The organism is Bacillus sp. JJ1566 (genome assembly GCF_036962685.1).
Classification (GTDB): Bacteria; Bacillota; Bacilli; order Bacillales; family Bacillaceae_L; genus Ferdinandcohnia.
In genome coordinates, this window is record NZ_JBALOP010000042.1 from 1 (window position 1) to 53,840 (window position 53,840).

79 protein-coding genes, 1 tRNA gene and 1 other RNA gene are annotated in these 53,840 nt (G+C 37.5%); 14 read left to right on the forward strand and 67 right to left on the reverse strand.

Going from position 1 to position 53,840, the window contains the following annotated elements:
* Positions 1 to 124: 124 nt before the first annotated feature.
* The 6 genes from V7112_RS16045 to V7112_RS16070 form a co-directional block, all read right to left on the reverse strand.
* Positions 125 to 409: a hypothetical protein gene (locus V7112_RS16045; RefSeq protein ID WP_335421594.1), complete on the reverse strand. Its 285-nt coding sequence runs from the start codon at positions 407 to 409 to the stop codon at positions 125 to 127.
* Positions 410 to 447: 38 nt separating this feature from the next.
* Positions 448 to 831, reverse strand: a complete 384-nt coding sequence (locus V7112_RS16050) for a VOC family protein (RefSeq protein WP_335421597.1) — start codon at positions 829 to 831, stop codon at positions 448 to 450.
* Positions 832 to 842: 11 nt separating this feature from the next.
* Entirely contained in the window at positions 843 to 1,613 is a 771-nt protein-coding gene (locus V7112_RS16055) for an alpha/beta fold hydrolase (protein ID WP_335421599.1), read from the reverse strand.
* A 374-nt stretch (positions 1,614 to 1,987) separates the two neighbouring features.
* Positions 1,988 to 2,842 (reverse strand): AraC family transcriptional regulator, encoded by an 855-nt coding sequence (locus V7112_RS16060; RefSeq protein ID WP_335421601.1) that lies wholly within the window; start codon positions 2,840 to 2,842, stop codon positions 1,988 to 1,990.
* Between the two features lie 50 nt (positions 2,843 to 2,892).
* Positions 2,893 to 3,339, reverse strand: coding sequence for an NUDIX hydrolase (locus V7112_RS16065; protein ID WP_335421776.1), 447 nt, complete (start codon positions 3,337 to 3,339; stop codon positions 2,893 to 2,895).
* Complete coding sequence (locus tag V7112_RS16070; RefSeq protein ID WP_335421603.1) at positions 3,332 to 3,898, reverse strand: Type 1 glutamine amidotransferase-like domain-containing protein; 567 nt, start codon at positions 3,896 to 3,898, stop codon at positions 3,332 to 3,334. The genes V7112_RS16065 and V7112_RS16070 overlap by 8 nt, the downstream gene beginning before the upstream one ends.
* 199 nt (positions 3,899 to 4,097) lie before the next feature.
* Between V7112_RS16070 and V7112_RS16075 the strand changes: the two genes are divergently transcribed.
* Both V7112_RS16075 and V7112_RS16080 read left to right on the forward strand, forming a co-directional pair.
* Positions 4,098 to 4,625, forward strand: coding sequence for a sigma-70 family RNA polymerase sigma factor (locus tag V7112_RS16075; RefSeq protein ID WP_438823901.1), 528 nt, complete (start codon positions 4,098 to 4,100; stop codon positions 4,623 to 4,625).
* Positions 4,618 to 5,928 carry a DUF4179 domain-containing protein gene (locus tag V7112_RS16080; RefSeq protein WP_335421607.1) on the forward strand — a complete coding sequence of 437 codons (1,311 nt, stop codon included), beginning with the start codon at positions 4,618 to 4,620 and terminating at the stop codon, positions 5,926 to 5,928. The genes V7112_RS16075 and V7112_RS16080 overlap by 8 nt, the downstream gene beginning before the upstream one ends.
* 34 nt (positions 5,929 to 5,962) lie before the next feature.
* Here V7112_RS16080 and V7112_RS16085 read toward each other — a convergent pair whose 3' ends face one another.
* Positions 5,963 to 6,970: a DUF3231 family protein gene (locus V7112_RS16085; protein ID WP_335421609.1), complete on the reverse strand. Its 1,008-nt coding sequence runs from the start codon at positions 6,968 to 6,970 to the stop codon at positions 5,963 to 5,965.
* Between the two features lie 238 nt (positions 6,971 to 7,208).
* On the opposite strand from V7112_RS16085, the gene ssrS reads away from it, so the two are divergent.
* Together ssrS and V7112_RS16095 are read left to right on the forward strand one after the other, a co-directional pair.
* A non-coding RNA gene (gene ssrS, locus V7112_RS16090) (6S RNA) lies at positions 7,209 to 7,403 on the forward strand.
* Between the two features lie 114 nt (positions 7,404 to 7,517).
* Positions 7,518 to 7,591 (forward strand) — tRNA-Arg (locus V7112_RS16095).
* A gap of 64 nt (positions 7,592 to 7,655) precedes the next feature.
* Here the strand turns inward: V7112_RS16095 and V7112_RS16100 are convergent.
* The 4 genes from V7112_RS16100 to V7112_RS16115 form a co-directional block, all read right to left on the reverse strand.
* A complete protein-coding gene (locus V7112_RS16100; protein WP_335421611.1) occupies positions 7,656 to 7,799 on the reverse strand; it encodes a hypothetical protein in 144 nt (47 codons plus the stop codon).
* Positions 7,800 to 7,862: 63 nt separating this feature from the next.
* Positions 7,863 to 8,237, reverse strand: a complete 375-nt coding sequence (locus V7112_RS16105) for a VOC family protein (protein ID WP_335421612.1) — start codon at positions 8,235 to 8,237, stop codon at positions 7,863 to 7,865.
* A 93-nt stretch (positions 8,238 to 8,330) separates the two neighbouring features.
* Positions 8,331 to 8,753 carry a DUF1801 domain-containing protein gene (locus V7112_RS16110; protein ID WP_335421614.1) on the reverse strand — a complete coding sequence of 141 codons (423 nt, stop codon included), beginning with the start codon at positions 8,751 to 8,753 and terminating at the stop codon, positions 8,331 to 8,333.
* A 214-nt stretch (positions 8,754 to 8,967) separates the two neighbouring features.
* Positions 8,968 to 9,966, reverse strand: coding sequence for a nuclease-related domain-containing protein (locus tag V7112_RS16115; protein ID WP_335421616.1), 999 nt, complete (start codon positions 9,964 to 9,966; stop codon positions 8,968 to 8,970).
* Positions 9,967 to 10,308: 342 nt separating this feature from the next.
* Between V7112_RS16115 and V7112_RS16120 the strand changes: the two genes are divergently transcribed.
* The gene (locus tag V7112_RS16120; protein ID WP_438823902.1) at positions 10,309 to 11,913 is read left to right on the forward strand and encodes a ribonuclease J; all 1,605 of its coding nucleotides are present in this window, start codon (positions 10,309 to 10,311) and stop codon (positions 11,911 to 11,913) included.
* Between the two features lie 23 nt (positions 11,914 to 11,936).
* On the opposite strand, the gene V7112_RS16125 is transcribed toward V7112_RS16120, so the two are convergent.
* The 7 genes from V7112_RS16125 to V7112_RS16155 all read right to left on the reverse strand — a co-directional run bounded on the left by V7112_RS16125 (position 11,937) and on the right by V7112_RS16155 (position 15,909).
* Positions 11,937 to 12,800 (reverse strand): amidohydrolase family protein, encoded by an 864-nt coding sequence (locus V7112_RS16125; RefSeq protein ID WP_335421621.1) that lies wholly within the window; start codon positions 12,798 to 12,800, stop codon positions 11,937 to 11,939.
* 14 nt (positions 12,801 to 12,814) lie between these two features.
* Complete coding sequence (locus tag V7112_RS16130) at positions 12,815 to 13,288, reverse strand: tetratricopeptide repeat protein (RefSeq protein WP_335421623.1); 474 nt, start codon at positions 13,286 to 13,288, stop codon at positions 12,815 to 12,817.
* On the reverse strand, positions 13,285 to 13,815 hold the full coding sequence (locus tag V7112_RS16135; RefSeq protein ID WP_335421625.1) for a cysteine hydrolase family protein: 531 nt from the start codon (positions 13,813 to 13,815) through the stop codon (positions 13,285 to 13,287). The genes V7112_RS16130 and V7112_RS16135 overlap by 4 nt, the downstream gene beginning before the upstream one ends.
* Positions 13,793 to 14,227 (reverse strand): VOC family protein, encoded by a 435-nt coding sequence (locus V7112_RS16140; RefSeq protein ID WP_335421626.1) that lies wholly within the window; start codon positions 14,225 to 14,227, stop codon positions 13,793 to 13,795. The genes V7112_RS16135 and V7112_RS16140 overlap by 23 nt, the downstream gene beginning before the upstream one ends.
* Positions 14,228 to 14,417: 190 nt before the next feature.
* Positions 14,418 to 14,897 carry an SRPBCC family protein gene (locus tag V7112_RS16145; protein ID WP_335421629.1) on the reverse strand — a complete coding sequence of 160 codons (480 nt, stop codon included), beginning with the start codon at positions 14,895 to 14,897 and terminating at the stop codon, positions 14,418 to 14,420.
* Between the two features lie 10 nt (positions 14,898 to 14,907).
* Positions 14,908 to 15,426: a GNAT family N-acetyltransferase gene (locus tag V7112_RS16150; RefSeq protein ID WP_335421631.1), complete on the reverse strand. Its 519-nt coding sequence runs from the start codon at positions 15,424 to 15,426 to the stop codon at positions 14,908 to 14,910.
* Positions 15,427 to 15,435: 9 nt separating this feature from the next.
* Positions 15,436 to 15,909, reverse strand: a complete 474-nt coding sequence (locus V7112_RS16155; protein ID WP_335421633.1) for a hypothetical protein — start codon at positions 15,907 to 15,909, stop codon at positions 15,436 to 15,438.
* A 150-nt stretch (positions 15,910 to 16,059) separates the two neighbouring features.
* Between V7112_RS16155 and V7112_RS16160 the strand changes: the two genes are divergently transcribed.
* On the forward strand, positions 16,060 to 16,284 hold the full coding sequence (locus V7112_RS16160; RefSeq protein WP_335421635.1) for a hypothetical protein: 225 nt from the start codon (positions 16,060 to 16,062) through the stop codon (positions 16,282 to 16,284).
* Between the two features lie 19 nt (positions 16,285 to 16,303).
* Here V7112_RS16160 and V7112_RS16165 read toward each other — a convergent pair whose 3' ends face one another.
* Both V7112_RS16165 and V7112_RS16170 read right to left on the reverse strand, forming a co-directional pair.
* A complete protein-coding gene (locus V7112_RS16165; protein WP_335421637.1) occupies positions 16,304 to 16,747 on the reverse strand; it encodes an ASCH domain-containing protein in 444 nt (147 codons plus the stop codon).
* A complete protein-coding gene (locus tag V7112_RS16170; protein ID WP_335421639.1) occupies positions 16,716 to 17,273 on the reverse strand; it encodes a topology modulation protein in 558 nt (185 codons plus the stop codon). Before V7112_RS16170 ends, V7112_RS16165 begins: the two co-directional genes overlap by 32 nt.
* A gap of 89 nt (positions 17,274 to 17,362) precedes the next feature.
* Here V7112_RS16170 and V7112_RS16175 point away from each other — a divergent pair, with 89 nt between their 5' ends.
* On the forward strand, positions 17,363 to 17,953 hold the full coding sequence (locus V7112_RS16175; RefSeq protein ID WP_335421641.1) for a lysophospholipid acyltransferase family protein: 591 nt from the start codon (positions 17,363 to 17,365) through the stop codon (positions 17,951 to 17,953).
* Positions 17,954 to 17,990: 37 nt separating this feature from the next.
* On the opposite strand, the gene V7112_RS16180 is transcribed toward V7112_RS16175, so the two are convergent.
* Positions 17,991 to 18,551 carry an AAA family ATPase gene (locus V7112_RS16180; RefSeq protein WP_335421643.1) on the reverse strand — a complete coding sequence of 187 codons (561 nt, stop codon included), beginning with the start codon at positions 18,549 to 18,551 and terminating at the stop codon, positions 17,991 to 17,993.
* A gap of 114 nt (positions 18,552 to 18,665) precedes the next feature.
* Between V7112_RS16180 and V7112_RS16185 the strand changes: the two genes are divergently transcribed.
* The gene (locus V7112_RS16185) at positions 18,666 to 19,022 is read left to right on the forward strand and encodes a DUF3221 domain-containing protein (RefSeq protein WP_335421644.1); all 357 of its coding nucleotides are present in this window, start codon (positions 18,666 to 18,668) and stop codon (positions 19,020 to 19,022) included.
* A gap of 40 nt (positions 19,023 to 19,062) precedes the next feature.
* Here V7112_RS16185 and V7112_RS16190 read toward each other — a convergent pair whose 3' ends face one another.
* Positions 19,063 to 20,295 carry an MFS transporter gene (locus tag V7112_RS16190; protein WP_335421646.1) on the reverse strand — a complete coding sequence of 411 codons (1,233 nt, stop codon included), beginning with the start codon at positions 20,293 to 20,295 and terminating at the stop codon, positions 19,063 to 19,065.
* Positions 20,296 to 20,431: 136 nt separating this feature from the next.
* On the opposite strand from V7112_RS16190, the gene V7112_RS16195 reads away from it, so the two are divergent.
* Positions 20,432 to 20,908, forward strand: coding sequence for a glutathione peroxidase (locus tag V7112_RS16195; RefSeq protein WP_335421648.1), 477 nt, complete (start codon positions 20,432 to 20,434; stop codon positions 20,906 to 20,908).
* Here V7112_RS16195 and V7112_RS16200 read toward each other — a convergent pair.
* Complete coding sequence (locus V7112_RS16200) at positions 20,903 to 21,409, reverse strand: DNA-deoxyinosine glycosylase (RefSeq protein WP_335421650.1); 507 nt, start codon at positions 21,407 to 21,409, stop codon at positions 20,903 to 20,905. The genes V7112_RS16195 and V7112_RS16200 overlap by 6 nt on opposite strands.
* A 292-nt stretch (positions 21,410 to 21,701) precedes the next feature.
* Between V7112_RS16200 and V7112_RS16205 the strand changes: the two genes are divergently transcribed.
* Positions 21,702 to 22,142: an SRPBCC family protein gene (locus V7112_RS16205; protein ID WP_335421651.1), complete on the forward strand. Its 441-nt coding sequence runs from the start codon at positions 21,702 to 21,704 to the stop codon at positions 22,140 to 22,142.
* Here the strand turns inward: V7112_RS16205 and V7112_RS16210 are convergent.
* The 32 genes from V7112_RS16210 to V7112_RS16360 form a co-directional block, all read right to left on the reverse strand.
* Positions 22,134 to 22,319 carry a PspC domain-containing protein gene (locus V7112_RS16210; RefSeq protein WP_335421653.1) on the reverse strand — a complete coding sequence of 62 codons (186 nt, stop codon included), beginning with the start codon at positions 22,317 to 22,319 and terminating at the stop codon, positions 22,134 to 22,136. The genes V7112_RS16205 and V7112_RS16210 overlap by 9 nt on opposite strands.
* Before the next feature lie 69 nt (positions 22,320 to 22,388).
* Positions 22,389 to 23,165 (reverse strand): TerC family protein, encoded by a 777-nt coding sequence (locus V7112_RS16215; protein WP_335421655.1) that lies wholly within the window; start codon positions 23,163 to 23,165, stop codon positions 22,389 to 22,391.
* Between the two features lie 126 nt (positions 23,166 to 23,291).
* On the reverse strand, positions 23,292 to 23,807 hold the full coding sequence (locus V7112_RS16220) for a hypothetical protein (protein WP_335421657.1): 516 nt from the start codon (positions 23,805 to 23,807) through the stop codon (positions 23,292 to 23,294).
* A gap of 22 nt (positions 23,808 to 23,829) precedes the next feature.
* Positions 23,830 to 24,270: a hypothetical protein gene (locus V7112_RS16225; RefSeq protein ID WP_335421659.1), complete on the reverse strand. Its 441-nt coding sequence runs from the start codon at positions 24,268 to 24,270 to the stop codon at positions 23,830 to 23,832.
* An 11-nt stretch (positions 24,271 to 24,281) separates the two neighbouring features.
* Entirely contained in the window at positions 24,282 to 24,602 is a 321-nt protein-coding gene (locus V7112_RS16230; RefSeq protein WP_335421661.1) for a hypothetical protein, read from the reverse strand.
* Between the two features lie 121 nt (positions 24,603 to 24,723).
* On the reverse strand, positions 24,724 to 25,089 hold the full coding sequence (locus tag V7112_RS16235; protein WP_335421663.1) for an S-Ena type endospore appendage: 366 nt from the start codon (positions 25,087 to 25,089) through the stop codon (positions 24,724 to 24,726).
* A gap of 165 nt (positions 25,090 to 25,254) precedes the next feature.
* Entirely contained in the window at positions 25,255 to 25,938 is a 684-nt protein-coding gene (locus V7112_RS16240) for a DUF3600 domain-containing protein (protein ID WP_335421665.1), read from the reverse strand.
* Positions 25,931 to 26,449, reverse strand: coding sequence for a sigma-70 family RNA polymerase sigma factor (locus V7112_RS16245; RefSeq protein ID WP_438823899.1), 519 nt, complete (start codon positions 26,447 to 26,449; stop codon positions 25,931 to 25,933). Before V7112_RS16245 ends, V7112_RS16240 begins: the two co-directional genes overlap by 8 nt.
* Positions 26,450 to 26,648: 199 nt before the next feature.
* The gene (locus tag V7112_RS16250; RefSeq protein ID WP_335421667.1) at positions 26,649 to 27,209 is read right to left on the reverse strand and encodes a histidine phosphatase family protein; all 561 of its coding nucleotides are present in this window, start codon (positions 27,207 to 27,209) and stop codon (positions 26,649 to 26,651) included.
* 15 nt (positions 27,210 to 27,224) lie between these two features.
* Positions 27,225 to 27,632 carry a hypothetical protein gene (locus tag V7112_RS16255; RefSeq protein ID WP_335421669.1) on the reverse strand — a complete coding sequence of 136 codons (408 nt, stop codon included), beginning with the start codon at positions 27,630 to 27,632 and terminating at the stop codon, positions 27,225 to 27,227.
* Between the two features lie 74 nt (positions 27,633 to 27,706).
* Positions 27,707 to 28,210, reverse strand: a complete 504-nt coding sequence (locus V7112_RS16260) for a GNAT family N-acetyltransferase (RefSeq protein WP_335421671.1) — start codon at positions 28,208 to 28,210, stop codon at positions 27,707 to 27,709.
* Positions 28,211 to 28,223: 13 nt separating this feature from the next.
* Positions 28,224 to 28,640, reverse strand: a complete 417-nt coding sequence (locus tag V7112_RS16265; RefSeq protein ID WP_335421674.1) for a GNAT family N-acetyltransferase — start codon at positions 28,638 to 28,640, stop codon at positions 28,224 to 28,226.
* Positions 28,641 to 28,682: 42 nt separating this feature from the next.
* Positions 28,683 to 29,507, reverse strand: a complete 825-nt coding sequence (locus tag V7112_RS16270; protein WP_335421677.1) for a glycerophosphodiester phosphodiesterase — start codon at positions 29,505 to 29,507, stop codon at positions 28,683 to 28,685.
* A 117-nt stretch (positions 29,508 to 29,624) separates the two neighbouring features.
* Positions 29,625 to 29,780 carry a hypothetical protein gene (locus tag V7112_RS16275; protein WP_335421679.1) on the reverse strand — a complete coding sequence of 52 codons (156 nt, stop codon included), beginning with the start codon at positions 29,778 to 29,780 and terminating at the stop codon, positions 29,625 to 29,627.
* 19 nt (positions 29,781 to 29,799) lie between these two features.
* Positions 29,800 to 30,459, reverse strand: a complete 660-nt coding sequence (phoU, locus tag V7112_RS16280; RefSeq protein WP_335421681.1) for a phosphate signaling complex protein PhoU — start codon at positions 30,457 to 30,459, stop codon at positions 29,800 to 29,802.
* Positions 30,460 to 30,478: 19 nt separating this feature from the next.
* Positions 30,479 to 31,309, reverse strand: a complete 831-nt coding sequence (gene pstB / locus V7112_RS16285) for a phosphate ABC transporter ATP-binding protein PstB (RefSeq protein ID WP_335421683.1) — start codon at positions 31,307 to 31,309, stop codon at positions 30,479 to 30,481.
* A gap of 274 nt (positions 31,310 to 31,583) precedes the next feature.
* A complete protein-coding gene (gene pstA / locus V7112_RS16290; RefSeq protein ID WP_335421685.1) occupies positions 31,584 to 32,468 on the reverse strand; it encodes a phosphate ABC transporter permease PstA in 885 nt (294 codons plus the stop codon).
* Between the two features lie 2 nt (positions 32,469 to 32,470).
* Positions 32,471 to 33,409 (reverse strand): phosphate ABC transporter permease subunit PstC, encoded by a 939-nt coding sequence (gene pstC / locus V7112_RS16295; RefSeq protein WP_335421687.1) that lies wholly within the window; start codon positions 33,407 to 33,409, stop codon positions 32,471 to 32,473.
* Positions 33,410 to 33,461: 52 nt separating this feature from the next.
* Complete coding sequence (locus V7112_RS16300; protein WP_335421690.1) at positions 33,462 to 34,418, reverse strand: PstS family phosphate ABC transporter substrate-binding protein; 957 nt, start codon at positions 34,416 to 34,418, stop codon at positions 33,462 to 33,464.
* Positions 34,419 to 34,586: 168 nt separating this feature from the next.
* Positions 34,587 to 35,099, reverse strand: coding sequence for a DUF4352 domain-containing protein (locus V7112_RS16305; RefSeq protein ID WP_335421692.1), 513 nt, complete (start codon positions 35,097 to 35,099; stop codon positions 34,587 to 34,589).
* A 185-nt stretch (positions 35,100 to 35,284) separates the two neighbouring features.
* Positions 35,285 to 35,581, reverse strand: a complete 297-nt coding sequence (locus V7112_RS23865; RefSeq protein WP_438823900.1) for a TIGR04104 family putative zinc finger protein — start codon at positions 35,579 to 35,581, stop codon at positions 35,285 to 35,287.
* Positions 35,582 to 35,611: 30 nt separating this feature from the next.
* Entirely contained in the window at positions 35,612 to 35,812 is a 201-nt protein-coding gene (locus V7112_RS16310) for a hypothetical protein (protein WP_335421694.1), read from the reverse strand.
* Positions 35,813 to 35,838: 26 nt separating this feature from the next.
* Positions 35,839 to 36,054, reverse strand: coding sequence for a hypothetical protein (locus V7112_RS16315; RefSeq protein ID WP_335421696.1), 216 nt, complete (start codon positions 36,052 to 36,054; stop codon positions 35,839 to 35,841).
* A gap of 18 nt (positions 36,055 to 36,072) precedes the next feature.
* Positions 36,073 to 36,504 carry a cytidine deaminase gene (locus V7112_RS16320; protein ID WP_335421698.1) on the reverse strand — a complete coding sequence of 144 codons (432 nt, stop codon included), beginning with the start codon at positions 36,502 to 36,504 and terminating at the stop codon, positions 36,073 to 36,075.
* Positions 36,505 to 36,513: 9 nt separating this feature from the next.
* A complete protein-coding gene (locus V7112_RS16325) occupies positions 36,514 to 37,017 on the reverse strand; it encodes a hypothetical protein (RefSeq protein WP_335421700.1) in 504 nt (167 codons plus the stop codon).
* Between the two features lie 16 nt (positions 37,018 to 37,033).
* A complete protein-coding gene (locus V7112_RS16330; RefSeq protein WP_335421703.1) occupies positions 37,034 to 37,606 on the reverse strand; it encodes a histidine phosphatase family protein in 573 nt (190 codons plus the stop codon).
* Positions 37,607 to 37,679: 73 nt separating this feature from the next.
* Entirely contained in the window at positions 37,680 to 38,219 is a 540-nt protein-coding gene (locus V7112_RS16335) for an AAA family ATPase (RefSeq protein WP_335421704.1), read from the reverse strand.
* A 211-nt stretch (positions 38,220 to 38,430) separates the two neighbouring features.
* The gene (locus V7112_RS16340; protein ID WP_335421706.1) at positions 38,431 to 38,928 is read right to left on the reverse strand and encodes an NUDIX hydrolase; all 498 of its coding nucleotides are present in this window, start codon (positions 38,926 to 38,928) and stop codon (positions 38,431 to 38,433) included.
* A 193-nt stretch (positions 38,929 to 39,121) separates the two neighbouring features.
* A complete protein-coding gene (locus V7112_RS16345) occupies positions 39,122 to 39,625 on the reverse strand; it encodes a DinB family protein (protein WP_335421708.1) in 504 nt (167 codons plus the stop codon).
* 212 nt (positions 39,626 to 39,837) lie between these two features.
* The gene (locus V7112_RS16350) at positions 39,838 to 40,191 is read right to left on the reverse strand and encodes a hypothetical protein (protein ID WP_335421710.1); all 354 of its coding nucleotides are present in this window, start codon (positions 40,189 to 40,191) and stop codon (positions 39,838 to 39,840) included.
* A 56-nt stretch (positions 40,192 to 40,247) separates the two neighbouring features.
* Positions 40,248 to 40,598, reverse strand: a complete 351-nt coding sequence (locus V7112_RS16355; RefSeq protein WP_335421712.1) for a hypothetical protein — start codon at positions 40,596 to 40,598, stop codon at positions 40,248 to 40,250.
* A 92-nt stretch (positions 40,599 to 40,690) separates the two neighbouring features.
* Positions 40,691 to 41,065 (reverse strand): hypothetical protein, encoded by a 375-nt coding sequence (locus V7112_RS16360; protein ID WP_335421714.1) that lies wholly within the window; start codon positions 41,063 to 41,065, stop codon positions 40,691 to 40,693.
* 587 nt (positions 41,066 to 41,652) lie between these two features.
* Here V7112_RS16360 and V7112_RS16365 point away from each other — a divergent pair.
* Positions 41,653 to 42,138 (forward strand): hypothetical protein, encoded by a 486-nt coding sequence (locus tag V7112_RS16365; RefSeq protein WP_335421716.1) that lies wholly within the window; start codon positions 41,653 to 41,655, stop codon positions 42,136 to 42,138.
* A 369-nt stretch (positions 42,139 to 42,507) separates the two neighbouring features.
* Here V7112_RS16365 and V7112_RS16370 read toward each other — a convergent pair whose 3' ends face one another.
* The 5 genes from V7112_RS16370 to V7112_RS16390 form a co-directional block, all read right to left on the reverse strand.
* Positions 42,508 to 42,849, reverse strand: coding sequence for a rhodanese-like domain-containing protein (locus V7112_RS16370; protein ID WP_335421718.1), 342 nt, complete (start codon positions 42,847 to 42,849; stop codon positions 42,508 to 42,510).
* A 15-nt stretch (positions 42,850 to 42,864) separates the two neighbouring features.
* Positions 42,865 to 43,131: an adhesin gene (locus V7112_RS16375; protein ID WP_335421720.1), complete on the reverse strand. Its 267-nt coding sequence runs from the start codon at positions 43,129 to 43,131 to the stop codon at positions 42,865 to 42,867.
* A 178-nt stretch (positions 43,132 to 43,309) separates the two neighbouring features.
* Complete coding sequence (locus V7112_RS16380; protein WP_335421722.1) at positions 43,310 to 43,765, reverse strand: GNAT family N-acetyltransferase; 456 nt, start codon at positions 43,763 to 43,765, stop codon at positions 43,310 to 43,312.
* Between the two features lie 57 nt (positions 43,766 to 43,822).
* Complete coding sequence (locus V7112_RS16385; protein WP_335421724.1) at positions 43,823 to 44,608, reverse strand: class I SAM-dependent methyltransferase; 786 nt, start codon at positions 44,606 to 44,608, stop codon at positions 43,823 to 43,825.
* Between the two features lie 21 nt (positions 44,609 to 44,629).
* Entirely contained in the window at positions 44,630 to 45,400 is a 771-nt protein-coding gene (locus V7112_RS16390; RefSeq protein ID WP_335421727.1) for a serine hydrolase, read from the reverse strand.
* A 134-nt stretch (positions 45,401 to 45,534) separates the two neighbouring features.
* Between V7112_RS16390 and V7112_RS16395 the strand changes: the two genes are divergently transcribed.
* Complete coding sequence (locus V7112_RS16395) at positions 45,535 to 46,266, forward strand: class I SAM-dependent methyltransferase (RefSeq protein WP_335421729.1); 732 nt, start codon at positions 45,535 to 45,537, stop codon at positions 46,264 to 46,266.
* Positions 46,267 to 46,284: 18 nt separating this feature from the next.
* On the forward strand, positions 46,285 to 46,734 hold the full coding sequence (locus tag V7112_RS16400) for a DUF4362 domain-containing protein (protein WP_335421730.1): 450 nt from the start codon (positions 46,285 to 46,287) through the stop codon (positions 46,732 to 46,734).
* Between the two features lie 229 nt (positions 46,735 to 46,963).
* Here the strand turns inward: V7112_RS16400 and V7112_RS16405 are convergent, their stop codons facing one another.
* The 6 genes from V7112_RS16405 to V7112_RS16430 all read right to left on the reverse strand — a co-directional run bounded on the left by V7112_RS16405 (position 46,964) and on the right by V7112_RS16430 (position 51,565).
* Positions 46,964 to 47,416 carry a GNAT family N-acetyltransferase gene (locus V7112_RS16405; protein WP_335421732.1) on the reverse strand — a complete coding sequence of 151 codons (453 nt, stop codon included), beginning with the start codon at positions 47,414 to 47,416 and terminating at the stop codon, positions 46,964 to 46,966.
* A gap of 24 nt (positions 47,417 to 47,440) precedes the next feature.
* Complete coding sequence (locus V7112_RS16410) at positions 47,441 to 48,475, reverse strand: serine hydrolase domain-containing protein (RefSeq protein WP_335421734.1); 1,035 nt, start codon at positions 48,473 to 48,475, stop codon at positions 47,441 to 47,443.
* Positions 48,476 to 48,530: 55 nt separating this feature from the next.
* A complete protein-coding gene (locus V7112_RS16415) occupies positions 48,531 to 49,097 on the reverse strand; it encodes a nucleotidyltransferase family protein (protein WP_335421736.1) in 567 nt (188 codons plus the stop codon).
* 314 nt (positions 49,098 to 49,411) lie between these two features.
* Positions 49,412 to 49,843, reverse strand: coding sequence for an NUDIX hydrolase (locus V7112_RS16420; protein WP_335421737.1), 432 nt, complete (start codon positions 49,841 to 49,843; stop codon positions 49,412 to 49,414).
* Between the two features lie 43 nt (positions 49,844 to 49,886).
* Positions 49,887 to 50,273 carry a DUF4440 domain-containing protein gene (locus V7112_RS16425; protein WP_335421738.1) on the reverse strand — a complete coding sequence of 129 codons (387 nt, stop codon included), beginning with the start codon at positions 50,271 to 50,273 and terminating at the stop codon, positions 49,887 to 49,889.
* Between the two features lie 122 nt (positions 50,274 to 50,395).
* Positions 50,396 to 51,565 carry an MFS transporter gene (locus V7112_RS16430; protein WP_335421740.1) on the reverse strand — a complete coding sequence of 390 codons (1,170 nt, stop codon included), beginning with the start codon at positions 51,563 to 51,565 and terminating at the stop codon, positions 50,396 to 50,398.
* A 126-nt stretch (positions 51,566 to 51,691) separates the two neighbouring features.
* On the opposite strand from V7112_RS16430, the gene V7112_RS16435 reads away from it, so the two are divergent.
* Entirely contained in the window at positions 51,692 to 52,294 is a 603-nt protein-coding gene (locus tag V7112_RS16435; protein WP_335421742.1) for a LysE/ArgO family amino acid transporter, read from the forward strand.
* A gap of 154 nt (positions 52,295 to 52,448) precedes the next feature.
* On the opposite strand, the gene V7112_RS16440 is transcribed toward V7112_RS16435, so the two are convergent.
* Positions 52,449 to 53,246, reverse strand: a complete 798-nt coding sequence (locus V7112_RS16440; RefSeq protein ID WP_335421745.1) for an HAD family hydrolase — start codon at positions 53,244 to 53,246, stop codon at positions 52,449 to 52,451.
* Positions 53,247 to 53,840 lie beyond the last annotated feature (594 nt).

Consider the following 53,840-nt stretch of genomic DNA (forward strand, 5'->3'; position numbering starts at 1 on the left):
ACTTTTGGGGTGCAGTACATTTTCTATCCGAAATGGTCTGCTAATTAAATTATTTCTCTCCCTTATCTGAATCCGTTTGGTATGGCTTCCGTTGTTTTTTGTCTATCTACATACAAATTATGGATTACTTTTCACTTGAACTCCTGGAACCTTTTTTTCGCCACCCTCTGAATGATAAATAACAAACTGCTGAAAAGAAAATGATACCTCCAATCCAAAGTTGCAAACTCTCAGATAAAAAATCAGGAGGCAGGATATCTAGTTTGTCCGTAATATACGTCCCGATTAACCGCAATAGGAAAATGAAGATACTTAGGAAAATAACTTCCACTAAAAAGGTTTTAGGATGTAACTCCTTTTGCTCCCACCGAATGAGTGCGAGAGCTATGATAACCCCTACATACATCATGTTAATTACCTTCCCCCTGCAGACGCCTTGCTATAGTTTTAAAGATTTTCGTAGATTTCAATCAGGTTGCCTGCTGGATCTCGGAAATGTGCAACCTTCAACATCCAGTCTGCTTGCTCGTGTGGCTTTGTGATGAATTCAAGTTTATCCTTCATTTTTTCGTATGTATTCTCCACACTTTCCACCTTAAAAACCAATGTTGTTTTATCCTGGTTATCTACTAATGATGCATACTCAGCACCAATTGCTGCCACCATTTGTTTTCTTTCGAAAAGGCCAAGCTTTACCCCACCAATTCCAGTAAAGTCGGCATATAGGGAACTCTCGTCTCCCCACGAAACCTCAAAACCTAATACGTCTCGGTAAAATATGAAACATTCTTGATAGTTATCTACTAACAGACGGATATGTGTAAGATTCATTTTGTTCCTCCTTAGCGTATTATTTTACAGTTTTCAGGCGCTTCCTCTTCATTTACCCAAGTTTCGACCATTTCATTGAAAAAGTCCGGCATCGCCATCGAAACTCCGTGACCCATGTTCGGAATGAGGGTACCTTTAGTATTTGGGTTTGCTTTTACGAGATCATTGGCTGATTTTTTCATAATGGACTTTTCTTGTTCACCCACAGTCACCAATATGTTGGTGGACGCCTTTTTAAAATCGGACGGGATTGTGAACGACATATTCTCCCCTAATACACGGGTGAGAGAATCGGCAGTGATTTGGCAGCTTTCTTCATAATATTTTTCGAAATAATCGTCACCGACATATAAGGCTTTTGCTTGGAGTTTGGAAAACCATCTTTTCTTGACGAGTGGAGCAGATAGTTTAATAGTCGGTTGAATCCATTTTTTAGCATAAGTCATTGGCCGTACCAAGGCGCTGTTAATGATTGCAAAGTCGATTAAATCAGGCTTCATGCTGAGTAGTTGCACAATAATTTGAGCACCAAGGGAAAATCCAATCAGGATTACTTTCTTTCCGTTTGATTTTTCTTCGATTAATGCTATGACTCTTTCTGCACTGTCTTTGATTGAAAAAGGAATAGCGATGCTTTTCCCATGCCCGGGCAGATCTGGAACGAGGCAATGGTACTGAGTGAAATATTGGACCTGTTTGTCCCACATCCAGCCACTCACCCCACCGCCATGCAAAAAGACCATCAGAGGCGCACTCGTATCGCCGTATTCTTGATAGTGCATTGTGCACACCTCTCTTTTTTATAACTTGATATTTCCATTATATGTTTATCGAAAATTTCTGTCTAATTTAGTAGTTTAGGGGAGAAATTTTATTTGTGTTATCAGCCATAAATTCAAATTATTGGCCGTAAAAACTTTCTATTGACCGTAAATCTCATTTATCAGCCATATTTTTTGATTATTAGCTGTAAAGTGTTCTCGTGCCTGAGTTTTTCACTAAATAAAAAACCATATCGCACTCTATCATTTAGTTACTGTCACTAATCGGCAATTTACTGTCACTATTTCCGAAATACTGTCACTATCCGAAAAATACTTTCTCTAGTAAAATAACCTAATGCAAAACCCCAAGGAATCTCCTTGGGGCTCACACTTTACTTCACTGGAATCCAAATTTCTGAGTAATAATTAGTTTCATATGCGTTTCCATCCGGGTACATTTCGAACTCTGCCGTTCCGGCATACTCATATCCGCTTGATGGAAACCATTCTGAGTAGATTTTTTTCCACGCGTCCTGCATTGCAGCTGGCATCGCGCCATGTACTTCGAATACGGCCCATTTTGCTGCTGGAATATCCAAAGTTTCAAACTTTCCTGATGTGCCACCAACGTTTTCTACCGCCACCCAATAATCGATGGCTTTAACATTCGGTGCACTGACACAGACTCCCAAAATCCCATTAATTTCGCCATCTATCAATGGCATTAATGCATCACAGGTGCCATCGGAATTCACTTCTTTCCATAACTTCGGAATACGACTAAGATGCTCATCATTCTCACACGAAAAATTGCGCTTTACTCCAACTGCTTTAAATCCTTCCTTCTCAACAATACGATACTTCACTGGATCTGCTCCTTTCAAACTCACCTGGATGACCAGGCGGCTATATGATTGCAGCTTTCCAATCCCCTTTCGGATATCACTAGGCGTTACACCGTGCTGTTTCCGAAAAGCTTTTGTGAAAGCCTCGGGAGTGTCGTAGCCGTATTTGTAGGCTAGATCAATAATCTTTGTATCCGCTCTCGATAATTCTTCAGCGGCAAGTGTTAACCGGCGCCGACGGAGATAATCGCCCACTGTGATGTCTGTTAATATCGAGAACGTACGTTGAAAATGAAACGGTGATGCATTCGCATGCCCAGCAATCTCCTCGATTGAGACGTCTTCAAGCAAATGGTCCTCCATAAAATCAATTGCATTTTGTAATGATTCTAGCCAGCTCATTTCCCTCACTCCTTACCTCAATTCTATCTGGCACATGATCTTTCATCCTGTCATTTTGTGCTTAGTTGGGACAGATTTTTGATAAAAAAGTTCCGGGTATCATCGTGGGTGAGTTTGTCCAAAACCTCTTCTTTTGTAAAAAACTTAAGTTCTGCAATTTCCTCATCTATTGGCGACAGACCGCTTACATCACCTTTACATTCAACCAAGAACATCGTCGTCTCCTGACGCTCATAACCGATTTTCACTTTCAATTTTTCAGGAAATTCAAAGCAAATTTTTTCATACAACTGCTTCAAAATTAAAAAATCAGTCGACCCGGTTTCTTCTTTCAGTTCACGAAGCAGCGCATGTTGAGCAGATTCATCATTGTCTTCAATTCCACCCTTGATGAAATCCCACTCACCTGGTATTTTTTCGGAACCGATTTTAATTTTATGTACAAGCAAAAATTGATCATCCTTATAGACAATTGCCCCAACCGCTTGTCTAATCAAAGACATGAGGCTCGTTTCCTTCATGCTCAACCATCTGCCCATTTTTAAAATATACGCCTGAATTTTCGTCGATTCCATATCCAGGAACATTCAATTTTGAAATTGCCTCTATAAGATATTTTTCTTCGTTCCATTCCGAGAAATGAACGGAAATCACACCGTTTTTAATTAAGCCCAAGCCCTGTAAATATATCTGTTCTTGCTGTGCTGTGTCCTCAGGCGAGATAACGCAGTGCTCACAGGAGACTAAAGCACCTGCTGAAAAACCAGCAATTGGAACTCCATTAGTAAACATTTTTCGAATGATATCTCCTACCGGGGTATCGACAATATAGGCACGGTATTGCTCGGTTACCCCTCCTCCGATAATAATCCCGGTGCATCTTTGGAGTTGAGTTAGTTGTTCTTGAGATGGGTTATCCGAAAGTACAAAATAATAAAAGTCGTGCACTCCATTGTCCTCTAAAACCCTCGTATAGCTCGGCATATACTTTTGCCAGCCTGGACGCTTAAGAAACAAAATAGCAATCCTAGTAGCGGAATTTCCAGCTAAACCCACAAATCTCTTCCCTAATTTTTGATTAAAAGGAGGTCCTCCCCCAAACAAAAATATATGTGTATCTGACAATTTATCTTCAGTCCTTTTTCGAAAATGTTAAGATTTATATATATTTCGATAACAATTATTAAAATCCTTTTATTAAAATGAAACGTTTTGGATGACTAATATCTCTAACTAATAGAAGAAAGGAGGAAGGATTTTGAATATCAGTAAACTTGTCGCAAAGGCAAAAAAGGGAAATAACCGTGCTTTTCAGGAATTAATTGATACCGAAAAAACGAAGCTTTATAAAATGGCATATTTGTATATGAAAAATGAAGACGATGCACTTGAGGTATTTCAGGAAACCGTTTATAAGGCGCTCGCCTCTCTTAAGGATTTAAAAAATGATACATATTTTTCAACTTGGATTACTCGAATTCTTATTAATACCGCAATTGATCAACTTCGCAGGAAAAAAAGAGTAATACCAATGGAACGAGATTTCCTCGAGAGCAAAGGACCTTCTTACATAAATAAGGAAGCCGATTCCGACTTATTGAACGCCATTAAAGGATTAGACGAAAAATATAAAACCGTTTTAGTTTTAAGGTTTTACAAGGATTTCACAATAAAGCAAATCGCTGAATTTCTCGATTGTCCAGAAGGTACTGTAAAAACAAATATACACCGAGGGATTGCCCTTTTGCGCAATCAATTAAAGGAGGTCATCGTGAATGAATAAACATTTTCCTGAATTTAATAAAGAGCTTGAAAACATTCATGTGCCCGTTGAGAAGCTTGATCGCATTATTCAACAAACAATAAATGAACATCATAAACAAAAACCACGACGTAAAAAAATAATCCTAACAACCATCGGCTCGGTTGCAGCAGCCTTTATCCTGTTTTTAGGGTCTGCTACTTTTTCACCGACATTAGCAAAGGTCGCGTCTGAAATTCCATTAGTCGGAACGTTTTTCAATGAGTCTGGTGATGAAGGACTGCAAATCGCAGGAAAAAGTGGGCTTACTCAAGTCGTTAACCAGACAGCAAAAGATAATGGTGTGACACTAACAATGAAAGAAATTTTTTATGATGGGACTCGGCTAACATTTGGTATGACCCACGAATCACTTTTTGCGCTTGGAGATATCGAGCGTCCAACCATTTTGGTGAACGGGAAAGAGATTAATTTTAGTGCAGGTACCACTGGAAAATTTAGTAACCCATCTAAATATGAAATAGTCATGGATATTAAGCCGACTGAAGATCTGCCGGAAGAGTTTGATATGAAGGTCATCATTGATGCTGTTGGACTAATACCTGGGAATTGGGAATTTGAATTTCCAGTGAAGCAATCAAACGAGGTGACAGTTATTCAACTTAACAAAACAAATGTTATTTATGATGCAGAAGTGACTGTTGAAACTGTAAAGCTCGGTCCAGCAGGAACAGATTTAGCAATTCAAATAAAATCGGATCCAAATAATCCAAAAATGGACCCTTATATAGATTTACATTTTGCAATGATTGATGAACAGGGTAGAGTTCTACGAAGTCTTTCTTCCAGTGGGCATGGAGATACGATCGACGGAATTGAGCTTGTTAACCTTGATTATCTTTATACGCCAATTAAAGATGGAGTGAAAAGGCTGACGATCCTACCTTACAAGATTCCTAGGGGTATGGGAGCTGTTGATGAGGTATCTGTTTCATTAAATGAAACACTTCCATTAACGCTCGACCAAGGTGAGGTAGGAAAAATAACAGTGACGGATACTGAGTTTCTTGATGATAAAACAGTTGTATATTTTGAATTGGATAGTGAGTTCCCATTTGACGATAACTTAACGATGAATCGAACATGGTTAGAATCGAAGGATGGCAAGGATTTATCGTTCCAAGACAAACCTTTTGCGAAACGAATTAAAGGGAATCTTTTCATGCAGGAATTTGAAGCGACAAAGACTAAAGACGTCAAATTTAAGGCTGCTAAAATCCCTAAGCCAGTTATGTTTGATCCTTTTGAAATTACATTACCATAACGGAAAAGTCAGGCCTTGTCGCCTGACTTATTTGTTATTCATTATCCACGAGCGCTTTCCTATCAACCGCATGTGGCGGTTTTTCAAACCATCCCTCATCAATCATGATATTAGCGCCATCTTCTACATATCGACCAATATCTAAAATGAATTTACTTAACATTAGCCCAATGTCTCGTCTTCCGTTTAGTGACATTGCATTTGCATAGGAGCGTATCTTCATCGAGAACATATCAATTTTATGGAATGTCATTAACTTATCTGAGAATGGTGGAATCGTTGATGCCTCGACTAAATCATCAAGTAATGGATGACCAGGCAAATTTTCTTCATGAAGCTTTGCCAAACAATCTTTAATATGGTCCATTGTAATTTCCTTACCACGGAGCATAAATTCCTTCACCTTTTTACGATCTGCCACTTGACTGAATCCCATCAATAGACCCTTACTTGCTACATTATTTTCAAGGTTATCTTGGAGGTGAGCAATTTCTAAAGCATGAAGAGGTCTAACGTCACCTAAGAATCCAGCTAAATAGCTCTGTTTTTCTACAAAAGCTACTTCTTTCGGGATTGGAATAACTGGTGGTTTCGTTAAATAGCCCTTTTTTTCTAACGTTTCATTTAAATCAACTAAAAAATGGACCGTATCCAGATCGAATTTGATTACCGCATCCCTTATGTCTGGTCGGATCATCATAGGTATCGCTGTGGAGTAAAGACTTAGCCCTGCTTTCGCCGTATATTTTAAATAATGAAGATAAAATTCATCAGCGAACAACCTAGGTGCATCTAGGTTTACATCTTTTTTGACATCAAAACCAATTGGGATTGGGAAATTTTCTTTATTATATATCTTCGTGATGTCCTCGGTAATTTTTTGACTAATGCTTTTTGCTTTTTTTAAGATTTCCATGATGTCAGCATCCTGACAATGTTTTTGAAAATAGGTTAACACGCAAATAGCCATTGTGTTCCCCATATAAACCGCCCAAAGCTTTCCCATTTCGGCTGAAGTTAGTTGTTCGTTGTTGGGTTTCATTTCCTATCTCCTCATTACTTTTTTATCTAGTATTTTGCAAGATGAGCGGATGTATTCAAAAATTGTAGGAGCCCGAAATATTTTTCGACAAAAATTCCTTTTAATTAATTAGGACAAGCCTGTTTCATCAACGTTTGAGGAGGAGCCCCATTTTTAAATAAAAAATTCTGTGACAAAGTTCTACACTTTGGATTATTTTTACATTTGATTTCATGGATTCAATCATGTAGTATACAGATACAAGCTACATTGTACGTAATCATAATAAAGTTTAACCTTTGAGCTGAAATAGGGAGTTTTACATTGAGACTGGAATGGCAGGCCTTCGTCCATGGCGACTTGAAGGACATACAGGAACGTTTCTGCAAACACCCACTTTGAGGAGTGGTGGTTTTAAACTTTCTTAGGGTATTACGGCAATTGTGGCTTTTCCCATTTACAGTCAATCCATTTTCCGTATGGAGAGTGGATTTTTTATTTGTCTTTCACAGGTCTTGACCATTCGAGCAAATTAATTTTATAATTATTTACTGTAGTGTATTTTCATGTCCCAGTAGCTCAGTAGGATAGAGCGACAGCCTCCTAAGCTGTAGGTCGTAGGTTCGATTCCTATCTGGGACGCTAAAGACGAGCCCCTCGGTGTTGAGGGGCTTTTTTTTGCAATGAAAAAAAGAGGCCTAAGCCTCTACACGTCCTTTGTTTTCGTTTCTTTCGTAACATACGCTGAAACCCCTTCGGTAATTGTGCGATCGATATCGAGATAGGGTTTTCCACGAAGTGCCTCATTTGAATAGATTTCAATACTTTCTTCTTTTGTATCCTTTGGCAAACTGAACACCCCCAACCTTGGCAATTTCTGCATTAGCCATATTGTGGGCAATCTGTTCAATGTTCATGCATTCTTCCATTCTAAAAATTCCAAGCGGTTCCCGAACGGGTCATGGGCATAGAAGCGATTTGCACATGGGAGGTTGTTATCATCAATTACGTCCACGTTGTTGTTTTGAAGATGCTGTTTTAAGTCTTCAAGGTTTTGAATTTCAAAAGCTGGATGTGCCTTTTTGGCGGGTACATATGGATCGTCGATGCCAATATGAATTTGCACAGATCCGTAAGCAAACCAAACGCCCCCATTTTTCCGAAGTGTCTCCGGCTTTTCGATTTCTTGGCAGCCTAAAATAGTTGCGTAAAAGTGGCGTGCCTCATTTTCACTCCCTTTTGGAGCCGCAAGTTGGATATGGTCAATTGCTTTAATTTTAAATCTCATATGCATCCCCCACTTTATTATGGTACCTTCATCGTACTCCATTTCAGGGGATAACTAAATTTGATTAATTTTATGTATTTATATAAGTTTTACTTATTCCGCTGGGTATGTCTCTTGTAAGAATTTTATCGATTGGGCGATAAGCTCCTTTAGTACCTCTACATCTATATCTGCAATTTTGTTGATATAGACACAAGCCTTTCCAGATGTATGTTTACCAAACCTTTCAAGTAACTCCTGACGCTTCTCGTCTCCAGGCGCAAAATACAAACTGATTTTTGCCTTGCGTGGGGAAAAGCCTACAAGCGGTGCATCACCTTCATGGCCAGTAGCATATTTGTAATGGTAGGAACCAAACCCAATAATGCTCGGCCCCCACATTTTTGCAGGATAGCCGGACGTTTCTGCAAAAATATCTAATAGCTTATAAGCATCTTCTCTCTTTTTTAGGTTGTCGACTTTTTCAATGAATTCAATGACACTTGCGTCATTTTCTTTTGTTTTTAATTCGTACATTATTTTGACCTCCTTGATAGTAGTAGGATAGACATTAATTATTTATTCAAGACGTAGGACGGGGATTCCTGCTTTTTATTTGTTATGTTTTGGGTTTGAAAGTGCTAGTGACAGTATTTTGGAAATAGTGACAGTAAATATAATATAGCGACAGTAAATTTTAAATAGTGACAGTATTTTTCGAATAGTGACAGTAAAGTTTGGACAAATCGTCTTATTGTCTATTTTGATGCTTAATTATAAGATCTTCCTCTGATAATAAGTAAATTCTATCTCTAAAGCTACCTTCATGTTGTAAATTTAATGAAGTTAAGATGTGCTTTGCAGTAGAAATCGATTGTATATCTAGAAAATCACGCAATTGCTGATTCGTAATCGTGTTTCCGAAAAGAAGAAGATATTCATTTAAGGAATTGTAATAAGGTTTGGTTGAAGAATATTTACATGAAGGGCAAATCCACGATCTGGGGTTACGTATCATTGGCAAGAAATCACATTTCGGACAGCGCACACCTTTAATGAGTTCATGCTCTTTTATTCCGAATTGCCCAAGTATATCTTGGTCATGGGGTGTATGATGCTTTAAGAGTAATTTTGAAAGTTTTTGTATTTGCTTTTTATCATACTTCACTTCTCGATTTCTCTTTTCAAACAACTCTATTTTGGAATTGAAACTAGGGCTTTTAATTACTTTGTTGTAGTGTTTGAAGTCCTTACTTGCATCAATAATCGCATTAGGATTTGTGAAGATTACTAATTTTTCTATTGGAATTGAGGGAGATTTGAGGTTTTCTAGAAATCTTGTTAGCTGTAGTTGGTGCCGGTTGATTTGAGTAACTGGACAATTAAATGATTTTCTAGTTTCCTTATAGGTTTGGATCAGTTGGTCAAATTTCCCGTCAAAATATAGTTCGCCGCGATAATGTTTGGCATCAATTATTAATTGGAATGTGGGATTAATTAAAAGTATGTCTATTTCGAAAAAATGCTTACCGGAGACGTCTGGAAGACGAAGGTTGTGGAAGATATGGTAGTTTTTTTCTTTTAAAAAGGTTAAATAGTACTGTAAAGATTGTTCACCTCGATATCCCGCCATTCTTCTGCCATGCTCATCGTTTATTTCAAGGTATTTTGGATGTGATTCTTCTAATCTTTTGAATAAAACTTTCAACTTTCTAATCCTACGTGGAATTTTCAATTCTTTTTTGTTCATTTAGTAAGCTCCTTTTTATTTAATAAGTCTTTTTTCTACATATTCATCTAAAATCCTGCAATATTTTTATGAATTTTTTTTACTATTTATTTTCTATGGGCGATAATTTTTTTCTATGGTCGTTAGACATACTTCTATGGTCGTTATTTTGTTTCTATGGGCGTTATTTCAACTCTATGGTCGTTAGTCTTCGCCGACGTTAACAAACCCTGGAACCTATATAAATAAATCCACCCACCTATGGTAAAACTAAGAACACGATTTAAGAGGTAGGAGGCGAGATTGTTGGAGAACGGATTGTCCATTTTTGCACTTGGTGGGATTAATGAGATTGGGAAAAATATGTATGTGGTGCAGTTTGATGATGATATTTTGGTGATTGACTGTGGGGGAAAGTTTCCGGATGAGAGTCTGCTTGGGATTGATTTGATTATTCCGGACCTGACTTACCTAGAGGACAATCGGGAAAAAATTCGCGGAATGCTGATTACACATGGGCATGAGGATCATATTGGCGGGATTCCTTATTTTCTAAAAAAGCTCAATGTGCCGATTTATGCGACTCGGTTTACGCTTGGTTTAATTGAGTTGAAGCTGACGGAACATCGACTTCTTGCGGATACCAAGCTGATTCCGATTGACGCAGATTCTAAGCTCGAGTTCGGCAAAATGGCGGTTTCCTTTTTTAAAGTGAATCACAGTATTCCTGATTGTCTAGGAATTGTGTTTGATACGCCTGAAGGCAAGGTTGTTCATACTGGAGATTTCAAGTTTGATTTGACGCCAGTGAATGACCAGCATTCAGACATTCATCGGATGGCTGAAATCGGGCGTGAGGGTGTACTTGTTTTATTATCAGAAAGTACAAACGCCGAGCGCCCTGGTTCGACGCCGACAGAGTTAAAAGTCGGGCATATGATTGAGGAAGCCTTTATGAAAGCGACTAGAAAGGTATTTGTTTCAACGTTTGCTTCGAATATTAGTCGGGTTCAACAGGTGGTTGAAGCAGCAATGAAGACGAATCGAAAGCTCGCGCTGCTTGGAAGAAGTATGGTGAATGTCGTGGATGTTGCGGTTGAACGTGGCTATCTCCACATTCCCGATGGCATGCTGATTGATGCCCAAGAGGTGGAAAGCCTTGCACCTGAGAAGGTTTGTATTTTATGTACAGGCAGTCAGGGGGAACCAATGGCTGCGCTTGCTCGTCTTTCCAATGCTAGTTATCGCGATGTGCACATTCTCCCTGAAGATACAGTGATTTTAGCGGCGGGTCCGATTCCTGGTAATGAAAAAAATGTTTCTCGCATTATCGATAATTTGTTTCAGCTAGGTGCGGTTGTTTTATATGGAGGAAGCGCGACTGGTATGCATGTTTCCGGTCATGGGTTTCAGGAGGATCTCAAGCTGATGTTGACATTAATGAAACCAACCTACTTTATCCCAATTCACGGGGAATATCGGATGCTTCATCAGCACAAGTCTCTTGCAGTGTCGGTTGGAGTCGAGCCTGAAAATGTTTTTATCATTCAAAATGGCGATGTAGTTGATGTCAAACATTCGGAAGCGCGTCAAACACGGAAAATTCCTTCCGGTGATACATATGTGGATGGGATTGGTGTTGGTGATGTCGGTGATATTATTTTACGTGACCGTAAGCAGTTGTCCGAGGATGGCATGGTCGTCATTGTAGTCACGCTGAGTAAAAGAGATCAGAAAATCCTTTCGGGACCGGATACGATTACGCGCGGTTTTGTGTTTAACAGGGATTCTGAACAACTTTTACGAGAGACAAATCGGCTTGTGAAAAAAGCAATTCTTGACCTACAAAGTGAAAATAAATACCAGTGGAATGCAATGAAAAAGGAAATAAAAAAGGCTGTGGGACAATATTTATTCACACAGACAAAACGTAAGCCGATGATTCTACCTTTTATTATAGAAGTGTAATCCCTCCAATTGGAGGGATTTTTTTAGCTGATCAATTCTAAAAAGTTTTTTCCAAGTATACTCTCTTTTTGGTAATCAGGAATTTGAAGTAATTCAATCCAACTCTTCTTTTCTGAATAGTTGTATTCATTAAATTTCTTCATTCCATATGGTCCATCGCACCCGTATAGAATTTTACGATACCCCAGAGTTTCTACGGCCATTTCCACAATTTTTGGAGTTAAATAATCACTTGATGTATCCACAAAAACATTGGGTTTATCCTTACTGTACATCCATAGATTCTTCCAAAAAGGTAGACCAGCATGTGCATAAATTAGTTTAAGCTCTGGATATTTTTCAGGTAGGTATTTATAGGAGTCTTGTTCTGAAGAGAGATGAATAATCATTGGGAAGCCCTTCGATTCACACAGAGCAGCAACCCTATCAAGCTCCTTTATACGATAATTGTGCATAAAAGGGTGCGCCTTCACACCAATGAAACCGGGCTTTTTCAAATAGAATTCAATCTCATCTAACGACTCTGGAAGCATTGGATTTACAGCAGCCCAACCAAGAAAGCGCTCTGGGAATCGATCGATTGCTGCATCAACAAGATCATTTCTTGGCGAGGCAAAAATCTTGTATGAATTTCCATAAAGCTTCAAATATCCATCTTTTACAAGACCATTATAAATTTGTAACCCAATGAATGGAGTATGGAGGATTAAAAATCGAGATAATCGTTGTAAATTATGCTGATGATAGGTGCTCTCCACCTCAAACATTGTTTCGTTCATAGGGGATATTAAGGCTGTTTTCTTTACGTTGTTTTGATCCATGCCCTCTATCATTTTTTCCAAAGTCAGCATTGTTTCATCAATATGAAAATGGCAATCAACGATCATTTAAAATCCTCCCATTATTTCCAAACAGTATCTAGCTTATCTGAATAGAAGACTATCGCCTTTTTATAGGCTAGAATTGACGCATCACTCGATGTCCCAGCTAAACTTTTTAAAAGAAGCCCCATTGCCTCCTGATGGCGGCCAAGATTGTAGAGTGCCATTGCGTAAAAAGCCTTCATTGCATGGTTTTCAGGAAATTTCTCTATCCCTTTCAATAGAGTCTCCTCGGACTTTTCATATTCTCCAAGCGTTCGATAGGTGCTACCTAACCCAAGTAGTGCTCCTTCCAAATCTTCATTCTGTAAGCCTAGCTCAATTGCCTTTTCATAATATGGGACAGCTTCTGATTCCAGCCCTAGCACATCAAAGCTCCAAGCAACTTGATAGTTTAGTTGTGAATCTTCGGGGGACTCCTTCACCAATCCCATAAGCAGTTCATTTGATTCTTTGAGTCGCCCCTCTTTTCTCAGTTCTAAAGCTGTCTTCATTTTTGATATACCTCTAGATATTCATTGTAATAGAGGACCTCAACAGCCTCCGACCAGTTAAGGACTGTTCCGACAAAGTCCTGAATATCAAGTCCCTTCATCTCATATGTTTCCTCGGTATTCGTTGTCCCAGTCGCATCCTCTAAAAAGGTAACTTTGTACCCTCGATCATAACCCGAAATGGCTGTAAACATGCAGCAGAATTCAGTTTCAAAACCCGTAATGAAAATATGATCAACGCCTAATTGCTCTAGAATGGATGATAGATTCGTCTGAAAAAATGCACTTGGGGTTTCTTTTTCAACCACATAATCAGCGAACTCCCTGACTGATTCGTGAATCTCAGAACCCTTCGAATTTCTGTGAAGTGGGTTCTCTTCATTTTTGTCAAAATGTCTCACCATAATCACAGGGAGTTTTTTTGCTTTGAAATCTTGGATGATTTGTTGAATTTTATTAATTTCTTCACTAAAATCCTTGAAATTCACTATTCCGTTTTGGACATCAATCACTAATAATGCTTGCATTCTCTTTCCTCCTCTTTTTAAAATCTGGACTAAGCTCGCTCCAGACGTCGAATTGGTTGCCATCTGGATCACTGAATACGAAATTTCTCCCGGCATGACCACGGTCTTCAATGACCCCAACCGTAACATGACGTTCTTGGAATTCTTGATGCAAGCTCTCTAAAGCTTGTAAACCATCGACCTCGAAGGTTAATGAAAATCGTTTATGCCCTTTTGCATCAGTGAAGTTTAAGGTTTGCCCTTCAGGTGCAGCAACAAGGAAAAAACTTTGATCCGCCAAGTCAAGGATTGCTTTGTCTTCATCGATATAATTTAGCACTGCCCCAAGGTTTTCTGTGTACCAGTTTACCGAAAGCTGAACATCCGCAACTGGCAGATAGGTAGTTCCGACACGTAGGAGTGTTTGTTTCATAGCGCTCCTCCTTTTGAATTCATTTTTTATCTTCCGTCCTGCCCCCTGTTATGTTATCGAACGGGGTAAAGTTATTACTAGATAGTTTTTTTATTCGCTATTTATTAAATTCGCGATATATCTTCATTTACCTTCTATTCTTTTCCAGACAAAAAAGAAGCTCCATCCTATTGGACGGGCTTCTTTCGGATTATTTAGTTAGGTTATTGATAGCCTGTACATATTGTTCGTATAAAGGTTCCCACATTTGTTTACGATTTTCTACCTGTTTTCCATCTAATAAAATGCCAATAACATCAAGACATACATGCCATCCTGCCAAGTCTCTAGGGGTATGGTCAGTAAGCTTTGTGATGGTTTCGATTAAAAGCAACTTACATCCTTCCTGCTCAGAAGTAAGCTCAAATCGAACGCTGTCGTCTGCCCAAGTGAATTCCAACACAGAGCGATTGCTAAAGTCAGTGATACTCATTTCCTCGAAGGTTCCATTTCCCATATCAAATAGGATACGACCACCCTTTCGAAGATCATCGACTTTTAATTCTGGAAACCACGTTGGTAGTTTATCGTTGTCCGTTAGCATCGCCCATACTTCATCAATTGAGTGGGGATAATGACGTTCAAATGTTGCGATGTAATTTTGTTCATTTTTGGTAAGAGTTGCGAGCATGTTGTGCCTCCTAATATGTATTAAAGCTAGCTTTCAGATTGTCCCATCCGTATACCGCCTCTTTTAGCTTTTTACCGCCGATTTCAACTTCTACGGTATCTAGTTTGCGAGCTCCAAGTGCTTCATAAAACAGACAGGATTTATTTTCTTCCAATACTAATACTAGCATTGTGTTTATTTCCTTGTCTAAAAGTTGCTTAACGACTGGGACTACCAACTTTTTACCCAAGCCTTGCCCTTGATATTCTCGTAAAATATAGATGGCGTAGAGTTCACCCTGATAGTTTTCATAATTCCCACTACGCTCTTTTCCACCACAGGCAAACCCGACGATTTCTTCTAGATCATTTTCCGCTACAAAAATATGTCCGTTCGGGATTCCTCTTTCCCACATCTTTTCCCTAGATTCGTAGTTCAATTGCTGAAGATATTCATCTGGGACCACTCCGGAATAGGTCGTTCTCCAGCTATCGACATGCACTTTTGCGATGCCTTTTGCATCGGATAAAATTGCTTTTCTTATTTTCATCTTATCCTCCTATTTTACTTCTAAAGCGAATGCGTAGAATGCGTCTCCGTTTGATACATTCTCTTCGTTTTCATCCATCCACCAAACTCCATACGAATAATAGTACACGCCTTTTTCCTCAGGTGCTGTAAAGTGATGATTTTCTACTTCAACTTCGGTTTCCTTGTCACCGGTGTAATATGCTACATGCACCTCATTTGGCATTGGTTTATAATCCATCACAAATGTAATTTCTTCACCGGGCTGCACAATAATCGGATCCTTTCCTTCTAAAAGTGCCTCAGGTCCCGCAGTGTCCACACATACACCTTTGAATTTAGACTTCCAGCAATAAGTGCCGAGTTTCGTAGGATACGTTTCATTCCCAATTTTCACCATCGTTTCAGGCGGTTCATTACCGATTAGCTTACTTGACTGACTTCCTCCACAACCTGTAAGGGCAATCAATATTCCTACTAAAAGTACAAGCATCCATTTTTTCATAAGTAGCCTCCAATTGTGCGCTTTTACTAAATTGACGAAACCTTCGAAAAAAGGTTACACATTTTGAAACCAAACCGCTTATATTTCCGTATATTTGGTATAATGGAATATATATGAAGAAACGGGTTTACTTTGTAAGGAGGTCTTTTGATGACGGGTCTAGTTGCGGTTGTTATGGTATTTTCAATTCCTCTTGTTGCAATTATTACGAGCCACTTTCAAACACAATCAAAGTATAAACAGAAAATGCTACAGGAAGAGTTAGAGCTAGAAAAATTAAAGCATGAGAATTACTTGCTTGAAACAGAGAAAATGCGAGTCGAGCTTGAAAAAATGAAACTCGAAGCTCCAAAGGATGAGACGAAAATAATTTAAGCACCTAATTGGGTGCTTTTTATTTTACATCAATTAATGCGAAACGTTCACAGACAAGAAGCATCTCCTCTGAAAATTCACGGCCAATCTTCTGTAATTCACACGTGAAGAATCTAACATGTACATCTTTCCAATACTGATAGGTTCGATCCCCTTCACCTTCTGCAATTGCGAATTCCTCAGGAACCTCGTTCATCGGTTGAATCGTTACTTCAACTGTTTTAATGATCGCCACTGGTTCATCTTTGCTATTTAATACAATGCTATAATCATCAACTCTTGGAAGGGGCTCATTTTCAATCTCATAAAAAACGTATCCTGAGCAGGTCGCTGTCTTGATCCCATCGATGACTAATTGTGCTAGATAGTCAGGGTCTGCACCAAATTGCCATGCACTAACTGATTCTGGCTTTTCTTTCCCTCCCCAGAATTCATCCCAATATTGTTGGGCCGCTGTGTTCATTTTTTGCTACCTCCTTGTTATTCCATTTTAGATTACTAATATAGTCATTAATTTCTTTTTTTCCTCGAAGACTAATTACTGTTTTGTCCTCTGATAATCGATTAAGCCTTTCACGCATTTTATGTATTCTTGGCTTATAGGTCATCCAAATGAATTTGATAAACTTCCAATCTATTTTTTCTGTGCAGCCTAGGTCTGGACGTTTTTTTCCGATGTGTTTAAAATAACGTTTTAGTACTCGGTAGAGGCACATGTATCTTGGTAGTTCGAGATAGATGATGGTGTCAGCTTGCTTTGCACGAAGTTCGAAGGTTTTGCTGTAATTTCCGTCGATAATCCAGCTGTCTTTTGTGAGGATTTCCTCTTGGGCTGTTTTAAATTCCTCATGTGAGGCTTCGACCCAGCCTGGTTTCCAAAAATAGCTGTCTAAGTGGTACACTTCGATTCCAAGTTTACTTCCAAGTTGTTGGGCGAAAGTTGATTTTCCAACACCTGCTGAAATTCCGATAACCATGATTTTTTTCATGTCGTCCCTCACTTTTCTGGTATTTTTGACCCATAAATTCATGTTATAATTTTACTAGTCTACAAGTTTTTAAGAAGGGGTAAGTCAAAGTGTATCATTTCATTGCAACTTTATTAAAAGGGATCCTTACAGCAACAGGTGGAATTAGGGTAATGAACAAAGAGAAACTGCCAAAGGACGGCGCCTATGTTGTTGCCTGTACACACACAGGTTATATCGATATTTTGTGGTTAGGTGTGTCATTGCTACCACGGCAAATTCATTACATGGCTAAAAAGGAATTATTCACAAACAAACTACTTGGCGGCTTTTTATCAAAGCTAAATGCATTCCCGGTTGACCGTGATAACCCTGGTCCAAGCGTTTTAAAAATTCCATCTAGATTGCTCTCAAAGGGTGAAGTGGTCGGAATATTTCCAAGTGGAACACGTACGAATGAGCAAACTGCGCTTAAACAGGGTGCAATTACGATTGCGCAGCGAAGCAAGGTTCCTGTTGTTCCAGCTGTGTATATTGGTCCAAATACAGTTAAAGAATTATTGAAGTTTAAAAAAGCAAAACTTATCTTTGGTGAGCCAATGTTTATTGCATCACCTGATATGGATGCGAAGCAGGCACGCGATTATTTTACACATGAATTAGAGAGAAAATTAGGGCTGCTTCGTGGTGAGCTAAAATAAGGTAAGCAAACGCTTGGCGACAAAATTTCCAAGCGTTTTATAATTGAAACTTTTCCTTAATCATTCTGGCTACTTCTTCTGCGCTTAGGTTCGTGTTATCTATCCTCAGGTAGTTTTTGAACGTAATTTCACCATCATAAGAATTCAATCGATGTTTCGCCATCGTCTCCTTCATATCATTTTCAGACCATTCAATGTCGCGTTTTTTCGGCTTATGTTCAAGTCGATTTGGTGTTTTATTTCTTTCAAATCTTTCTTCTAAGTCAGCTTCAAGTTCGACATAATAAACGGTCGCCCCTCTTGATTCAAAAAGCTCAGAAAGTCCTTTCACATACTCCCAATCTGATTCGAGATTAAACATCCAAACATATGTGAAAATCATACCGTACAAATCACTTTTTGATACTTCTTCAAAGATTTCCTGACGGAACAATTTAACTAGCCGTTTCCCCTCTTGAGTACTGTAGTCAAAAAAGTGACTTACTAAATCAATTGTCATGTGGTTATGAAAAAGCTTTAAATCTGTGATTTTCGCTAATTCCTGCCCAACCGTCATTTTACCAACTGCTTGCGGACCAAAAATATGTAGAAATTTCATAGGTTTTCCCCTTTTCTTTTTGAATATTCTACCATAACTGTACAAAATATCACGGAATATTTTTATTCGTAACCTTTTGACCTTAATTCACGCCAAATAGGATGAGGTGTTGATATGAAGCGAATTGTTTTTCTTTTTATTTTATTGCTGGTTGGTTGTGGCACGAGTGGTCAAAATGGCAATGTTGAAGACGGTGCTGAGATGACCGTAACCGGCTATGTTCTTGAGATTGGAGAGCGAATTTTGGTAAATGAAAAAATTACTGGAGAAGAGTTTGAGACGAAAACTGAACAGGAAATTCATGATGAGTACTATTTAACAAGTATTTTTTTCAGTGTTAGTTCGGTCGATCAGTCGGTTGTTTCAAAGCTTCAAGTTGGTCAAAAGGTAAAAATTGTAGTTGATGGTAGCATCGCAGAGTCAGCGCCTGCTCAGGCGAAGGCAACTAAGATTGAGATTGTAGATGAATGAGAGCTACGACTTTTTGTGTCGTAGCATTTTTTTTGATTACCTAAACTTCAACCGCCTTCTCCTCAACAAAATACCCTTTTTTCGTTGGCTGGGATACGAGAATAATCACAAACACAGCAACCACCACGCTAATTCCAGATAATGTGACAATCGTGTATCTTAGTGGCAGTAGGTCACCCATGATTCCAATAAATAATAGGAAAACGACAGACACCACACTTTGAAGCACACTGAAAATACTTGTGACACGCCCCATGATTTCCACAGGTACATTGTTTTGATAAAAAGTGTTAAAGCCTGTATTGGAAAAGGCAAAAAAGAAGCCTAAAATGATAAAGCCAGTCGCAGCCATCGCAAAAGAAGATGCGAGGGAGTATATTAAATAACCTGCCGCTAGCATAAAAAGTCCTGTTCCGATAAGTGCGCGAATTGATAGAAGTCTTGAGATAAAAATGACCAATAAACCTCCTGCGGCATAGCCAATCCCCGTGATACTCATGAGAAAGCTATACTCCACCTCAGTTAAACCAATCACCCTTTGCGTAAACACTACCTCCTGCGAATCCATCGCCATTGTAAAAATATCAAATATAATAAAGCTCGAGTATATGGTCATCACAAAGGCTGCCTTTTTGCCAAAGCGGATGACCACTTTCCAATCTTCTAGAAAATTCTTTAATTGAAGTTTTTCTGTTGATTCGCTTTGACTACTATCGATATTGGGCAAAAATGCGATCAGGATTGCTGATATGACAAAGGAAATTGCATTGCTATAAATGGCTATTTCTAGACTACCAATGATAAAAAGCATGCCCGCGATGGCTGGCCCTGTTATAAAGGCACCAGAAGAGACCAAGCTTCTAATCGAATTAAAGGTCTTTCGCTGTTCTACTGGAATAAGGGCTGTAATATAGGTAGTTGATGTTGGATTGAAAAAGGATTTTGCTACACTAATGACAAATAACAATGCGTAGATCATCCAGATACTTGGAAGTAGTGGGATAATAGCTACTGCAATGGCCCGAACGATATCGGTGATGATCATGATTCTCCGTTTATTCGAGCGATCAATGATGCTCCCCGACCACCCATTTACAAGGATTGACGTGATGGGTCCAACAACCCAAAGAGCAGCAACTGCCGCTGCCGATCCTGTCATTTTTAAAACTAATAGATTAATAGCTATAAGATAAATAAAATCACCTAAAGAGGATAATCCCAGCCCGGCTAAAAGCAATGTAGGGAACTTCCATCTTTCAACTAGCTGCTTCATTTGCCACCCTCATTTTCAAAAGATTTCTTCTCTACTGAATATTACATGAAAACACGTTAGAAAAGTAGTCCAAACTTGAATCTAGTACTTGTATCATTTACTATTGTGGTAATTCGTACATAAGGGAGTGGGAAACATGGCAAATGTGTATGATTTTAATGTAAAAATGACAAACGGAGAAATGAAGTCACTCAAGGAATATGAGGGGAAGCCACTTTTAATTGTTAACACCGCAAGCAAATGCGGGTTCACACCGCAATTTAAGGGATTGCAGGGGCTTTATGAAAAATATCAAAAGGATGGCTTGGTTGTTCTTGGGTTCCCGTGTGCTCAGTTTGGGAATCAGGAATTCGAAGAAATCGAGGAGACGACCTCTTTTTGCGAGACAAATTATGGGGTGACCTTCCCAATGTTTGCAAAAATTGACGTGAATGGTGAGAATGCAGATCCATTATTTCAATTTTTAAAGGACGAACAAAAAGGGTTATTGTCAAAAGCGATCAAATGGAATTTTACAAAGTTTTTAGTGAATCGCAATGGGCAGGTTGTGGAACGCTATGCCCCACAAACCGAGCCTGAAAAAATTGAGGAATACATCGAAAAGGTGTTATAGATATGCCCTTATGATTTTCCACTCTTGGAGCTTGCCTTCAAGAGTTTTGTTGTATTTACCAGGAACAGGGCTCGTGGACGGAAGCTTAATGACCTCAATCCCTGGAAAGCGTTCTAGCCCGATGTATTTTTGATAGCTTTTATATGATTTTGTTCCATTACAAACGATTAAGCGAAGGCTCGGGTGTTTTTTTACGAAACTCTCAATTTCGTTTGGCTCTTCGTTTTTAATATGGGAGTCCAAACTTCCTTCCCGATGGCAGCTATATAGCACATCCCAAAGAGCTATTTTTCGATCCTTTAAAAATGCAAGCTTTTCCGCATAGTCAATTATTTCGTGACTGTCAAATAGCTGGAACATGATTTTCCAAAAATGATTGTGTTTGTTGCCATAGTACTCTTGCTTCCTTAGTGATTCCACACTTGGCATCGATCCAAGGATCAGTACTTCCGGGTTCTCGCCAACTACAGGTTCCAGCCCAATAATTCTCTCCACAAGCATCACCTTTTCTGTTATGATCAAATACGACTTGACGTATTTGCGCCCGATTTTTTTCGAGCTTGCTCGAAAAATTTCCTTTGAAAAATCGTGGCATCCGCCGGAGGCTTTAGGCCCACACGATGTGGGTCACTCAGACGTTGTCACAGGATGTGACGTTCTTAGTCTGAGTTCCTTAATTTCATCATGGGTTCGAACTAAAGCTGAATTATTACTCTTATTACGTTCAATCCACAGATATAAGGTGCTCCGTAGAATAAAGTTAAATCTATCATATCATTCGAGGTAATCTAATATGAAACAATCAATCGTTATCAAAGCACCGATTACATATGTATTTGACTGTATTGCAACCGCTAGTTTGCGGGAGAAATGGTTTCCGAACGTGACTTCGATTCGTTATTCTAACCCAAAGGGTGATTCGAAAACAGGAGCTTCCTTTCAACTGACGGCCGAGGAAGGAAAAGAACATGTTTCGTTACATGGGAGAAATAAGGAGATCAGCAGACCCTCGCTCTTCGCGTTCGAACTAGAATCGCAAACCTATATCATGACTTTTTCGTATCGTCTGCAGCAGCAGGGTGACCACACCGTCGTCGAGCAAGATTATGAAACCAAGTATCATCGTCCAGTTATGAATGTGATTGAAAAGCTTTTTAAAAGCTCAACAAAACAAACTGGTGGGCTTGTTCTAAAAAGTTTGGCTGATTTTTGTGAAGCCAGCGAATCAATATAACGACCGAGGGCTCTCAGCCATCGTGTTAGCAAGAATAATGTAGATCAATAAATTCGCAGGCAATAGGATAAAGATGAGTCTCACTGCCAAAGAAGATATTCCTAAATACTCCGCGATACCCCCACAGACACCCAATATCGACTTATCTGTTGACGATTTTTTTAATTTTTGGTTCAATCCAATCCCCCTCTTGAAAAAAGGTACTTCTCCTTCTTGAGGAAAAGTACCTACTCACTTTTATCCTCTTTATGAGGCTTTATCTCTCGGATGATTCTTATTACTAGGTGCAAACCAACCGAATAGTGCAATTCCGACTAATACTGCATAGAAAATGAGTGTCCAACCGGTACTATGAGGAAAGTGAGGATTTAAGACACCAATATCCTCATGTGCAAGTGTTATAACGGCAAGTTTGACACCGACCCAAGCTACAATCGCATAAGCAGTTGTTTCAAGTGCAGGACGTTTTTCAAGAAGCTGCACAAACCAGGTTGCTGCAAACTTGATTAGGATCAAACCAGCAATTCCTCCTAGAACCACAACAATAAATTGTCCTCCATCCATACCACCAAAATCGCCTAGTGGTGAATCTGGAAGCCCAAGTGCAAGAGCAACTGCAGCTAAAATCGAATCGATCGCAAAAGCGAGGTCAGCTAATGCAATTTTTCCCGTTGTCGGCCAGAAACCTTTGCCGGCTGCTTCCTTCTCGTCGTCCTTATGAATATTCTTATTGTCTTTTCCAAACTTTGCTTGGATGATATGCTTTAACCCTAGGTAAAGGAGATAGAGAGCACCTATCGCCTGTATTTGCCAAACGTTTGCGATAAATGAAATGGCAAAGAGTGCACCAAACCGGAATACAAAGGCCATAATGATTCCGTAATTTATCGCTCGCTTTTTCTGATCTTCTGGTAAATGTCTGGCTATAACTGCTAAAACAAGGGCATTATCAGCTGATAACAATCCTTCTAAGCCGATCAAAATCAATAAAGCCCAGGCATATTCTAGCCATATTGTATCCATTCGTTTCGCTCCTATCGTGACTAAGAATGTCATTCAAAATTGTCACTACCATTAGATTTTCCCTTAATAAAAGAGCTATCCTTTCATTTTCAAAAGGATGCAATTACCAGAACCAATAAGATAAAGTTAGTAAATAATATAGTCTGTGGCATCATTGGCAAAATCCATCACCCAGATAAGTCCCATGAATAAAATCCATATGAGAATGGGAAGGGCTAAACCCATGAATGCTTGGCTCCATTTGTATTGATTTTTCCTTTTTCGTAAAATGCGGTCTATCATATAAAACAGGAGGGCTGCACTTAAACTAACCCATTTAAGAATGGAACCGAATAGTAAATGTAAAATTACGGACAAATAAGGTTCCATACCTTTTATACTGTTTCTTGAAATGAATCCTGATAGGAAGTCGCTTATGATGGATGATACCGTTCCATAAACGAAGATGACTGGAAAGCAGAACATGAGGTAGATTGGAACAGATGTTGTAAAACCTAACAAATAATCATTTATTGAATTGATTTCACTTCCAAAAGGACTTGGAACAACTAAGCCAAATAAGACTGCAAACAGAGAACCTGTGATAGAAGCAGTGAGTAGTTTTCTTGGTAATACGTGATTTATTTTTTCGATAAATGTCAAATCCATCAACCCTATCCAAAAATTACCTTTGTTTTGAGCGTAACACAGTTACCCAAACGGATACAATAAGAACAATTCCGACAATCACCCAAAAATTAAAGCTCATAAATATATTTTTAAAACTAAAGAGAGCATCGTGGACATGGACTGCTTTTACATAGTGGTCTTCTTCAGTTTCAACGGCAATTGCTTCATTGATTGAAATACCCTCAATTTCATAATAACGAGTACCAATCTCATAGTAGTTTGATGCATTACCGTAATAGTCCCCGCTTTGCTCATCGGGTTTTGTTTTCACTTTTCCAATCACGTTCCCTAACTCATTTTGTTGGAGTGGCAAATCTTCATTTACTTCATATACTTTCCCATCATGAACGACAAAAGCATAAGCCCAACTAAGAGCACCGGCAATACTTGAAGTAAACAATAAAAATACGAAAGTTATACAAAGAGTTTTTTTCATACATTTCCCCTCTAATTTAGATTCCCTAAATAGTACAAAACAAAATACATTCCAAAGCATAGAATCGAACCGATTAAAAATGGACTAATTTTTAATGTCATTTTCTCGTGCTGTGGTTTATAGCTCCCCAAGAGCATATCAAATACAGCTGCTTGACTACTCTTAGCCAAGACATCCCCTGTGGAACTCATTAAAAATGCCAATATGATGAGAATACAAGAGCCGAGGAACATCGTATTGACTAGATTTGTATCAAAATAAAGCGAGATACCGTAAAGCGCGCTTAATTCTATAACTAATACTAAAAAAACAAGGATGATATATCTTTTCAAGAAACTCACTCCCCTTTTATATATATTTACGAATATAATTGGCAGAAGTTTCGGATTTTTATATTTTTTCTCACAAAAAAAAGCGCTGACCCTTCATAGATCAACGCTTACAAGATTTTGACTATTCCTTCGAAGAACTTAACCTAACATCTAAACTAAATTTACCCTCGATCGTGCTTTGGTTGATTCGAGATACTCGAATTAGTTCGGCCTGATCAACCGTACCAGAGCTCGTATTACCGGGTGGAACATTGAAAAAAAGAGTGGTACCATCCTTTCTGAACGCTCGAACCGTTATGGAATCAGTACTTGCAGAGCTATTGTGGACAGAAACAAATACAGTTGCATCTTTTTCATGGTAAACTTCCCAAATATCTAAACTTGGGACCTGATTATTTAGTTGAAGGTCCCCAGTAATATTCCCACTGTCTTTTTCAAGTTTACGGAAAACATTATTTTTTTGGGGGGTTTTCTTTTTCTTTGACACTTTTCCTACACCTCTTCCCACACATATTTCTTTATCCTATGTGTCTAGAAGTTTAGTGGCTTGGACGAATAGCTTAAGGAAATAGACCAAATTGGGAGAATGATATAATAGAATTGCCTAAAAAGTAAGTGATGAGCATACTGCCTATTTTTTAAAGCTAATAGGTTACTCTCCTAATTGTTTATCATTTACATACATGAGGAAGGCTTGTGCTTTTGTAAATTCACCTTGTAATTCAGCGGGAATTTTTTCAATTTCACTCGAATCTTTTATATCACTTTGGGCCATTATTTGTTCATATGTTATGAGTGCATTAATATATTCCTTATATTGGGAAGATGTTAACACCTTTTTACTCGACGGCTGATTATTCAATTTATCAAAATAAGGTTGAATTTCAAACATCACTAATTTGACTTCGTCTAGTTTCTCAGCTGGGATTTGAGAGTAATCAACGTAGCCGTACCGATTTCCATACTCGAGCTTAGAAGCGGTAATTACTTTTACAAGTTGTTTAAAGTGGCTGTATTCCTCAGGTTTCATGTCACCCTTCGCCTGAGCTAATTTCGCATCAAGCAGCATGTAGCTCTCCATCGTTGCACTCCCAATATGTTTTTTAAGATTTACGAATGAACCATAAAATTCATCAGGAAGGAATGTTTGATAAGCAAATGCACTTGTTGGAACGATGATTGCCACTGCTAAAGCGCAAACAGCTAAGCGTTTTCTAACGTATTTCTTAATTTTCCCCTCCATTTCTGATTTTGCTCTTTTTACACCGATTCTACTTACCTTGTGGAGTTCCTCAGGTATTTCGATATTGACTAACTCTGTTTTTAATTTATTCATCATTACTAGCCTCCTTAAAAATTTTACGGAGTTTATGTAGGGCTCGGTATAAAACTGATTTTGCCGTACCAAGGGGAATATCTAGAATTTCAGCGATTTCTTTTAATGTCCGATCATGATAAAACCTAAGTAAAATCACGCTCTTTTCATCTTCCTGCAAAACATCTATTAATTCCTTTAATGTGAGGTCAAGTAGCAAATCCTTATCCTCTGCACCAATGAACACCTCAAAATCGGGTTTAAGTTGAACGACCTTTTTATTTCTTCGCAGGATGTTGATTGCACAGTTGATTGTAATCTTTATCAACCATGTTTTAAAATACTCCGGATTTTTGAGTGTATCGATTTTTTTAAATGACTGGTAAGCAAGCTCTTGAACGACGTCCAATGCATCATCTTTATTTTTCACATATACAAAAGCCATTCGATAGATATCCTCTTCAAATTGTTGGAAAAGCTTCAAAAAGGCCTTGTCATTCCCTTTTTGTGCTTTTTTCACTAAGCGAATCAACCAATTCACCCTTTCTTTTTTCGTTCTACACCTATTAGACAATCGAAGATCTCATTTGGCTTAAAAATCTTTTATAAAAATAAATAAGCGTTAATCCGTAATTGGACAAACGCTCTCATCCTAGCTTATTCCTTATTCCCTTTTTTAAGTTTTTCTTGCTCTCAGAATAATGCATAGGATAGTTTTCTTTCGTTAATGATTAATCTTTTTGTGAAGTTGATGAACTGTTCCAAATCCGTTCAAGGGTAATTTGTTGATCTTGTTTTAGAATATATACATCTGGGTTGCTCAGTGTTACCCATTGCTCAAATCCGAAGCTTTTATTGTAATGGTTTAATAGCAATGACATTAAGCCCCCATGTGTGACTATAATTGTATGTTCAGCATCACTTTTCAAAACATCGTCGACAACTTCAATAATTCGATTTGCGGCCTCTCGGCTAGATTCTCCGCCTTCATATATAAGGTCAAAATCCTCATATGTAGCTCTTAATTTTTCAAACCAATCTGGCATATTCGTTGAACTTAATACACGTTCGGCTAATTGTTGATTCGTTTCAATCTCAACATTTAATTCATTCGCGAGTGGCTGAATCGTTTGAATAGCCCGATTGAACGGACTTGAAATGATTCGATCAACTTTCCTGTCATTAAAAAAGGCAGCTAGTTCAACGGCTTGGTTTTGGCCTTTTTCTGTGAGGGGAGCTTCCGGTTCCTGTCCCTCTGCTTGGCAATGCCTGATCATATAGATGGTTTTCATAAATATCCCTCCATTTTATGAATGAATCAGTTCTTCTACTTCTCTGACGAGCATCCACTTTCCATCGGAACGTTGCCACGTTTCAATCGTGAAAAGCCTTGAAATCACCTTATCATTTTTTTCAATTAACAGTTCGTAGAAGACGGCTGCATTCTCGGCATCCTTCATACGAATCACACGATTTTTGAATTTCTTTTTAGCTCCTAGCAGCTGCTTTACGGATTCACGCATGCCACTAATCGCTTCTTCCCTACTAAATAACATTGGTTTTTCATCAGAACCATTAAAAAACGTAACATAATAGCCCTCCGCCATTCTTTCTAAACGAGATGTGTCCCCTGTTTCCATCGCTTTGTTCCAATCTATGATGAATTCATCATGCATCTGAGTAATCTCAGCTAATTGATTTTCTACTTTTAACACAATAGCTCTCCCCTTTAAGAACCTTTTATTTGTATGTTTAATTCTACAAAAAAGGTGTGAATCCTTCTTGGATATCACACCTTCAAAAGCTTTGACATATAAAATTCATCGACAAATACACCGTTGATAAGTAAAGAATGCCTTTTGGTGCCTTCGATTTCAAATCCCATCTTTTTATATAAAGATAAACCTGCTGCATTTTGAGTCACAACGGTTAACTCCAAACGATGGATTTGATGGGTTAAGGCCCATTTTTCGAGTTCATTAAATAATTGGGTACCTACACCTTTTCCTCTTGATTCCTTCAAGATTCCGATAACGATGTACACTGAATGTTTGTTTTTCCTTGCATTGCCGCCAATCGCCATTAAAAAACCAATTAGTTTATTTCCCTCTTCTGCAACAAAAATCGTCGAGTTCTCTTCTGCACCGATCCTTTCAATCATTTTTCGTTGCTGTTCAGGGTTTACTTTCCTCTCACCCGCTTCCCAAAGCATAAATTCTGAAGTTTCTTCAACTCGCTCGGTGATCTTAGCAAATTCCCCGGCATCTGCGGGTGTGATTTCTCGAACTAGCACAATCCTTCTCCCCCTAATTTTTCAAATCCTTCTCCATTATAACGTAGGATTTACCACCTTTTGTAAAAGTAAAGGTCGTTTCCTGTAAACCAAACTTCTTATAAAAATCCACCTTATTCTTCCTAGCATTACACCAAATTCTCTTCAGGTCGCGATTCTTTGCTTCCTTTATCACATAGTCTAACAATCTACTTCCGTATCCCTTACCTTGTTCTGCTTGAAGTGTCGCAAATTTACGAAATTGAGCCTCATTATGATTAGTAAAAACGGAGATAACAGAAATTAGCTTATCTTCTACAAAAAGACCAAAATCAAACCCCACATCATCTTCATCTACTTTTATGTAATCAAAGTCCCGATCTGGCCACATGACTTTATGCCTGACTTCCCAAGCTATTTCCTTTTTAATTTTTGTTATTGTGATTCCCATAGTCCCCTCCTAGTGGGACAGAGGGACAGGTACGTTGTCCCATCATAATCCCTTCGTATATTGGATGTAATCTGTAAAGTAACCATCAACCTGGAATTCTTTTAGCCTCGTTTGTTCTGTTTTTTGGGTCTTCTTATTTGTAAAATAAACATGCACTAATATTCCTTTGTTGTGTAATTTCTTTACAATTCGGTGTGTGACATCGCTTGATTCTATACCTACAATCGGATAGTTTGATGATATAGCCCTATTTAAATCAAATTTGCCTTTTTTAAATAATAGTGTAAGTGGAAGATCAGGTGCTAACGATTTAATTTTTTCTAGACTTTTAGTAGAGAAGGATTGAAGGATGACCCTTTGATTATCAAGTAGGTTATATTCTTTTAAGAGTTCAATTAATTTATCCTCCATGGCTAACTGATTATTCACAAGTCTTGTTTCAATATAAAAATTCTCAGTGTCCGAAAAAGAGTCAAAAATTTCGCTTAATGTAGGGATTTCCTCAAATACCTTTTTATGATTGAAAGTCGACATTGTCTTGAAATTTTTTAGTTCTTCTAGCGTATAATCTGAAACCTTCCCTTCTCCGTTTGTTGTTCGATTGATGGCATCATCATGCATGGCCACAAGCTCTCCATCTTTTGTCATTCGCAAATCAATTTCTAAATAATCAACACCGTCTTCAGAAGCAATTTTATAGGCTGTTAATGTATGTTCATTAAACCGATCATTTGCTCCTCTATGTGCAATGATCAAAGGTTCACCCACGATGTTCACAGGTTCTTCTTTACGATCTGGTATCGCCATTGCGATGGTTGCAAATCCGAGGCTGATTAACAATGTAAGAATCAAATATCTTTTTATCAACCTAGACCTCCTTAACGTTTTTTGATTTTCATTTAACTCCATTTAAACATATTAAAAACCAGTCTAACCACCTATTAAAACAAAAAATGCTTGATTACCCAAGCATTTTTTTCTTTACTATTCATTATCTGTATCCTGATTCTCCAAGACAAGTGCAGTGTTATTATTAGCTATGAGAGAGTCGACATCAAAGGAATCGTTATCTTCCTCACCTCTCAGTATTTGGTTAATCTTAATATTAGCTGATTCAGCTTCTGATTTCCTGTCTTTCATTGCAAATCCTCCTAATTCTCTATTGGTTTAAATCATATCTTTTCCCTTTTTTTAAATAGAGGACGCTTTCTGAAATATTGGTTGAATGATCTGCAACCCTTTCAACATTTCTACAAATAAATAGCAATTGTGTAATTTGCGAAATGTATTCAGGTTTTTGGGTCATTAGCTCTAATAATTCCTTATTCAGTCGTCCGTACGCCTCATCTACTTCGTCATCCACCTTTGCAACATTTTTAGCAAGTTCAGTATCCTCTTCACTATATGCTTTGAGAGAATCAGAAACCATTTTATTTGCTACCACTGCGATTCGTGGTATTTCCTCAATTGGCTTAATCAGTTGTTCAGTTCCAATTCGGATGACAGATTTAGCCATATTTACTGCTAAATCTCCGATTCGTTCAAGATCTGAGGAAATTTTAATTGCAACAATAACTCTTCTAAGGTCAACTGCTACAGGTGATTGCTGTGCGATTAACAAACTAGCTTTATCATTAATTTCCTCTTCCATAATATTTAGCTGAGTGTCATTTTCGATGATTTTTAACGCTTTGTCTACATCTTGATCCTTAAGAGCTTCAATTGCTTTTCCCACTGCTTCTTGTGCCTGGCTTCCTAATTGCATGATCATTTCTTTTAACTCATTTAGCTCCGCTTGAAACGCCGCTCGTACTGTCATTAGAATACTCCCCCCATATTTATCCGAAACGACCAGTGATATAATCTTCTGTTTCCTTTTTATCTGGGTTCGAAAACATTTTGCTTGTATTTGTAAACTCAATGACTTCACCACTCAAGAAAAATGCTGTTTTTTCTGAGATTCTTGCAGCTTGTTGCATATTATGAGTCACAATGATGATACTATAATTCTTTTTCAATTCTTGAACCAAATCTTCCACTTTTAACGTAGAGATTGGATCAAGCGCTGAGGTTGGTTCGTCCATTAGGATGACATCAGGTTCAATCGCCAAACATCTCGCAATACAAAGACGCTGCTGTTGCCCCCCAGACATTCCATAGGCATTTTCTTTCAAACGATCCTTGACCTCATCCCATATCGCTGCACCTCGCAGACTTTTTTCAACAATTTCATCTAACACTTTCTTATTACGAATCCCATGAATTCGCGGTCCATATGCTATATTTTCGTATATTGATTTTGGAAATGGATTCGGTTTCTGAAACACCATTCCCACATTCGTTCTTAAAGCTTCAACAGGATAAGATTTATTAAAAATATTTTTACCTCTGTACAATATTTCACCAGAAGTACGAACAATGGGTATTAATTCAACCATTCTGTTTAAGGTTTTAAGGTATGTAGATTTCCCGCAGCCCGAGGGGCCAATAATGGCCGTCACTTCATTTTCTGCAATTTGAAGGTTAATTTCCTTCAAGGCTTGATTTTCGCCATACCACAAGTTTAAATTCTTTGTATCATAGACAATTTTTTTATTTGTATTCGTTGGCTCGGTCTTTTTATTGATTCCTTGCACAAATTTCTTCTTATTTTCAGTTTCAACTGGCATTTTATCTTTCCTCCAGTAGCTAATAAAATCAAATGAGCCTTGGCTTATTTGCGCCCGATTTTAGGCCCACAGGAAGTGGGTCATAAAGACGTTGCCACAGGAAGTGGCGTTTTTAGTCTTTGATCTTACTGTTCGAAAAATTTCCTTAAAAAAATCGAGGCATCCGCCGGAGGCTTTAACTTTATTCAGCAAGGGTTTATACCCCTATGAATTATAAACTCTTAACGCATTTATCCCACCGCTCATAAATGTGAAAGATCTCTGCTGAATAAAGTTAATACCGTTTTTGAAATTTATTTCGGATGATCACTGCAATAGAGTTCATAATCAAGAGTATTAAAAGCAGGATTATTATTGTTGCAGCTGCTAAGTTCGCATATTCAGCCACTAAAGCTGAGTCTAATGTCCAATAATAAATTTGGATTGGTAACACAGTAAACTTGTCGAAAATGGAATTTGGCAATGGAATTAAAAGCGCTGGAATTCCAACTACAACAAGTGGGGCTGTTTCACCAACTGCGCGTGATAAAGCTAAAATAACACCGGTTAAGATTCCTGGTATTGCAGCAGGAAGTACAACCTTTTTTATGGTTTGCCACTTTGTTGCTCCCATACCATAGGACGCTTCCCGCAAAAATTGAGGAACCGCTCGGAGTGCCTCCTGGCTCGCCACCACTACGATGGGCAGCACGAGGAGTGACATCGTCAAACCACCAGCAAGTACAATATTGCCGAGGCCCATCGTTCTTACAAAGACAGTCATACCAAGAATACCAAAAACAATAGAAGGAACACCCGCTAAATTTGCAATATTGGTTTGAATAAAGGATTGCAACCTACCTTTCGTTGCGTATTCCTCTAGATAAATCGCCGTACCTATCCCAAGGAACATCGTAACTGGCCCAACAACAACCATCAACCACACTGTTCCTAAAATGGCACCCATAATCCCTGCTCTACCTGGATCTGTGGATAATTTATTAGTAATAAAATCCAAATTAATCCAACCAAGCCCATCCGATAATACACGGTAAAACAACAAAAATAGAACAACGAGTCCGATTAATGTGGATAAAAGGAAGATAATTTTCGTTATTCGATTCGTAACAAGTCGAGCACCCATTTTTTTCTGAACTTGCTCTGCATCCACATATTTCATAATTAATACCCCTCCCTAAATTTTTTAGAGATATATTGGGCAATAAGATTCATAATTAACGTAAATACAAATAACGTGATTGCAACAGCATATAAGCTATAGTATAAGGTTGATCCTGCTGCTGCTTCACCGCCTGTTACCTCAACAATATAAGCGGTCATAGTTTGCATAGATTGCGTAACATCAAACGTAAAGTTTTTCGAACTTCCACTTGCAATTGTGACAATCATAGTTTCACCAATAGCTCTAGAAATCCCGAGTACAAAGGATGCGATAATTCCAGACATCGCAGCAGGGATTACTACTCGCCATGTTACCTCGAGCTTTGTTGCCCCTAGTGCCAAAGCTCCCTCCCTCATTGCATTTGGCACAGAGCTCATCGCATCTTCAGAGAGGGACGCAATCATAGGAATAATCATGACTCCCATTACAAGACCTGGACTTAATATATTAGTTGGTTCTAAACCAGGAATAAACGCTTGCAATAAAGGCGTAACAAAGGTAAATGCAAAAAACCCGTACACAATGGTCGGTATTCCTGCTAATACTTCTAGGAGTGGTTTTAATGTTTTTCTTACTTTTTCAGAGGCATATTCACTTAAATAAATTGCCGACATGATTCCAATCGGTATCGCAACAAGCATGGCAATCGTTGAAGATATAACAGTACCCGTTAACAATGGTAAAATTCCAAATTTCGCATTAGCACCCAATGGCTTTAATTCGGTCCCTGTAAAGAAATCAAGGAAGGGTACATCTCTAAAAAAATGCACCGCTTCACTTAATAGGGTATATAGGATACCAATTGTCGTAAGAATTGAGATGACCGCGATAATCAACAAAAATCTAGGCATAAACCTTTCAGTTACATTTTTAATACTTACTGCTTTTTGTTTTTCTTGGATCATCTCTCTTACACTTAATTCCCTTTGATTTCCCATCTCCTTACCTCCCTTTTATGCATAATTATAAAAAGATCGCTTGTCTGGTCAATTACTGCTGTTTTAATCCTTCCAAATAATCAACAGATGCCTGAAGTTCCTCTGATGGTAACGGCGCAAATCCAGTTTCTGCTGCAACTGTTTCTGCATTCTTCATCGCATAGATAGCAAAATCTAGAACCTGTGGCTTCTCTTGAGCATTTCCCTCGTTCAAATAGGTAAATACTGGACGAGTAAATGGGGCGTATGCACCGTCTTCTTTAATCGTGTCAAGAGTTGGTTCTACCGGACCATTACCAAAATCAATTTTTATCGCATTTAATTTATCCGTGTTGCTTGCATAGTAGCCATATCCAAAAAACGCAATTGCATTTTTATCTTTTGTTACCAAGTCTACTAAGGTCGCATAATCCTGTTGTAGATTAATCCCTTCTGCGAGGTCTTGTTCTTTCATGATGGTCTCCCAAAAGAATTCGTATGTACCATGGTTTTCATTTGGACCATATCTTTTTATCGGTTCGTTAGGGAATCCTTCTCGAACATCTGACCAATTCTTTTTACCTGCACTCGCAAGGAATATGTCGACAACTTCCTGCTGTGTAAGCTCTGTCGCCCAATCATTTTCCTTATTAACGACAATCGTTATTCCATCAAGTGCAACCTTCAATTCCTTCACTGTTATTCCTAGTTCCTCAGCTTTAACAAGCTCTTCCTCTTTTATTTTTCGAGAGGCATCATTGAAATCTGTACCGCCACCTTCTACTAGGAACTTTTTAAAGCCTGCACTTGTCCCTGCACGACTTACTTCAACAGAAACGTTTTCCTGTTCATTAATCATGTAATCTTCTGCGAGCCTCGACATTAACGGAAAAACGGTTCCGGAGCCATCGATTACGACACTACCTTCTAATCCTCCACCAGTGCCATTATTGTTTCCGCCACCACATGCACCTAATATAAGGAGTACTATTGCCAGCATAATGATTTTTATTGTTCTCCAATATTTCATTAGAATCACCCTATCTATTTTTTGTCTCTCTTACATTTCCCACTAAAAAGGTAATTTATTAAAGCTGCATAAAAATAAATATCCACATTGGAGTTAACAGTTTTTTAAATAAAAAGAAGCATTGATCCTTTTAGACCAATGCTTCCTCATATCTATATTTATCTGTTTTTATTGAAAATCGTCGGAAGTTAGACTCCATTCAAGCTTGTTAGGGTCTGTTTTTCCACCGAGTAAGATTGTATAGGTTTCAGATTCTCGCGCATCAAATATTATTTCACCCGTAATCGAATCGCCTTCCTTCATTTCTCCCGAAATTTGGGTACCAAAACTGAATTCCTTTCCAGGCGTTACATTGTTCCAGTTAACAACATCGTCTACAAAGATTTTAAATGGTAGTGTTTTATCTACTGTTACCGCCTGTGAAGAGCGGCTTGTTACCGTTGCATTTGCGACAACGTATGTACCTCTAAGGGCCTTTTCACCATCTTCTCCAGTTTCATATTTTACACTGTTTATCGTTACCTCAAAATCACCTGATGTGGTTTTGAAAAGACCGGTCTCTCCTATTGTTAAGGTTCCATCCTCGCTAATCCCGTCTCCTCCAGTTTCTGAACTTCCACCACAGGCACTAAGTAATAACACCAGTAAAATAAGCACAGACCAAAAACTAAATTTTTTCATCCCCCAAACCCCCTTTTTATTTATAAAAAATTGATAATATTCAGAAATATTATATCAAAAGTCTTGGACTAATTAAAGCTATTACGATGCATTATTGCTAAAAAAACATTGAACTGAAATGCAGCAGCCAAGAAATAACTGCATTTCAGCATCAGCTTAAAAACTCAGAGCACCGTTAACTTCAATCAGAATAAAGGCTCTTCTTTATTAGAAAGCTCAAGATAAAAAGGATAAATCACAATAAAAAGGGTCAAATAACCTAACAGAATAAAAAGCAGCATTAGATGAGAACCAAAATAGGAATTTAAGAGTGACAAAAAAGGCGCTATGAAAACAATAGCAGCGGTTCTCTTTCTAGTGCGGAGGGAAATGTATTGCTTTTCCCCACAAGATGGGCAGATCAAAGCCCTTTTAAATGTTAATGATTTATTTAGGGTTTGTTTCCAACTCCATGTTTCATTACACTTCTGGCATGTAGGCATTTGACTGGCCCCTCTCTTATTAATAAAGTACTATTCAAAGAGTTTGGTCGCTATTACTGCTAAAAGTACAATCACACTCGCCCCTAGGATTGGTAAGAAGAATAATAGAAATGTCTGCATTGGACTCTTTGAGTTTTTCCATGCTTTTTCAAATGAGTACAGACCGCCCGTAAGGAACATGTCCCAAAATAGTTCTCTTTTGCTTTTTGGTTGTTGGTTATTGTTATCCATCAAAATAACTCCTTGGGTGTCTATTATTATAATTTCCCTTCCTTCATCCATGTCCATATCCGATAACTACCGATAAGGGAAACTAAGAAAAGAACAAGCATTATAAATACCCATAATCCTAATAGATTTCCACGATCCAACACCTCTGAATTTATGTAAATATAAGTCGAAAATCCGATTAGCATTAGATAACAAAATACATTTGGAATAATCCATGCGATTCTTAATTTCTTATTCTTCAAATGTCCGACCTCACATTTCTATTCAAGTTCAGTTCCATACTTTTCAGGCAGCAACTGCATCACATTGCATTTCACTAATTCACCGTTATACGAAATGATCACATCTGTATCTTTTCCGTAATCACTTATGAGCTCTCTGCACATCCCGCAAGGTGCGACCACCCAGCATTTTTCAATATCTTCATGGGGATGTGGGTGAGCGACTGCTACAATTGTTTCAAATTCGTGGTCCCCTTCTGAGATGGACTTCCCCATTGCCATCGCTTCCCCGCAAACGGCGATTCTTCCAACATTGGCTTCTAGATGAACAGCAGCATACACATTTCCAGCTGTTGTTCGAACTGCAGCACCAATATGATGGCGTCCATATCTATAATTCTTTTCAATGACCTTTTCTGCCTCTTTTATTAATTCAAAATCTTTTTCATCTAATGGTTTTATTCTTAACATTATATTTCCTCACTCTACTCCCCTAATTTCTTCGGTAGTTCTTGTCTCGGAATTTGCAGCTCGATAGATTATAGACGCAGTTTCTAAGTTGTTCGCCATGTCTTTATCTACCTCGACTACGACAGTCCTTGGTGTTGCATCAGCATTACAAGAACCACCCTTATGTTTAAAATAAAAATTAATTTCCTTTTTATTATCATTCACAGTTACATCCTTTAATTTATAAGGACAACTGCTTGATTCATTAATACTCACGAAATAGTAGTCATATGTGTCGAAATCCCCTTTCGGAGGTTTCTTCTTCATCGAATAATAATCCCAAGCTTTGGTTAGTTGCTCCGCATCTGTGACTCTATGTACTAAAGAAGTAATATTGGGGGATTCATTCGGTCTGCTTCCTAGTTCATGAATATCCGACGGGGCGGTCTTTTCACTCGCGACGACTTTTCCTAAATCGGAGGAACACCCTGTTAGAAATGCGATGATTAGTGGCACCAATAATAAGTTTTTCAAGTGCGTGGCTCCTTCCCTATCCATTCCTGACCATTGATTGCCAGACTCGATGAACTTCCTTTAATCTGTTTTCCTCAAATGAGAGTTTATAAATATCAGGCATATCAAGTTCTCTCCAAAAGGAAAAATCATATTTCTTATCAAAATAGTTCATTATTAGCACCATCAAGTTCCCATGTGTTCCGACTACAATATTTTTTCCTTTATAGCTTTCTAATACACTATATGTTGCCATTACTCCTCGCTTCTGAGCAATTTGATTGGATTCTCCGCCTTCCCATGAAAAAATTTCATCCTCCCAAACCTTTCTAATCGCTGTATCAAAGTCAAATACAGGACCTTCCGACAATTTTCTTTCCTTAAAACCATCTATCAATTTTATGTTTTGTTGAATAGTTTGTGCAATTCCTTCTACTGTTTGAATCGCCCTTTTATAGGGACTTGATATGACTACTTCAATCTGTTCATTTGCAAGAATACTAGTAACTCTTTGCGCATCGGATAGACCTTTTTCAGACAAAGGTCTTGTTAATTCTTCAGGAGTATAGATGGAATGGGCGTGACGTACAAGATACAAATTCGTTCGCAATTTGGGCTACTCCCTTCTTTTTTCCATTTGAACCCGTGGGGATTTATATAGACTTCAGATATGATTAAATGACTCACTCGTTTACATTACGTTCCAAGAATTTAAAGTATATTTTTAATGGTTTCCTGTCTTTAATAATTAATAATTTTTCATTATAAACTCCATATTTTTTAAAAAAATTGGGCTTACCCACCTCTTCGAAATGGCGGTTCCATTTGAACATTTTGAAGAATATTTTCCACGTTGGTTTGTAATTTGAATGTTCTAACCGAAGCTTTTGTTTCAGAAACCTATTTACAATACGGTACATTCTCGTTTGATAATTTGGATCTAGAAAGATAATCACATCAGCATGATGGAAACTACTCGATACCCATTCTTCGTTATGAACGCCTTCAATAATCCAACTTTCGGATTGAAGAATCGTATCAAGATACTCTTCTCTCTCTTTTTCTGTTCTCCTAATATCTCCATTCTTATCCCTTATCCAGACAACGTTGTCTAATTCATAAGATGAGATATTCAACTTTGAAGAAAGTTGGTTTGCGAATGTTGTCTTGCCGCTTCCAACCGAACCGATAATGTGGATTCGCTTCGGGATTTTATTTTCCAAATTCAACCACCTGCCATGCTATGTATATTCGATATCGACAGAATTTTTCCTTTAACTATGCGTAACCTTTTTTTCACCGTTTATTGAAATTTCTATGATTCTATGAATAACAGAATTTAAATCCTCAATATCCCTTACTACAGATAAGTGATCTGCTTTATAATCAACAAAAGAAGCGTTAATCAATAGATTAGCGCTTCACTCTGGCAACTTACTTGCTTATAACAGGTTCAACTAAGGGGACTCTAGAAAAATCCACGACATCGTCCCCATCATACACAAATCGATGCTCATAATTCATTTCATCATTTAATATGTCATGTAAAAAGTATTTTAAATTCGCTAATCCTACATTTTTAGGATGCAGAATCCAGGATAAGTCCTTCCAATCTAAAATACCTTCATCCGTTTTAAGTGGCGTACGATACAAAAAGTCCTCTGGCAACTCTGCGATAAAAGCGTACATTCCATCAAAATATGAATGTGTTGGATTCGTCCAGGTGATATTCCCCTTATGCCAGACGTATTCTGGCTTTATCTCAATACCCGTTTCTTCCCTAATTTCTCGGATGACACATTCAAGCGGAGTCTCACCTTTCTCTAACTTACCTCCAACACCATTCCAGATTCCCATCCACTCAGGAGACTCCCGATTTAGTAGCAATATATTATTTCCTTGTTTGATAAAACAGATTGTATATGAATACATTTGAATTCCTCCGCGTAAAAAGCTTCTAGTAATTACTTCAACTAATTACTTCAACAAAAACAGGTGTTAATCCTTTTAAATTTTGTCTTAAAAAATAAAAATCACCATACCCAAATAAAGGCTATAGTGATATAGATTAATATATTTATTGTTGGCTTCTATTAATTGTTCTAGTTTAGTAAGTAGGTAAAACTTATAAATTAATAACTTTTTGTTCTAGTTCACACTTCTGACGTAAGTGATGGCGAAAATGCATACCGACAAGATCGAACCACTCCCTCGCGTTCAGCCAGCCAAAACCTTCATGTTTAACTTTGTAATTGGGATTTATAGCATCTACTCTAGATTCCCATTGCCTCAACCTCTGCATCACCTGATCTAACCTACTCATAAGGTCTTCTTTACTATCCGAATTGCTTGGTGGAGTATTTAGTTCGTCCGGTAACTTGATTTTAATTGGTGGGAACCCTCCAATTTTATATAAATGCTCACCAAAATCGGTTTTTCCAAGCTTTTGCTCTTCCTGTGATATCGCACAAACTTCCACATTGTCAAGGTACTCAATGGCAACTAGAATCACATGGTCGTACATTTGACCAATGGACCAAACCCCTTTAGCCGATATATATCTTAGTTGCTCAAGTGAATAATTTTGCAGATTGCTTTTAAATGTTTCAATTATTATTAAAGCACTCATTAAATCACTCCTTTACCATTGTCCTCATCTTAATGTTCTTGATTTTGAACTGCTTCAGTTATTGTTTCATTAGGCTCTACCCCACCAGATGGCAAATTATAATGAAGGCCATTTTCATCAATGAATTTGAATTGTTTTCGATGATAACTGCACCCGCTCTTACACGTATATATAGGTCATGTGGGCAATTCCCTTCTTGATAAAATTCTCTATTACCCTTCACCAACTAATATTTCTCGTAGCACAGCAGAATCATCCTCATTTAGCTGAACGTACCCATCGTTACCTCTTACTAATGCCAGACGGGCATTATTTATCCAAAGCCGATATAATACTGCTTTGTCTTCGGAGTTTTTATGTTGAAAAATAAATTGAAAATCTTCATAATACGCCATTTCAACCTTTGCTTTTTCCCAATCAGCTTTATCTAAAATTTTTTTCACCTTTTGAACTTGTTCGTTATCCGTTATTTCCTTGAAGTCCACATAATTATATTCATTTCCTACACGCTTTTGAATTTTTATGTATTGTTCTTTATGGTCTAGAGGACTTAAGCACCCGGTCATTACAAACAGCATCAGGATGAATAAAATAGTCTGTCTTATGACACTTCCCCCTTCCTTTAAAGCCGTAGTGAAGAACCTAGACTCTGTAATGTGTGCAGCCTACCAATTAAGATAAATAAATCATCATAGTTCCGTTCCACGTATTCCTCAATAACGTCCAGGCCCTTTTTAACATCATCAACCAATAAAAAAGTGTACGCTTCATTCCAAGAAAATCGGTTAATTCTCCTAAGTTCAGTTGCGTTTAGCTGGAACTTATATTCTTCAATTAATAGCTTGACCTGATATAATTTATCAGGATTTTCCACGTAGCTTTTATGCTTATTATCATAGTTTTCTTGAACGAACTGAATAAAGCCATCGACCTGGTCAGCCAGCATTGTTGCAATCCGCATTTTGTATCTCAATGTTCCATCTCCCCTCTGATACATGACTGAAAATCAGGAGAACTAGTCGTACTTAAATATATGTTTCTACTACACAATCATGAAGGACTTACCTAGCCTTCCGTGAGAGCTAAATAATATTTCACTTCATTCCTATATTTCACAATTAATATGCCGTTACTTTCTATTGTAGTAAAAATTTGTGCACCTATTGGTAAATGATTCGCTGCACCATCCTTAAAATCCTCTGCTTTTTTTGCATTAAATTGGATCTCTCCAATTTGTTCATTTTCAGTTAGTTCAAGCTCATTTACCCAGTCAATGTTTGTTTTAAATATGTCGCCGTCCCATTGAAATATATCTGCATTGTTATCAAGCCTCAAAGCCTCTTCAGCATCGGGTTTTTGACTTGAATGGATTGTAATTTCTTGATTGCAGCCAGCAATAAAACTAAATAATATCACTAGTAAAATGCCTTTCCATTTCATAAGAACCACCCCCTTGAATTAGACCATTATTTTCAGATAAAGTTTCAGTAATAGAAAAACCCGATGATGCTAGGGTTGAAGAAGGAAAAATTAACAAATATATCGAACATTTAGTAATAAACGCGTATATAAGGGGGGAGCCGATGATTTGGCATGTACTAACAATTTTAATTATTTTATATATACTATACAGCCTTTCGACTTTTAAATATCAATTGAAATTAATTTCAAATCACCTAAAGGTAAAAGAAGAACATATGGAAAAGGTAAGTAATAAAGAGATAGAGAAACAATTAGAAAGATGATTTTAAACGTAACTAAAGATTGCGATACGCCAAGAATGTTTATCGCTTTTCATTAAAAACGCGGGGATTATACTACAAGAATTAAAACTGTTGTGGGACGTTTTAGTGAGGTAGGAAAACCATTAAATGATTGTAAATTATTACACTTAAACAAACGGGGAACTTACCTTGTAGAAAGAGAAGTATCCTTTTTGTAGGAGTTATTGAACTAAAGGTCAGTTTAATAAGGTATTTAAGTTTTTATGGTGAGATTCTACATATAAGATTTTGAGAGGTGATCTGTTGAAATATATCATAACAATTATTGTTGTCATAGGAATTATTGGTTTATTGACGTTGGCATTTGTACCTGGTTTTATAGATAAAACGCAATCTAGAAATGCTGCTAAAGGTGTTTTAGATAATGTAATAGAGCAAGACTATGAAAAAGCTTTTGAAAGTGTTTATTATTTTGATCAAGCATCAGATTTGGAGCCAATCATTTCTTATGAAGATGCGAAAAATAAATGGATTCAAAGAGTAACAGATTTAAGAGAAAATGGAGTTTATCTTGTTGACTATAATCTATTGCGGGTTCGTTTGGATGATACGTATCCACGAGGAAGTGTTGATTTAGTCATTATGGAAAATGGGGAAAAGAAAATTAAAGAAGATGTTGACTTGTGGTTTGCCCAAAGAGAAGAAAAATGGAAATTAGGGAATTTCGATTATCATAATGGGGATATGGATGAAGAATGGGAAAAAATTTTGAGTGGAAATTTCAACTAACGGATTGCTTTGAGCCTGAAAAGTGTAGTTGGTAATTTTATTGAGGAATATAATTGCCAAAAAATAATAGTCGAAACAGAAAAAGACATAAAACAAAATATTTTCAGTTAATTAATTAACAGGAAATTTTAAATGGGGATTTCGAGTTGATATCCAAAATATTTGAACACATGGATGCATTGGTTGAATATCACACTGAGGCGACGACCGGGTAACTGACGTTTTTGATTATATAATTAGCAAGTGTATTCACTGGCAAATAGCAGAGCAAATTCATTGCTCTGCTATTTATTATATTTCTATTCGTATTTTTAAGATTTCGAGACCCCAAAAGAGGATAATCTATTTGCGCAATCGCCCTTGTTGTCTTTATTTTGTTTTTAGGTATTCCTTCCACGCCGTGATGCCACCCTCTAAAACGGCAACATTGTAATCCTGTTCTGAAAGGATGTTCGCACATTTTGTGGCAGAATTTCCGGTTGTACATGTCACGATTATTTCTTTGTCCTTTGGTAAGGAGCCAATTGTCTGATTTTTATCTTCCTCTAAATTAAAAATTTCGGCTTTATGTATATTTTGGCTTTCGATAGTTGGACCTTCTATATGAAAATCATTGTACTTATCTTCGGCTCTCACATCTACAATCAAAACCCTTTCCGGTTCGGTCATTTTCTGAAATAATTCTTCAGGTGTAATCTTTTTAAGGGACATGTCACTTTCCTCCTTTTACGAATAACTTCCTGGACCTGTTAATACTAGTCCAACACCTTTTTCACTTTCTTCCTTGTCTAACGTTAAGATTTCGGTTCCCGTTACACTTGGATCGAATGCTACTTTGATTCCTTTTATTGTTTGAACACGGTCAAATTCATGTGGCTCATCTATTGCTAAAGCAATTTGCGGTCCTTCACTGTCACTTGGAACAGTGTACAGACGAATTCCCACTGCACCTGATTTTTCTAATAATTGCTTTGCTTCGTCAGTTATGTACATCGCGTTCTCCTCCTATACATCTATACCATCATTATAATGGTTATTGCTAAGTTTCCCAACCCTTGTGGATTTTGTAATTCCTTTTTGATAAGAATTTGTACTTGTAGTATATTTCAGTCGGTTTATCAACTGAACATTCTGTTATATACGTTTTTCCTTCCTCAACATCAATACCTTTTTACCTATGCCCATCTTTCCGTGCCTGGATATACCCGTAATACGCACATGTACCATTTTGGGTTAGGTCCTTTACTTCAAAACCACATTTTTCATAGAAACTAAAATTGTTGGCTGATGTATGCGCAAACCAATCACCGTGGGGAAGTTTTTGAACGCAAAGTTCCACGAGTTTTTTTCCTATACCTTTTCCCCGATATTGGGATAAAACAACTAAATCCATTATGTTCGCAGCCATTATTTGGTCTGAGATAACCCTTACCATCCCAATCATTTTGTTTTTATCCCAAACAGTAAATGCCCATGTTGAATTTTTGAATATAAGCGAGAATTTTTCTTTTTGCCAATCAGGGGTATTCCTTGCCCATTCAGCATTTTCAAATAAAGCTTCAACATACCCAGCAGGAACCCCATCGGTTCCTTCTCTTATCACCAAGCCATTGAAATATTGGTACATATTGATCCCCCCTCGTGATATTTACTTGGGTCAGAGGACAGGTCCATCGTCCCATCCCTACCCCACCTTTCTAAACCGTAAAATAAGTACAGGCGGTATCTCATTCCACTCAAATTTATTCGTTTCTTTTTGGAAGCTTGGCTCTTCCATGCCGTCCAACATAAAATTAAATTTGAAAAAGAGATTCAGATAATACGATAAAGGGCGATGAAACATGAGGTGTGGGATGGACTGACCTTTTATACCAATCGCTTTGTAAGGTTCCGGAGTGAGATATTTTGTTATCTGGATGCTATTCGTGGTGACCACATATCCATTCCTGTCTTCTGTTTCTGTGATTTTTCGTAAACCAGGGGGCTGGAAGCATGGATGTGTAATGGAAAAAACGAAAGTTCCATTAGGCTTTAACATTTTATTTAAGGACTCAACTAACGGGGAAATGTCCGCAATATCCATTAAGGCCATATTTGCAACGGCGCTATCCATTTTTTCAAAACCTAGTTCAGACAATTGCTCGTAACTTGTGGCATCTATCACTTTGAAATCGATTTGATTTATGTATTCCTTTGTTCTAATTTTTGCTCGTTCAATCATTTTTGCAGAGTAATCAAATGCAACAACATTTGCTCCTATTTCCGCAAGTCTCTTTGAAAAATTACCGTTGCCACATGCAATATCTAAAATGGTCTGGTCTTCTTTTACGTTTAATAGTTTTTCAGTATATGGGCGGATCAGTTCTCGATGAAATCGGTTACTCTCTTCTCCCATATAATCATCCCAATGATCCGCATTCTGCTCCCATCTTTCTTGTGAATCTTGGATAAGTTCCTTCCACTCACTCAAACGGCATTCTCCTTTCATGGACTATTGCGTATTTCTTTGATTACAATACTCATGATAAATTAATTTCATAGTTTCAATCATTTTTTCATCGGCCATTCTTTCGTGGTGCCGATTAGGTAGATTTTTAGCTCCTAAAACATACAATAATGGATAATGAGTGAATTCACCTATTATCCCAATGTCGACGATTAGATCCTCTAATCCTCCAGTCATGTGACTTAAAAAATGGGACGGTATTCCCTCTATTTCCCCTCGTTGTCTAATTAATCCATTTATAATTGGAAGCCATAACTCCGGATTACTTTTATAGCCTTGATATACTTCACATAGGAGTTTTATTAGATGATTCAATTCTCCATTGTTATCTGAACTCCTAGGATTTTGGGAGATATTCAATCTATTAAAATATGATTTAATCGTGTTATTTACCTTATCCCAACCACCCAAAAATTGAACTACACTATTTGCAACTGAATGATCGTGGCAGGCTATCATTACTTCAACAGCATCTTGGAGGGCAAGGTATTTCCTATTTTGAAAATGAGGATATAATTCGTTACTGTCTTCGTTTGGATCAAAGGTTATATTTGCTACAAGGTCATTCCATTTATAGTGTCCTTCCTCTACTGATTTTGCTACACAAAAGGCAAGTGCAACTTTGGCAGTTGACGCAAGAGGTACTACTAATTCCGCATTTCGGGATAAGACAATATCCTGTTTGAGCGGTGAGTAGATAATCATTCCTACATCGCCTGATTCTATTTCGTTTAACTTTTCAAGAATTTTCAGCATTGTGAAGTTTCCCCTTCCTTTATCCATAGAAATTAGCCTCAAAAACATCATCCACATTTTTACAATACATGCTAAAATAGCCAATAGCAATGATAAAATGGGAAAACAAAAGTGCGAAAGGGGAATTGGTATGTATGGAATTTAGAGGGGCAAGTGCATACGACCAGAAGGATTTTTTTACAAATTATCTAAAGCGAAGGGGCAGAACGGACAGTCCAAATAATGCAATCGAAGGTCCAATTTTATATGAACTCATCGGGGATTATGAAAATAAAAGGATTTTAGATTTAGGTTGCGGTGACGCATTGTTCGGTAAAGAGTTACTTCACCAAGGGGCTGCGTTCTACACTGGTATTGAAGGTTCTAAGCAGATGGTTAATGCTGCAAAGCTTAATTTAGACAGTTCGAACGGAATCATTTTGCACGAAACAATGGAAACTTACAGCTTCCCTTCAAATCAATTTGATATTGTCACTTCCCGCTTTGCGATCCATTATGTTTCTGATATTCATTCCCTTTTTCAAGACGTGTATCGAACATTAAATGAGAATGGAAAGTTTGTGTTCAGTGTTCAGCACCCCCTCACCACATCTTCTTTTATAAGCAAACAATCGGGAGATAAGCGTGGGAACTGGATTGTTGATGACTATTTTCTGGAGGGTGAACGAAAGGAACCATGGATTGATCAAGTTGTCGTTAAATATCATCGGACAATCGAACAGTATTTCCGTATTCTGACTTTGTCCGGTTTTAAAGTCACAGATTTACGTGAAGGAAATCCAAAGCTTGAGCATTTTTCAAATAAAGAGGAATTTCAAAGAAGGCAACGAATTCCAGTTGTATTGGCGTTTAGTTGTACAAAGTAAAAAAATTGGAGGCAGATTGTGAAAAAAAGTATTTTAGTAATCATACTTTTAGTTGTTTTGAGTTGTATGGGGTGTTCCAAAGAGGGAGGCTATGGTTCAGAGGAAGCTATTGAAAGAGGCGACGTTGTTTATCGGAATGGGGTTGCTAATTATGTGAAGTTTGAACAGTTCTTACTAAGCTTGTCTACTAGTAAAGAGAGCACAATTCGAGTTACGGGCTACACACATGAAGGGGATCCTATATTCCAAGATTTACATTTTGATGGGGAGGTTATTCATTACACCCACGACAATTCAAATGACGAATATGCGGGGAAAGAAAAAGCTACAAAGAAAGATGCATGTAAAGAAATCATTGAAAAAGAAAATACACAGGGAGGGATAGAGTATATTGAATACATAGTCAGTGGTTGTTCAAACAATCTTGAATACTTTCTGTTTAGCATAGAGAAAAATCAACTGAACTGAACTCTATTCATCTGTTCTTTGATTGAAGTACCATAAATACATCCATCCAAAAGGTATCCAATTAAAAGTGGAAGAACTGAGGTTAGTCTAAAAAGGGGAATCAAATGGTAATTTACATCTATTTAGTTAAAACATTGATACAGCAATAAAAAACAGGTAAGAAAAACTGCGATTTCTCACCCCATTGACGTTCCGATTTACTTTTTGCACCTAAAGGGAACCTTTTTTATTATAAAGCTATTGAATATATTCGAGAACTAGCTCCCCACGGATGATAGCCTGTACCAATATGTTCGAACCCATATTTTTCATATAAACCAATGTGGTCTGTACAAAGGTACAGGTTTGAAAAGCCGCCTGCTCTTGCATCCTCTTTTGCCTGTTCTAATAGAATAGAACTATAATTATTTCCTCTGTACTCCTCTTCTATGTATAAAGCGCACACCCAAGGATACAGGTCCATCCGGCTTATAAAATCATTTGTAATAAGTCCTGCGCAGCCAATTATTTTATCATCATCCATCAAAAGATACCATTGTGGCAATGGATTAGGGCTCGTAATGCAATGTTCGATACAATTCTCATATACCTTCTTGCTTTGTTCAGATGCCCATTTACTTTGAATATACGTGATCGCTCTTTTCATATATTCAGGATTTTGTTTAACGGATATAATTTTCACTTTCTGTTCCTCCAGTTAACAATATCATTCAAGGGAATTGTAGATTTCACCGATAATCCCTTCCATTTGATGAACACCTAATTCTGCATTCGTCATGATCACCAAACTGGTCTCTTTGTGTGGATGTGTCGCCATCATACATTGAAACCCTACGCCCCAACCAAGTGAGGAAACTTCAATTTCTGTTTCAGCCCCGTCTAAAAACACCCCTAATCCGCACCACATCTTATCTTTTTGGGGGCTTATCATTTCCTTAGCTTTGCTTGCAGAAATACCCATTTTGCTTTCACCTTTTAATGCATCCATTAATTCAAGGACCAATAGGGATAAATCTGTAGTGGTTGTCCATAGTCCTGCAGCAGCTGGATAAGGATAAATCGGATAGTTTCCAGCTACGATTTCACCATTTTTGTTATGCCCACGAGAAAAGCATTCATTTCCAATATCTGAGGGCTGCGAAACGAATAGGCTATTTTCCATTTTTAATGGATTAAATACTGATTCATTCACAACCTGCGTAAACGGCTTTTTGGTAACATCTTCTATGAGCTGCTGAACAATACAAAAGCCTGCATCCGAATAGTGAAATTCACTCTCAGGTTCATATTTTACTTCAATTGGTTCGTTGCAATAAGGTGTTTTTCCCTCTAATAGGTCAATCATTGAAGGTATAGCTTTACTCGATTTTAGTTCAGAAAAACTATGTTTAGGATCTAGAATTCCCGATTGATGGCTAAGCAGGTTTCGTAAAGTAACCTTTTTATTTTTAGTGTATTCATTTTCAGGTACTTTCCAGGATTCTAGTTTTTCGTTTACATCCTCATCTAAATTAAGAAGGCCTTGTTCAGTGAGTTTAATAGATAATAAACCTGTTAGAAATTTGCTAATTGAACAAGCACTGAAAATGGTATTTTCAATAACATTTTTAGTGCTACCTGACTGTTGTACACCATAGTTCTTTATTGCACTGATTTGACCTTTTTCTATTAATGCAATGCTTAAACCCGGTACATGATAATGGTCCATTAGCTCTGGAATGTCTATATTTTTTAATTTCATAAATTGATTCCCCTTCAGCCTGTAATTAAAGATTACATCAGTCGTTGAACGAGGATTATATATGATGGACTTTTATCATTGGCCAAATAGACTTCCAGTTTTTCTTATTAAGACGTTCCTCATAAATCGCAATCCGTTCTTTTGTTTCTTTAAAAAAATCAGTTGGCTTTAACTCCATATTGATAACATCCTCTATTCCACAAGGAGCCGTAAGAATGACATTTTCTTTATCGTCTATTTTTACCCCAAGTGCAGTTGCTGTTTCAGGGAACTTTGAAATAGCATCAACAGCAGATGTATAAGGGGGAATATTGTTTACAACGTGCATTCTTGCTTCATTTTTAACTGACCAAGGAATGTCTGGAATAAGGTTTCTTAATTTATCCTCATAAATCTTTTCTGTCAATTCATCTAAATTTTCCTTATCAAAGAAGATTACATCCACATCAGGAGTATTCGTTCTTTCGGTAAAACCGTGTAAGGTATCCCATACTTTTGAGCGTACAAAACCAGCGCAAATCCACCAGTCAGGCAAGTGTAATGATTTTGAGGCCCGTAATATGTCCATCATCCTATCATCATCGTTAATTATTTTTATAACGTCTTCTTTGTTTTTTAACATTCTTTTATCTCTCCGGATCCGACTATTCTGTATTAACCTCGTTTTAATTCTGCTTGTCGCCATTATTTTGTTTGTAAATTTGTTTCAGCGTAGAGTGGATATTATTCAAAGCTAGTAATATAAACCCTAACATGATAAAGGTGACGATTTCACCAGTAAAAAAGGATACCACGCCTAGAACTATAAAGTAAAAGCTATACCACCAATTATTCATTTTCATTGTTTTCCCCTTTGTAATTATGGCATTATATTCATATTGATAAATTTTATCTGTTTTTCACCTTCATTTTAACACCCACATTAAGGATGAATCATTAAAACTCTACTAAAAATGGCTGGGTGTCCTCCTTTAAGCAACATTCAATTCTTTGTCTGAAATTCATAAAAGTTACCATTTCTAGAGCTTGTTCAATTGGATAGTACCCAACTTCCAAGCTTTCAGGTGAAGTCGTTAACTTGCCTCCAACCGGTTTAGCTAAAAACAACGTATTACAAATGGATCTGTTCACATTTTGGAATACACCACAAAATTTTAAAACCTCAATATCAATACCTGTTTCCTCTTTCGTTTCCCTAACCGCAGCATCTTTCAATGACTCTCCTTCTTCAACTTGTCCACCTGGCATTTCCCAGCCTCTTCGTGGACCTTTAATTAATAGAATTTCATTTTGTTCATTGATTACGATAGTTGCTGCTGACACGATATGTTTTGGTGGCGAGTATATAGGTTTACTGTTTTGTTCCAATTTATTTCCTCATTTCATAAATAAAGTAGATATAACCGCTTTTTTAGTTTGAATACCTCTCCATATGCTGCCTAAATAACTTCCATACACCTGATTCTTTTTTAAATACTTCCATTGCTAAAGCGGTTGCAACTTTCTCCTCTTGGAAATAAAATTCTACGATTGAGGATAATATTAGTTCGTCAGGCGACCTTAAATTATGAGTCAAATCAGTGTATTTCCAATATGGACTTTTTCCTTCGTAGCTCTTTATCGTTTCAATGTTACTTAACTTATATGAGTCTACACGATAAATTTCAAATTCCTTGTCTGTGTAATAACCAAAGTAGCCTATAAAATCATCAGATATCCAAGCATTTATTTTTTCGATATTTCCTTCATTTAAATCCTTCCGATAATCATAAACTGCATTTAACGCTTCTTGAAACAAAACTGTCCCCCCCAATTTATGTTTTAATTATCTATTCTATTGTCTGTTTGGAAAATCCTTCAAATTTTTTATTGTTGAACCTAAGGAATTTTTCAATTTCTGTACATTAAAAAGAGCGCAACTCATATTGCGCTCTTTGTTTTATAAGGAGTATTTTCTTTACTTTTTACAGAAATAACTACAGTAATTAACGATAAGATAATGAAAATTCCGCCTACGAATGGATTCACTTTAACTGAAAGTGTATCTACTATTCCAGCTCCAATCACTGAACCGACCGCAACCCCTAAATGAAGTGCTGAATTGTTCAAGCTTTGCTGAATTTCCGATGATTCAGGTGCTATTTCAATCAAATAGGACTGCATTGCCGGTGAAATTGCCCAACTGAGAATTCCCCAAACAATAAGTATGATGAGAAATATGGGAACAAAATTTGTTGTATATGGAAATATAAAAAATACTGCGCTAAAAACAACTAAAGAAATGACCATTGTTTTTCGTGATCCTAACAAATCAGCCAATACCCCGCCAAGCCCGCCGCCGGATACAGCCGCAAAACCAAAAATGAAATAAATGACACTTATCCAAGTTGCATTAAAGTCAGTGGTGGTTTCTAAATAAGGCTTAAAATAGGCATACATCACAGTATGGCCCGTCATATAAAGGAATGTTGTTGTCAGCCCTAATGTGATTTTGTGATTTTTCAATGTCTTAAGCTGTTGCTTCAAAGGTATTTGAGGTTTTGGTTCTATACGTCCCATAAATAAATGAACGCCAATAATGGATAATGCCGTCAATACAGTAATAAGAACGAATGGTGCTCTCCACCCCAAATTGTTTCCCATAATAAGTCCGATTGGTACCCCTAAAACTAATGAAGCACTTACTCCCATAGAGACAATTCCAATTGCCCTGCCTTTATACTGTTCTCCTACTAAGCTAGGAGCCATTACTAAGCACAATATGATTAATAACGCTCCACTTAGCGCTAAAATAATTCTTCCGATAAACAAAATAGAATAACTAGGTGCAAATACAGTTACGATACAACCGACTAAAAAGATGTATAAGCAAACTAATGTTAGCCTTTTTCTTTCGATTTTAGCTGTCATGACAAGTAGAATTGGCGATGCCACTGCAAAAATGACAGCAAAAACAGTGATCAGCAAACCCACTTGCCCGATGCTTACATGTAAATCCTCTGCAATTATATCCAAAATGCCACTAATGATCAGTTCAACCATTCCTATGATAAAGGCTATAATCATTAAAAAATAAATACGTTTATCCATGTTGTCTTCCTTCCCAGTGTTGTCCTTATAGACTATCTCTTGATAAAAATTTTCTCAAGAATGGCTACTTATTGTTTTCTTTTAGTTTTATCATAGTAAGATAGTAATTGAAAGGAAGTTGAGTAAATGGAAGCCATTCTACATGGAATCATTTTAGCATTTGGACTTATTTTACCTTTAGGTGTTCAGAATGTATTTGTTTTTTCACAGGGAGCAACACAGCCAAAACTTCTTCGGGCTTTTCCCGCAACTCTTACTGCTGCATTGTGCGATACACTTTTAATAGTTTTAGCTGTATTTGGTTTATCCGCTATCGTCCTACAATTTGAATGGCTGCGTATTAGTCTGATGAGTGCTGGGATTTTATTTTTACTTTACATGGGATTTGCAATTTGGCGGTCTGAACCAGCTGCAAATGAAACGAACAAAGCATTACCCATCCGTCAACAAATCATTTTCGCTTCATCCGTTTCTTTGTTAAATCCTCACGCCATTCTAGATATCGTCGGCGTGATTGGGACAAGTGCCTTAAAATATGTTGGGACTGATCAAATATTATTTACTGTTGCTTGTATTCTAATATCTTGGATGTGGTTCTTTGGATTAACCCTAGCTGGAGCGGTCATGAAAAAGCTAGACGGTACAGGGGTTTTAATGAAGATGTTTAACAAATTTTCCGCCATCTTTATCTGGGGAACAGCGATTTATCTGTTGAGTGGGTTGGTGTGATCAACCAATCCTTTTTTATATATGGAACAGGTAGTTTAATAGAAATGAAAAAACCATATAAAAATTCACTTATATGGTCGAATGTATTGTGTATTTAGTTTTCAACTATGAAAAGATAGCTAAACATAGAAATCACGCTACCATTCAACTTTCATTACAATGCATACGGTTCATATGGTGTACAAAGATAACGTTCGACAAACTCTGCTAATCCATCATTTTGGTGGTGCCCTGTAACAAAATCAGCTACTGCTTTAACATCTTTACTTGCGTTCCCCATTGCGACCCCAGTACCGGCATGACGAAGCATTTCGATATCATTTGGTCCATCACCAATGGTTACAACTTCAGATGGGTGAATTCGATAAGCATGAATTAAGCTTTTTATAGCAGACCATTTTGAAACTTTAGGAGCAACTAATTCAAACCCATCATTCCAATCAATGACTTCTGCTTCCTGTTTAAATAGAGCAGAAAACTCAGGAGCTGCTGTACCTGTTCGAACGCTATATTTAAGAACATCTTGATAATGAGCTTGCCTTAAATCCCCAATATATCGTGGCGGAATTTTCCCAACTTCTGTCCAATAATCGATTTCTTCATCTTTTTCCTTACAATAAAGCCCATTTGCTGTATGAACGATAACATTACAAGGATTTTCGGTGGTCAAATGGTGAAATCGTTCTTCGTTCAATCGGATAGTTCTCATTTGTATCGCTTTTCCCGTCATTGCATCGTGTATAGCGGCGCCATTCAAACAGATCATTGGAGTTCGCAATCCAATTTCTTTATGGTAAGGTGCCGTAACTTCATAATGTCTACCAGTAGCTAGAAAAACCTTAACTCCCTGATTAATCAGCCTATAAATGGCCTCCAGATTTCGTTGAGTTATGTTGTTTGAGGCTGTTAGCAGTGTACCATCCATGTCAATAAATATTGCACGCACATTCATTTAAAATGCCTCCTTATTCGTTGGTAAACCAATCATACCACCCGAATATTAAAGCCGAGTAAACTCAGTGTGCAGATTAAATGAAGTTTTATTGCAAATTGAGGATGTTGTTCATTTGGACAACCAAATGCCCATGTGATACGGATAGATTAATTAATAAGGTTTTACTTCGTTCGTGAATGCCTTTTGTTAGCAGCACTCAGTATAAAAAAGAAAGCAAACCCCCAGATAATACCTTGTATGAGCCAGTTTATCAAATTATTAATAGAAAACAGCATCTCACAAAGAGATAAAAATATTGGACTAATTAATATGATCAATAAGCCAATAATAAATGCCGTTTTCTCTGGCAATGCCTTTATTTTAGCTAACATTATAACCACACCAATCCGTTACATTCCGTTCTTTTTTCTTTTTCCTTTTTTGCTTTTCTTCTTATCCAATCCATACGCAATAATACCAAATATATCCTCAAGAATTTTAAATATCGCTTCCACCATAAAAATCGCCCTTTAAGTTCGTCTTAACTATTTATACGAATGTACAAGGAGAAGGTTTCAAACAATTGGAAGGTTACGAAAACCTAAGAAAAAA

What these genes read in the sequence shown, in the direction of transcription:
- pstA (WP_335421685.1), bottom strand. Translation starts at nt 32,468, where the DNA reads ATGAAATATGTGGATGCAGAGCAAGTTCAGAAAAAAATGGGTGCTCGA.
- V7112_RS16165 (WP_335421637.1), bottom strand. Translation starts at nt 16,747, where the DNA reads ATGAACACAGCGGCCCAACAATATTGGGATGAATTCTGGGGAGGGAAA.
- V7112_RS16140 (WP_335421626.1), bottom strand. Translation starts at nt 14,227, where the DNA reads ATGAAACAAACACTCCTACGTGTCGGAACTACCTATCTGCCAGTTGCG.
- V7112_RS16240 (WP_335421665.1), bottom strand. Translation starts at nt 25,938, where the DNA reads ATGAATAAATTAAAAACAGAGTTAGTCAATATCGAAATACCTGAGGAA.
- V7112_RS16345 (WP_335421708.1), bottom strand. Translation starts at nt 39,625, where the DNA reads ATGAGTGCTTTAATAATAATTGAAACATTTAAAAGCAATCTGCAAAAT.
- V7112_RS16120 (WP_438823902.1), top strand. Translation starts at nt 10,309, where the DNA reads ATGTATGTGGTGCAGTTTGATGATGATATTTTGGTGATTGACTGTGGG.
- V7112_RS16145 (WP_335421629.1), bottom strand. Translation starts at nt 14,897, where the DNA reads ATGCTCGCAACTCTTACCAAAAATGAACAAAATTACATCGCAACATTT.
- V7112_RS16300 (WP_335421690.1), bottom strand. Translation starts at nt 34,418, where the DNA reads ATGAAATATTGGAGAACAATAAAAATCATTATGCTGGCAATAGTACTC.
- V7112_RS16265 (WP_335421674.1), bottom strand. Translation starts at nt 28,640, where the DNA reads ATGGGAATCACAATAACAAAAATTAAAAAGGAAATAGCTTGGGAAGTC.
- V7112_RS16215 (WP_335421655.1), bottom strand. Translation starts at nt 23,165, where the DNA reads ATGGATACAATATGGCTAGAATATGCCTGGGCTTTATTGATTTTGATC.
- V7112_RS16125 (WP_335421621.1), bottom strand. Translation starts at nt 12,800, where the DNA reads ATGATCGTTGATTGCCATTTTCATATTGATGAAACAATGCTGACTTTG.
- V7112_RS16055 (WP_335421599.1), bottom strand. Translation starts at nt 1,613, where the DNA reads ATGCACTATCAAGAATACGGCGATACGAGTGCGCCTCTGATGGTCTTT.
- V7112_RS16080 (WP_335421607.1), top strand. Translation starts at nt 4,618, where the DNA reads ATGAATAAACATTTTCCTGAATTTAATAAAGAGCTTGAAAACATTCAT.
- V7112_RS16360 (WP_335421714.1), bottom strand. Translation starts at nt 41,065, where the DNA reads ATGAAATGGAAAGGCATTTTACTAGTGATATTATTTAGTTTTATTGCT.
- V7112_RS16160 (WP_335421635.1), top strand. Translation starts at nt 16,060, where the DNA reads ATGACGGGTCTAGTTGCGGTTGTTATGGTATTTTCAATTCCTCTTGTT.
- V7112_RS16380 (WP_335421722.1), bottom strand. Translation starts at nt 43,765, where the DNA reads ATGTACCAATATTTCAATGGCTTGGTGATAAGAGAAGGAACCGATGGG.
- phoU (WP_335421681.1), bottom strand. Translation starts at nt 30,459, where the DNA reads ATGACAGTACGAGCGGCGTTTCAAGCGGAGCTAAATGAGTTAAAAGAA.
- V7112_RS16115 (WP_335421616.1), bottom strand. Translation starts at nt 9,966, where the DNA reads ATGAACAAAAAAGAATTGAAAATTCCACGTAGGATTAGAAAGTTGAAA.
- V7112_RS23865 (WP_438823900.1), bottom strand. Translation starts at nt 35,581, where the DNA reads ATGCCTACATGCCAGAAGTGTAATGAAACATGGAGTTGGAAACAAACC.
- V7112_RS16440 (WP_335421745.1), bottom strand. Translation starts at nt 53,246, where the DNA reads ATGAATGTGCGTGCAATATTTATTGACATGGATGGTACACTGCTAACA.
- V7112_RS16430 (WP_335421740.1), bottom strand. Translation starts at nt 51,565, where the DNA reads ATGGATAAACGTATTTATTTTTTAATGATTATAGCCTTTATCATAGGA.
- V7112_RS16060 (WP_335421601.1), bottom strand. Translation starts at nt 2,842, where the DNA reads ATGAGCTGGCTAGAATCATTACAAAATGCAATTGATTTTATGGAGGAC.
- V7112_RS16130 (WP_335421623.1), bottom strand. Translation starts at nt 13,288, where the DNA reads ATGAAGACAGCTTTAGAACTGAGAAAAGAGGGGCGACTCAAAGAATCA.
- V7112_RS16205 (WP_335421651.1), top strand. Translation starts at nt 21,702, where the DNA reads ATGAAACAATCAATCGTTATCAAAGCACCGATTACATATGTATTTGAC.
- pstB (WP_335421683.1), bottom strand. Translation starts at nt 31,309, where the DNA reads ATGCCAGTTGAAACTGAAAATAAGAAGAAATTTGTGCAAGGAATCAAT.
- V7112_RS16350 (WP_335421710.1), bottom strand. Translation starts at nt 40,191, where the DNA reads ATGACCGGGTGCTTAAGTCCTCTAGACCATAAAGAACAATACATAAAA.
- V7112_RS16370 (WP_335421718.1), bottom strand. Translation starts at nt 42,849, where the DNA reads ATGTCCCTTAAAAAGATTACACCTGAAGAATTATTTCAGAAAATGACC.
- V7112_RS16435 (WP_335421742.1), top strand. Translation starts at nt 51,692, where the DNA reads ATGGAAGCCATTCTACATGGAATCATTTTAGCATTTGGACTTATTTTA.
- V7112_RS16375 (WP_335421720.1), bottom strand. Translation starts at nt 43,131, where the DNA reads ATGTACATAACTGACGAAGCAAAGCAATTATTAGAAAAATCAGGTGCA.
- V7112_RS16155 (WP_335421633.1), bottom strand. Translation starts at nt 15,909, where the DNA reads ATGAAAAAATGGATGCTTGTACTTTTAGTAGGAATATTGATTGCCCTT.
- V7112_RS16045 (WP_335421594.1), bottom strand. Translation starts at nt 409, where the DNA reads ATGATGTATGTAGGGGTTATCATAGCTCTCGCACTCATTCGGTGGGAG.
- V7112_RS16190 (WP_335421646.1), bottom strand. Translation starts at nt 20,295, where the DNA reads ATGAAGCAGCTAGTTGAAAGATGGAAGTTCCCTACATTGCTTTTAGCC.
- V7112_RS16150 (WP_335421631.1), bottom strand. Translation starts at nt 15,426, where the DNA reads ATGAAAATAAGAAAAGCAATTTTATCCGATGCAAAAGGCATCGCAAAA.
- V7112_RS16320 (WP_335421698.1), bottom strand. Translation starts at nt 36,504, where the DNA reads ATGTTAAGAATAAAACCATTAGATGAAAAAGATTTTGAATTAATAAAA.
- V7112_RS16110 (WP_335421614.1), bottom strand. Translation starts at nt 8,753, where the DNA reads ATGTACGAATTAAAAACAAAAGAAAATGACGCAAGTGTCATTGAATTC.
- V7112_RS16105 (WP_335421612.1), bottom strand. Translation starts at nt 8,237, where the DNA reads ATGAGATTTAAAATTAAAGCAATTGACCATATCCAACTTGCGGCTCCA.
- V7112_RS16415 (WP_335421736.1), bottom strand. Translation starts at nt 49,097, where the DNA reads ATGTTAAAAAACAAAGAAGACGTTATAAAAATAATTAACGATGATGAT.
- V7112_RS16310 (WP_335421694.1), bottom strand. Translation starts at nt 35,812, where the DNA reads ATGGATAACAATAACCAACAACCAAAAAGCAAAAGAGAACTATTTTGG.
- V7112_RS16275 (WP_335421679.1), bottom strand. Translation starts at nt 29,780, where the DNA reads ATGAAAGACAGGAAATCAGAAGCTGAATCAGCTAATATTAAGATTAAC.
- V7112_RS16135 (WP_335421625.1), bottom strand. Translation starts at nt 13,815, where the DNA reads ATGCAAGCATTATTAGTGATTGATGTCCAAAACGGAATAGTGAATTTC.
- V7112_RS16225 (WP_335421659.1), bottom strand. Translation starts at nt 24,270, where the DNA reads ATGAAAAAAACTCTTTGTATAACTTTCGTATTTTTATTGTTTACTTCA.
- V7112_RS16085 (WP_335421609.1), bottom strand. Translation starts at nt 6,970, where the DNA reads ATGAAACCCAACAACGAACAACTAACTTCAGCCGAAATGGGAAAGCTT.
- V7112_RS16305 (WP_335421692.1), bottom strand. Translation starts at nt 35,099, where the DNA reads ATGAAAAAATTTAGTTTTTGGTCTGTGCTTATTTTACTGGTGTTATTA.
- V7112_RS16185 (WP_335421644.1), top strand. Translation starts at nt 18,666, where the DNA reads ATGAAGCGAATTGTTTTTCTTTTTATTTTATTGCTGGTTGGTTGTGGC.
- V7112_RS16395 (WP_335421729.1), top strand. Translation starts at nt 45,535, where the DNA reads ATGGAATTTAGAGGGGCAAGTGCATACGACCAGAAGGATTTTTTTACA.
- V7112_RS16170 (WP_335421639.1), bottom strand. Translation starts at nt 17,273, where the DNA reads ATGAAAAAAATCATGGTTATCGGAATTTCAGCAGGTGTTGGAAAATCA.
- V7112_RS16390 (WP_335421727.1), bottom strand. Translation starts at nt 45,400, where the DNA reads ATGCTGAAAATTCTTGAAAAGTTAAACGAAATAGAATCAGGCGATGTA.
- V7112_RS16250 (WP_335421667.1), bottom strand. Translation starts at nt 27,209, where the DNA reads ATGAAAACCATCTATATGATCAGGCATTGCCAAGCAGAGGGACAGGAA.
- V7112_RS16180 (WP_335421643.1), bottom strand. Translation starts at nt 18,551, where the DNA reads ATGAAATTTCTACATATTTTTGGTCCGCAAGCAGTTGGTAAAATGACG.
- pstC (WP_335421687.1), bottom strand. Translation starts at nt 33,409, where the DNA reads ATGGGAAATCAAAGGGAATTAAGTGTAAGAGAGATGATCCAAGAAAAA.
- V7112_RS16050 (WP_335421597.1), bottom strand. Translation starts at nt 831, where the DNA reads ATGAATCTTACACATATCCGTCTGTTAGTAGATAACTATCAAGAATGT.
- V7112_RS16340 (WP_335421706.1), bottom strand. Translation starts at nt 38,928, where the DNA reads ATGTATTCATATACAATCTGTTTTATCAAACAAGGAAATAATATATTG.
- V7112_RS16410 (WP_335421734.1), bottom strand. Translation starts at nt 48,475, where the DNA reads ATGAAATTAAAAAATATAGACATTCCAGAGCTAATGGACCATTATCAT.
- V7112_RS16195 (WP_335421648.1), top strand. Translation starts at nt 20,432, where the DNA reads ATGGCAAATGTGTATGATTTTAATGTAAAAATGACAAACGGAGAAATG.
- V7112_RS16200 (WP_335421650.1), bottom strand. Translation starts at nt 21,409, where the DNA reads ATGCTTGTGGAGAGAATTATTGGGCTGGAACCTGTAGTTGGCGAGAAC.